The sequence below is a fragment of the Bradyrhizobium hereditatis genome (assembly GCF_020329435.1).
In the GTDB taxonomy this organism is placed as follows: domain Bacteria; phylum Pseudomonadota; class Alphaproteobacteria; order Rhizobiales; family Xanthobacteraceae; genus Bradyrhizobium; species Bradyrhizobium hereditatis.
The window spans coordinates 333,570-390,499 of the sequence record NZ_JAGKJK010000001.1; the positions used below are offsets into that span (position 1 = coordinate 333,570).

Annotated in this window: 51 protein-coding genes and 1 pseudogene (2 of these 52 cut by a window edge); 33 read left to right on the top strand and 19 right to left on the bottom strand. The window is 62.6% G+C overall.

What is annotated here, in order from left to right; translation table 11 throughout:
- On the top strand, positions 1–8 hold the end of the coding sequence (locus tag J6524_RS37565; protein WP_225668522.1) for a helix-turn-helix domain-containing protein. 676 nt of this gene lie to the left of the window's left edge; the window shows 8 of its 684 coding nt (coding positions 677–684); its start codon lies off the left edge, out of view; it ends in the stop codon at positions 6–8.
- Positions 5–499, top strand: a complete 495-nt coding sequence (locus J6524_RS01735; protein ID WP_225668523.1) for a cupin domain-containing protein — start codon at positions 5–7, stop codon at positions 497–499. The genes J6524_RS37565 and J6524_RS01735 overlap by 4 nt, the downstream gene beginning before the upstream one ends.
- Before the next feature lie 26 nt (positions 500–525).
- Here J6524_RS01735 and J6524_RS01740 read toward each other — a convergent pair whose 3' ends face one another.
- From J6524_RS01740 to J6524_RS01755, 4 genes are all read right to left on the bottom strand, one after another.
- Positions 526–2,607 carry a carbamoyltransferase C-terminal domain-containing protein gene (locus J6524_RS01740; protein ID WP_225668525.1) on the bottom strand — a complete coding sequence of 694 codons (2,082 nt, stop codon included), beginning with the start codon at positions 2,605–2,607 and terminating at the stop codon, positions 526–528.
- A 278-nt stretch (positions 2,608–2,885) separates the two neighbouring features.
- Complete coding sequence (locus J6524_RS01745) at positions 2,886–3,335, bottom strand: SRPBCC family protein (protein WP_225668527.1); 450 nt, start codon at positions 3,333–3,335, stop codon at positions 2,886–2,888.
- Between the two features lie 208 nt (positions 3,336–3,543).
- The gene (locus J6524_RS01750; RefSeq protein WP_225668528.1) at positions 3,544–4,893 is read right to left on the bottom strand and encodes a M23 family metallopeptidase; all 1,350 of its coding nucleotides are present in this window, start codon (positions 4,891–4,893) and stop codon (positions 3,544–3,546) included.
- Positions 4,894–4,991: 98 nt separating this feature from the next.
- On the bottom strand, positions 4,992–5,765 hold the full coding sequence (locus J6524_RS01755; RefSeq protein WP_225668530.1) for a peroxiredoxin: 774 nt from the start codon (positions 5,763–5,765) through the stop codon (positions 4,992–4,994).
- Between the two features lie 216 nt (positions 5,766–5,981).
- On the opposite strand from J6524_RS01755, the gene J6524_RS01760 reads away from it, so the two are divergent.
- Entirely contained in the window at positions 5,982–9,641 is a 3,660-nt protein-coding gene (locus J6524_RS01760; protein ID WP_225668532.1) for a DUF3971 domain-containing protein, read from the top strand.
- A 24-nt stretch (positions 9,642–9,665) separates the two neighbouring features.
- On the opposite strand, the gene bla is transcribed toward J6524_RS01760, so the two are convergent.
- Positions 9,666–10,559 carry a class A beta-lactamase gene (gene bla, locus J6524_RS01765; protein WP_376711965.1) on the bottom strand — a complete coding sequence of 298 codons (894 nt, stop codon included), beginning with the start codon at positions 10,557–10,559 and terminating at the stop codon, positions 9,666–9,668.
- A 113-nt stretch (positions 10,560–10,672) separates the two neighbouring features.
- On the opposite strand from bla, the pseudogene J6524_RS01770 reads away from it, so the two are divergent.
- A pseudogene (locus J6524_RS01770) lies at positions 10,673–11,573 on the top strand (LysR family transcriptional regulator).
- Here the strand turns inward: J6524_RS01770 and J6524_RS01775 are convergent.
- Together J6524_RS01775 and tyrS are read right to left on the bottom strand one after the other, a co-directional pair.
- Positions 11,574–12,809: an MFS transporter gene (locus J6524_RS01775; RefSeq protein WP_225668535.1), complete on the bottom strand. Its 1,236-nt coding sequence runs from the start codon at positions 12,807–12,809 to the stop codon at positions 11,574–11,576.
- Between the two features lie 162 nt (positions 12,810–12,971).
- The gene (gene tyrS / locus J6524_RS01780) at positions 12,972–14,228 is read right to left on the bottom strand and encodes a tyrosine--tRNA ligase (RefSeq protein ID WP_225668536.1); all 1,257 of its coding nucleotides are present in this window, start codon (positions 14,226–14,228) and stop codon (positions 12,972–12,974) included.
- 177 nt (positions 14,229–14,405) lie between these two features.
- Between tyrS and J6524_RS01785 the strand changes: the two genes are divergently transcribed.
- A complete protein-coding gene (locus tag J6524_RS01785; RefSeq protein ID WP_225668537.1) occupies positions 14,406–15,506 on the top strand; it encodes an anhydro-N-acetylmuramic acid kinase in 1,101 nt (366 codons plus the stop codon).
- A gap of 226 nt (positions 15,507–15,732) precedes the next feature.
- The gene (locus J6524_RS01790) at positions 15,733–16,413 is read left to right on the top strand and encodes a glutathione S-transferase family protein (RefSeq protein ID WP_225668538.1); all 681 of its coding nucleotides are present in this window, start codon (positions 15,733–15,735) and stop codon (positions 16,411–16,413) included.
- Between the two features lie 147 nt (positions 16,414–16,560).
- Here the strand turns inward: J6524_RS01790 and J6524_RS01795 are convergent, their stop codons facing one another.
- Positions 16,561–17,208 (bottom strand): alpha/beta hydrolase, encoded by a 648-nt coding sequence (locus J6524_RS01795; RefSeq protein WP_025589847.1) that lies wholly within the window; start codon positions 17,206–17,208, stop codon positions 16,561–16,563.
- A gap of 273 nt (positions 17,209–17,481) precedes the next feature.
- Here J6524_RS01795 and J6524_RS01800 point away from each other — a divergent pair, with 273 nt between their 5' ends.
- The 9 genes from J6524_RS01800 (at position 17,482) to J6524_RS01840 (ending at position 25,218) form a co-directional block, all read left to right on the top strand.
- Entirely contained in the window at positions 17,482–18,636 is a 1,155-nt protein-coding gene (locus J6524_RS01800) for a cysteine desulfurase family protein (protein ID WP_225668539.1), read from the top strand.
- An 86-nt stretch (positions 18,637–18,722) separates the two neighbouring features.
- The gene (sufB, locus tag J6524_RS01805) at positions 18,723–20,219 is read left to right on the top strand and encodes a Fe-S cluster assembly protein SufB (RefSeq protein WP_225668540.1); all 1,497 of its coding nucleotides are present in this window, start codon (positions 18,723–18,725) and stop codon (positions 20,217–20,219) included.
- A complete protein-coding gene (locus tag J6524_RS01810) occupies positions 20,216–20,545 on the top strand; it encodes a hypothetical protein (protein ID WP_225668541.1) in 330 nt (109 codons plus the stop codon). The genes sufB and J6524_RS01810 overlap by 4 nt, the downstream gene beginning before the upstream one ends.
- A gap of 23 nt (positions 20,546–20,568) precedes the next feature.
- Positions 20,569–21,321: a Fe-S cluster assembly ATPase SufC gene (gene sufC / locus J6524_RS01815; protein WP_225668542.1), complete on the top strand. Its 753-nt coding sequence runs from the start codon at positions 20,569–20,571 to the stop codon at positions 21,319–21,321.
- Between the two features lie 17 nt (positions 21,322–21,338).
- Positions 21,339–22,664, top strand: a complete 1,326-nt coding sequence (gene sufD / locus J6524_RS01820; protein ID WP_225668543.1) for a Fe-S cluster assembly protein SufD — start codon at positions 21,339–21,341, stop codon at positions 22,662–22,664.
- Positions 22,661–23,908, top strand: coding sequence for a cysteine desulfurase (locus J6524_RS01825; protein WP_225668545.1), 1,248 nt, complete (start codon positions 22,661–22,663; stop codon positions 23,906–23,908). The genes sufD and J6524_RS01825 overlap by 4 nt, the downstream gene beginning before the upstream one ends.
- Positions 23,905–24,276, top strand: coding sequence for an SUF system Fe-S cluster assembly protein (locus J6524_RS01830; RefSeq protein WP_028346267.1), 372 nt, complete (start codon positions 23,905–23,907; stop codon positions 24,274–24,276). The genes J6524_RS01825 and J6524_RS01830 overlap by 4 nt, the downstream gene beginning before the upstream one ends.
- 9 nt (positions 24,277–24,285) lie before the next feature.
- Positions 24,286–24,699 (top strand): VOC family protein, encoded by a 414-nt coding sequence (locus tag J6524_RS01835; protein ID WP_225668547.1) that lies wholly within the window; start codon positions 24,286–24,288, stop codon positions 24,697–24,699.
- 132 nt (positions 24,700–24,831) lie between these two features.
- Positions 24,832–25,218, top strand: a complete 387-nt coding sequence (locus J6524_RS01840) for a HesB/IscA family protein (protein WP_225668548.1) — start codon at positions 24,832–24,834, stop codon at positions 25,216–25,218.
- On the opposite strand, the gene J6524_RS01845 is transcribed toward J6524_RS01840, so the two are convergent.
- Complete coding sequence (locus tag J6524_RS01845; protein ID WP_225668550.1) at positions 25,148–26,104, bottom strand: SIR2 family NAD-dependent protein deacylase; 957 nt, start codon at positions 26,102–26,104, stop codon at positions 25,148–25,150. The two genes, J6524_RS01840 and J6524_RS01845, sit on opposite strands and share 71 nt — an antisense overlap.
- An 88-nt stretch (positions 26,105–26,192) precedes the next feature.
- On the opposite strand from J6524_RS01845, the gene J6524_RS01850 reads away from it, so the two are divergent.
- Positions 26,193–26,639, top strand: coding sequence for a TfoX/Sxy family protein (locus J6524_RS01850; RefSeq protein WP_225669305.1), 447 nt, complete (start codon positions 26,193–26,195; stop codon positions 26,637–26,639).
- A gap of 6 nt (positions 26,640–26,645) precedes the next feature.
- Here J6524_RS01850 and J6524_RS01855 read toward each other — a convergent pair whose 3' ends face one another.
- Both J6524_RS01855 and J6524_RS01860 read right to left on the bottom strand, forming a co-directional pair.
- Entirely contained in the window at positions 26,646–27,713 is a 1,068-nt protein-coding gene (locus J6524_RS01855) for a GGDEF domain-containing protein (RefSeq protein WP_225668552.1), read from the bottom strand.
- A gap of 125 nt (positions 27,714–27,838) precedes the next feature.
- Positions 27,839–29,293 carry a DEAD/DEAH box helicase gene (locus J6524_RS01860; protein WP_225668554.1) on the bottom strand — a complete coding sequence of 485 codons (1,455 nt, stop codon included), beginning with the start codon at positions 29,291–29,293 and terminating at the stop codon, positions 27,839–27,841.
- 383 nt (positions 29,294–29,676) lie between these two features.
- Here J6524_RS01860 and J6524_RS01865 point away from each other — a divergent pair, with 383 nt between their 5' ends.
- The 3 genes from J6524_RS01865 to J6524_RS01875 all read left to right on the top strand — a co-directional run bounded on the left by J6524_RS01865 (position 29,677) and on the right by J6524_RS01875 (position 33,555).
- Entirely contained in the window at positions 29,677–31,176 is a 1,500-nt protein-coding gene (locus J6524_RS01865) for a caspase family protein (protein WP_225668556.1), read from the top strand.
- Between the two features lie 193 nt (positions 31,177–31,369).
- A complete protein-coding gene (locus J6524_RS01870) occupies positions 31,370–32,575 on the top strand; it encodes an FAD-dependent oxidoreductase (protein ID WP_225668558.1) in 1,206 nt (401 codons plus the stop codon).
- Positions 32,576–32,769: 194 nt separating this feature from the next.
- Positions 32,770–33,555 (top strand): outer membrane protein, encoded by a 786-nt coding sequence (locus J6524_RS01875; protein WP_225668560.1) that lies wholly within the window; start codon positions 32,770–32,772, stop codon positions 33,553–33,555.
- Between the two features lie 117 nt (positions 33,556–33,672).
- On the opposite strand, the gene J6524_RS01880 is transcribed toward J6524_RS01875, so the two are convergent.
- Together J6524_RS01880 and J6524_RS01885 are read right to left on the bottom strand one after the other, a co-directional pair.
- Entirely contained in the window at positions 33,673–34,443 is a 771-nt protein-coding gene (locus tag J6524_RS01880) for an SDR family NAD(P)-dependent oxidoreductase (protein ID WP_225668561.1), read from the bottom strand.
- 117 nt (positions 34,444–34,560) lie between these two features.
- Positions 34,561–34,746 carry a hypothetical protein gene (locus J6524_RS01885; RefSeq protein ID WP_225668562.1) on the bottom strand — a complete coding sequence of 62 codons (186 nt, stop codon included), beginning with the start codon at positions 34,744–34,746 and terminating at the stop codon, positions 34,561–34,563.
- A gap of 90 nt (positions 34,747–34,836) precedes the next feature.
- Here J6524_RS01885 and J6524_RS37275 point away from each other — a divergent pair, with 90 nt between their 5' ends.
- Positions 34,837–34,971 (top strand): hypothetical protein, encoded by a 135-nt coding sequence (locus J6524_RS37275; protein WP_283843212.1) that lies wholly within the window; start codon positions 34,837–34,839, stop codon positions 34,969–34,971.
- Positions 34,972–35,312: 341 nt separating this feature from the next.
- On the opposite strand, the gene J6524_RS01890 is transcribed toward J6524_RS37275, so the two are convergent.
- Both J6524_RS01890 and parE read right to left on the bottom strand, forming a co-directional pair.
- Positions 35,313–36,110 (bottom strand): outer membrane protein, encoded by a 798-nt coding sequence (locus J6524_RS01890; protein ID WP_225668563.1) that lies wholly within the window; start codon positions 36,108–36,110, stop codon positions 35,313–35,315.
- A gap of 233 nt (positions 36,111–36,343) precedes the next feature.
- Positions 36,344–38,392: a DNA topoisomerase IV subunit B gene (gene parE / locus J6524_RS01895; RefSeq protein WP_225668564.1), complete on the bottom strand. Its 2,049-nt coding sequence runs from the start codon at positions 38,390–38,392 to the stop codon at positions 36,344–36,346.
- Between the two features lie 360 nt (positions 38,393–38,752).
- Here parE and J6524_RS01900 point away from each other — a divergent pair, with 360 nt between their 5' ends.
- The 6 genes from J6524_RS01900 (at position 38,753) to J6524_RS01925 (ending at position 44,633) form a co-directional block, all read left to right on the top strand.
- Positions 38,753–39,283 (top strand): DedA family protein, encoded by a 531-nt coding sequence (locus J6524_RS01900; protein WP_225668565.1) that lies wholly within the window; start codon positions 38,753–38,755, stop codon positions 39,281–39,283.
- Between the two features lie 191 nt (positions 39,284–39,474).
- Positions 39,475–40,464: an MBL fold metallo-hydrolase gene (locus J6524_RS01905; protein WP_225668566.1), complete on the top strand. Its 990-nt coding sequence runs from the start codon at positions 39,475–39,477 to the stop codon at positions 40,462–40,464.
- 240 nt (positions 40,465–40,704) lie between these two features.
- Entirely contained in the window at positions 40,705–41,382 is a 678-nt protein-coding gene (locus J6524_RS01910) for an FMN-binding negative transcriptional regulator (RefSeq protein WP_225668567.1), read from the top strand.
- Positions 41,382–42,434 carry an N-acetyl-gamma-glutamyl-phosphate reductase gene (gene argC, locus J6524_RS01915; protein ID WP_225668569.1) on the top strand — a complete coding sequence of 351 codons (1,053 nt, stop codon included), beginning with the start codon at positions 41,382–41,384 and terminating at the stop codon, positions 42,432–42,434. The genes J6524_RS01910 and argC overlap by 1 nt, the downstream gene beginning before the upstream one ends.
- Positions 42,435–42,448: 14 nt before the next feature.
- Positions 42,449–43,057: a class I SAM-dependent methyltransferase gene (locus J6524_RS01920; protein ID WP_225668571.1), complete on the top strand. Its 609-nt coding sequence runs from the start codon at positions 42,449–42,451 to the stop codon at positions 43,055–43,057.
- A gap of 172 nt (positions 43,058–43,229) precedes the next feature.
- The gene (locus J6524_RS01925) at positions 43,230–44,633 is read left to right on the top strand and encodes an outer membrane protein (protein WP_225669306.1); all 1,404 of its coding nucleotides are present in this window, start codon (positions 43,230–43,232) and stop codon (positions 44,631–44,633) included.
- Between the two features lie 78 nt (positions 44,634–44,711).
- Here J6524_RS01925 and J6524_RS01930 read toward each other — a convergent pair whose 3' ends face one another.
- Complete coding sequence (locus J6524_RS01930) at positions 44,712–45,116, bottom strand: MAPEG family protein (RefSeq protein ID WP_225668573.1); 405 nt, start codon at positions 45,114–45,116, stop codon at positions 44,712–44,714.
- Positions 45,117–45,333: 217 nt separating this feature from the next.
- Complete coding sequence (locus J6524_RS01935; protein ID WP_225668574.1) at positions 45,334–47,139, bottom strand: PHA/PHB synthase family protein; 1,806 nt, start codon at positions 47,137–47,139, stop codon at positions 45,334–45,336.
- A gap of 323 nt (positions 47,140–47,462) precedes the next feature.
- Here J6524_RS01935 and J6524_RS01940 point away from each other — a divergent pair, with 323 nt between their 5' ends.
- From J6524_RS01940 to J6524_RS01960, 5 genes are all read left to right on the top strand, one after another.
- Complete coding sequence (locus J6524_RS01940; RefSeq protein ID WP_225668575.1) at positions 47,463–47,732, top strand: hypothetical protein; 270 nt, start codon at positions 47,463–47,465, stop codon at positions 47,730–47,732.
- A 276-nt stretch (positions 47,733–48,008) separates the two neighbouring features.
- On the top strand, positions 48,009–49,229 hold the full coding sequence (locus J6524_RS01945; RefSeq protein WP_225668576.1) for an LL-diaminopimelate aminotransferase: 1,221 nt from the start codon (positions 48,009–48,011) through the stop codon (positions 49,227–49,229).
- A gap of 27 nt (positions 49,230–49,256) precedes the next feature.
- On the top strand, positions 49,257–50,576 hold the full coding sequence (locus J6524_RS01950) for a homoserine dehydrogenase (RefSeq protein WP_225668577.1): 1,320 nt from the start codon (positions 49,257–49,259) through the stop codon (positions 50,574–50,576).
- 79 nt (positions 50,577–50,655) lie between these two features.
- Positions 50,656–51,657 (top strand): class II fructose-bisphosphatase, encoded by a 1,002-nt coding sequence (gene glpX / locus J6524_RS01955; protein ID WP_225668578.1) that lies wholly within the window; start codon positions 50,656–50,658, stop codon positions 51,655–51,657.
- A 138-nt stretch (positions 51,658–51,795) separates the two neighbouring features.
- Entirely contained in the window at positions 51,796–52,515 is a 720-nt protein-coding gene (locus J6524_RS01960) for a haloacid dehalogenase type II (RefSeq protein WP_225668579.1), read from the top strand.
- Between the two features lie 113 nt (positions 52,516–52,628).
- Here J6524_RS01960 and J6524_RS01965 read toward each other — a convergent pair whose 3' ends face one another.
- Positions 52,629–53,723 carry a methyl-accepting chemotaxis protein gene (locus J6524_RS01965; RefSeq protein ID WP_225668580.1) on the bottom strand — a complete coding sequence of 365 codons (1,095 nt, stop codon included), beginning with the start codon at positions 53,721–53,723 and terminating at the stop codon, positions 52,629–52,631.
- A gap of 249 nt (positions 53,724–53,972) precedes the next feature.
- On the opposite strand from J6524_RS01965, the gene recJ reads away from it, so the two are divergent.
- Both recJ and J6524_RS01975 read left to right on the top strand, forming a co-directional pair.
- Complete coding sequence (gene recJ, locus J6524_RS01970) at positions 53,973–55,814, top strand: single-stranded-DNA-specific exonuclease RecJ (RefSeq protein WP_225668582.1); 1,842 nt, start codon at positions 53,973–53,975, stop codon at positions 55,812–55,814.
- Between the two features lie 41 nt (positions 55,815–55,855).
- Positions 55,856–56,665 carry an SDR family NAD(P)-dependent oxidoreductase gene (locus J6524_RS01975; protein ID WP_225668584.1) on the top strand — a complete coding sequence of 270 codons (810 nt, stop codon included), beginning with the start codon at positions 55,856–55,858 and terminating at the stop codon, positions 56,663–56,665.
- Between the two features lie 51 nt (positions 56,666–56,716).
- Here the strand turns inward: J6524_RS01975 and J6524_RS01980 are convergent, their stop codons facing one another.
- Positions 56,717–56,930, bottom strand: the 3' portion of a protein-coding gene (locus tag J6524_RS01980) for a LysR substrate-binding domain-containing protein (RefSeq protein WP_225668585.1). It continues 677 nt past the right edge of the window; the window shows 214 of its 891 coding nt (coding positions 678–891); its start codon lies off the right edge, out of view — the gene reads right to left on this strand; its stop codon occupies positions 56,717–56,719.

A 56,930-nucleotide genomic window follows, 5' to 3' on the forward strand; every position in this document is an offset into this window, starting at 1 on the left:
CGAAATGAGCATCAGGAGCAAGGACATTCCCGATACGGCGGCCGCCAATGCGGAATTGACGACTGCGCGCGAAGCGTCGCGAAAGGACCACAAGCCATACGAGACGCGCCACTTCGACGAAGTCGAATGGGAGACGATCCGCTGGCCGGGCGAGACAGGCAAAATGCTTTTTCATCCACGACCGGAACGTCCGACCGAACCGAATGCGGGAATTTTGCGGCTTGAGCCCGGCGCTTATCACCCTGAGCACTATCATGGCTTCGCGCAGGTCTGGCATATCCTCAAAGGTGAGTTTTCAATCGACGGCACGCTGCATGGGCCGGGGACGGTGCTGTTCCATCCCGACCCGCACTTTGAAGGCGAATTCCGCACCGAAACGGGCGGGGAGATATTCATCGTCCAGTACCCTGGTCCGACGACCGGTGAGCGCCCGATCTATAGCGGCCGGTTCAACATGGCGGAACGCAAGGCAGTTGCGAGCGAACGCGTCGATCTCTGAGGGGGCGGATCAGCTGACTTCAGGAACTATCGCGCAGGCTGGCTGGAAGCCGATTTCGTCTTCCATTCGGCAAGCCAGTTTCTGAACCTGCCGCTGTCGCGCTCGGCGCCGTGCCAGGCCGCGGTTACTGTGCCGTCCTCGGCAACCATGATGACGGCATCGAGCCCCTTGGAGCGGCGCAGCGTGTCGATTGCCTGCTGCGGCGTTTGGGCGATCGGGCCTGCGACGTTGAAGGACGTGTTGACGGACAATTCGACGCCGATATGGCGGCCGAGCGCCTTGAGATAGGCGTAGGTGAGGGGATCGTCGCCTGCGCGCACGATCTGGATGCGGCCAGTGCCGTCGGCGTGGATGACGGCCGGTATTTTTTCCCGCGCATGCGGTTTCGAATGCGCGGTCAGCACCATGTAGTTATAGGCGTTATAGTCGTCGTCCGAGGCGCCGGGCAGCAGTTCGAAATATTCCCGTGCTGCCTCCAGCGTCGCCATCGGCGCCAATGGGCGGATGGCCTCGCGATATTTGACGCGCGCATTGAGGAGCTCGCGCGCCGCGGGGTCGCACGGGTTGGCGAGGATCGAGCGATGGCCAAGCGCGCGGGGGCCGGTTTCGGCCGGGCCCTGGTACAGCGCGATCACGCCGCTTTGCGCCACCATGAACGCCATCAGGTCGGCGACCGCTTCGAGGCCTTCAGGTGTCGAGATATCGCCGATCGGCTGCGAGGCAATGTCGTCAGCCGCAACCGCGCTGACGATCTCGCCCTGCGAGGGTGGCGTGCCGCAATAGAAGGCGTGCGTCATCGGCGCCCCGCGTGGAGCGCCCGCCAGATGCGCGAACAGCCAGGCGGCGCCGATGGTGACGCCGGGATCGCCGGGGACTGGCGGCACCCACAGATGCAGGCGTGCGCCGCGCTGCTGCGCCTTGGCGAACCTGGCCTCATTGAAATGTTCGAGCAGCCGCATATTGCCGACCGCGTTCAACGCGACGCCGCCGGTCAGCACCAGCCGGTTCGCGCCTGATACGCGCAAGAGATGATCGACGACGTGGATCATGGCATCCTCGAACACCAGTTGCGTCGCGGCCGCCTTATCGAGTCGGTCCTTGGTGTCGGGACGGTGGTGGATATCCTCGACACGCAGCACCGCATCGGGATTCCAGAGCTGGTCCGGCCTGAGCGGCTCGCCTAGGATGTCCGTGAGCGCCTGCTTGTACGGATCATCGAACGGATCGCAATACCAATTGGCCATGGCGCGATTGAGTCTGATTTCGCCGTTCGCACCGAAATGCAGCACGTCGCGCAATTGCGCATAATAGGGATTGCTGGCGCGGCTCATCTCGCCCCAGGCGGCGGCGCCCATGTAGCGGCCCTCGCAGGAAAGCCAGGTCCAGCCGCCCTGCGTCGACGAGATCACGCTGTAGAACGCGCCGAGTGAATCAAACATGCTGTCGTTGCAATAGAGCCGGCGCATCGCGGCATGCTCGACGACATAGAGCGAGATCGAGCCTTGGTCGCCGGTACCGTCGAGCACCGCAATTGCCGTCGGCTCGCCGTCATCGGCAAACGGGGAGGCGGCATAGGAGAACCAGGCGTGGTTGTCGTGATGCGGCAGGCAGATCAGCGGCACGCGCTCGGCAAGGGCGAGCTGGCGGGCAAGGATCTTTGGCGTCCGCGTCATCTGGTCGAGGCGGCGGCCGTCGAAACCGGCGGCCTCGGTGGTGCGCAAGAGTTTCAGGCTCGGCGGCAACTCCTCGAGCACGGAACGCGCCAGCGTGCCGGCGAGCGTCGGATAGTCCCAGCTCGTCAGCCACGCATCTATATCGCCGATGTCGCGGCCCATCTTCCGCAGCGTTGCGACCGCCGCGTCGATCGATAGTTTGGGGTATTCGGTCGTGTGCTTGTTGCCGGAAAAACGTTCTTCCTCGTTGTTGACGATCAACCGGGGCCCGTGCGCCTGCGTCACCTCGACCAGCGCCAGACCGGAATTATGCGTACCCGGCGCGCCGAGGCCTGCGAGATAAACGGTTTCACCCCGCGCAAGCTTCTCGCGGACGTGCGCGATCCGCGCGTCGGCGAAGGCAGAGCCGAGCTGGTGAAATCCCGCGGTAGCCATGGTTTTCGCCGCGAGCCAGCGCGCGAAGCTGTAACCACCGGCTGCCAGCCTTGGATGCCGCGGACCAATTCGTCTCTTCTGTTTCAACCCTGTGCAACCTCTGGAGCCTTGCAATCACGCCAGCTCAATGGCGCCAGGGTGCATCAACCACAATTGGCGTCCGGCAACAATGCTGTTTCGTCGTTGCGAAACAAGCACATGCTTACAAGAGTTGAAGCAAGTCGGGCACTAGAGGGACTGGAATAAGGCACCACAACGTGGTGCCTTATCTCGACTCGCTATTCCGGAATATCCGGCTCCACGAGCAACGCGAGCTGCGCGAGCGACTGTTGCCAGCCCAAATAGCAGGATTCGACCGGAATCACCGTCGGCAGATTCGTCTGTTCGATGTTGATTTCGGTTCCGACCGAAACTGCTTTCAAGTTCACAGTCACCTCGATGACGCCAGGCAAATTGGGATCGTCGAAGCGATCAGTGTAACGGATACGCTCGTTGGGCACGATCTCCAGATATTCTCCGCCGAACGAATGACCCGCGTTCGTGGTGAAGTTCGTGAATGACATCCTGAATGTGCCGCCGACTTTCGGCTCGAAATGGTGGACCTTGCAGGTGAAGCCGTAGGGCGGCAGCCACTTGGCCATGGCATCCGCATCGAGGAAGGCGCGAAAAGCCTTCTCCGGCTTGGTGGCGAGGACACGGTGCAAACGAACGGTATTGCCTTGGGACATGACGTTATCTTCTCCATTGCTGAGCGGAGGCGCCGGATTTGGCTGGGTTAGCTCAGTCTATGCCACAAGGACGTGTCGCCTCGATGTGATCCGACATCGCTAAAAAAGTTTTCGGCGCGGACGTGCCGGTTCCGTCTTAGCTAACGTAGAACAGCGGCGATGAGTAGCGGATGTATTTCGCGAGCACGCCAGTTCCGACAGGGCGATGCTAGCCCGCGCTGAGTCTCACGCCGGCGCGCAGGAATTTCTGCGGATCGACGGGGTCGCCGTCGATGCGCGTTTCATAGTGCAAATGCGGCCCCGTGGAGCGGCCGGTCGAGCCGACGGCACCGATCACCTGGCCGATCCTGACGACATCGCCAACCCTGACGTGAATCTCCGAAAGATGACCGTAGCGGGTCGATAGCCCATTGCCGTGATCGATCTCCACCATGCGGCCGTAACCACCCTGCCATCCCGATGACACCACCTTGCCGTTCGCGGTGGCGCGCACGGGATCGCCGGTGGCGGCGCGGAAGTCGAGGCCGGTGTGCATGGCGGGACGGCCAAGGAAGGGATCGCTGCGGACCCCGAAGCCTGAGGTGAATTCGACCTCGCCAACGACGGGCTTGCGATAGGGCACCAGCGCCAGCGTCGCGTTCAGGCGCTGCATTTGGGTGCGCGCGATATTGATCCGGTGAAGCTGGCGCTCGAACGCGCCGGCATCGGCCGGCAGCTTCACCGGCACGAAGGGACCGCCGATGGCAGAGCGCGGCGTTGCCGCCTCGAGTTGCGCCATGTCGAGGCCAAGGTCAGTGAATACGCCGCGCATCCGACGCACACGCGATTCCATGCTGACCTCGACCGCGCTGAGCGCCGCCATCTGGCGCCGCTCGACGTTATCAAGCGAGTTCTGCAGACGCACCAGCACATTGTCGACGCCCTGCACCTTGGCGAATTGATTCTGCTGCGGCTTGATGACAATGGGCGCGCGTGATTCTAGTCGCGCCTCGCGATCCGGCGGCGCCACGAAGATCACGGTATCGCTGATCGGCGAGGGTTTTAGGGAGCCGGAAGCGGGGGGCTCCACGCCGCGGGCCGGAGGCCGAATCGAGCCGGTGGCGCCAACATCGGGGATGGCGCCGAGCGCAGTGGCACGAGATTCGAGCGCGGTCTGACGGCGCATGATCTGGTCGAGTTTCTGGTCGAACTGTTCCTGATCGAGCAACTGGCGGCTGGTGGTGCGGTCGACCTTGGCGCGCAATTCCGCGATACGGTCCTCATAGGCGTATTGCATCTCGGCCTGACGGGCGATCAGTCGCGTCAGGACGTCATCGCGAAACGCGAAATAGGTGGCGGTCGCCGCCGACCAGATGCCGAGCAGCACGATCGTGCCGACGACGATCCAGAATACGACGGGGCCGAACCGGACCTGCTTGCCGGCGTGGGCAATTGTGTAGCCGTCCGCGTCCACCGTGGCGGCCGCCCGGGCCGCGTGCGGTGCCGGACGCCGCGGTGGTGTTCGGCCGTAATCCTGGGGGTGATGGTGATCGGAATAATGGCCAGAACGGTACGACATCGGCACTCCCGCGCCGGTCGGAAAAGTTCCGTACGGCTCATTTGCGATGCCGATTTGAGCCTCTCATGGTTAATTTTCGGGAAATGGAACAGGCCAAATCACATGGCGCGGACGGCCTCGAGGACCTCATCGGCATGGCCGTCGACTCGCACATTGCGCCAGATCCTGGCGATCCGCCCATCGGCACCCACCACAACCGTCGTTCGAATAATGCCCATGAAGGTCCTGCCATACATCGATTTTTCGCCCCAGGCGCCGTAGGCCTCCAGCATCTCATGTTGCTCATCCGAGACCAGAGGAACGGAAAGCTCGTGCTTGTCGCGGAACGATTCCTGGGCCTTTACGGTGTCTGCGGAGATGCCGAGTACCGCGGCCCCTGCGTCGGCAAAGGCGCCGCTCAGTCGCGTGAAATCGATCGCTTCGCGGGTGCAGCCGGGCGTATCGGCCCGGGGATAGAAGAACAGGACGAGCTTCTGGCCCGCATAGTCGGCCAAGGACACGCTGCCGCCGCCGTCGCGGGGCAGCTTGAAAGCCGGCGCCATGGCGCCTTCGGCCAGCCCGGTTCCGACGGCCGGCCTGCGCGCATCCGATAGGTTGGATTTTATTAACGGTTTAGGTGTCGGCTTATGCGATGATTTGGCTGATGCGGTTTTGGCCGTCTGGACAGATTTCTTGGGCGGTTTCCGGACGAGCTCTTTTGCGGTGGCTTTGGCGGTCTTGGCGGCAGGCTTTTTGGCCGATGCCGTCGCCCCGCGGCGGGCGGTCTTGCTGGCCGTCTTACTCGCTGCCTTGGCCGCAACTGGTTTTCGGGCGGGCGTCTTGCGGCTTTTGGGGGATGGCTTGGAGGATTTCTTGCGCGTTTTCTTGGACATACGCCTTCCTTTCGTCGCTTTCCGCAGATCAACCATTAGGGTATTGCGGGTCTCGCCTTTGACTGTCGGATTCGCTCCGGCTGCTGGGCAAGTTTGATGACCCCGGAGTATGGTTACAAGGAATTCGACGCTACATCCGTCCGCTCGTCGATGGGGCCGCCCAATCAATCCTTGGGCCCGAGCACGAGTAACAGTATTAATCGAGGATTGGCAGCGATGCCGGCACAGGAGCGCTCGATACGAATAGACGAGCGCGCCCCTAGCGGCGATCAACCTCAGCGCCGTCACCGAGAGGCAATGGCTAGGAATACTTCGCCAAACGGGTCGAATCCGCGCGCAGAGGCCCAGCAATGGGATGACGCGGCGGGCTGGGAGCAGGACGAGGCGGCTGGCTATCGCGCGCGCCGGCTGTTGTCGCGTTCGAATTCCCGATTCCATCGTTTCGGCGACAGGCTGGCGGCGCTGCGGCGCTGGCTGAGCGGCGAACGCTGGGTCAAGCGCCTGGCCGTCGTGATCGCCGTGCTGGTGATGATTTTAACCGCCTGCTTCGGCGGGCTATGGTGGCGGCTCGGCGCCGGGCCCATCAATCTCGATGTGGCGACACCCTGGTTGGCGGCCGCGATCGAGGAAAATATCGGCCACGGCAATACGGTGGCAGTCGGCGGCACGCAGATCGAGCGGGCCGGGCGGATTCGAATCGCTGTGCGTATCCGTGACATCGTGGTTCGCGACCGCGATCAGGTCGTCGTCGCGACAGCGCCGAAGGCTGAGGTGAAGCTGTCGGGCACCGCGCTTTTGATGGGTCAGCTGCGCGCTGAAAGCCTCAATCTCGTCGACGCCGAACTTTCGGTGCGCATTACGCCGGACGGGCAGGTGACGGTGTCCACTGGCGACACGGCCAAGCCCCTGGCGACGGGTGTTGCCTCCAAGCGCGACGCCGGTATGGCGCCGACATTCCCGCGCCAGCCGCCCGCACCCGCCCACGGCGCGGCGGCCCCAGATACAACGCAGAGCGGTTTATTGGCCGGCCTCGACTGGCTCGACAGCCTCAGCATGACCGGACTTGACGGGCAGAATCTGAACGAGATCGGGCTCAAGAACGGCAACCTTGTCGTCGACGATCAGCAGCGCGGCAACAAATGGACGTTCGACAATATCAGCCTCAGCATGCGCCGGCCGAGCGGCGGCGGCGTCGCGGTGAGCCTTGGCGAAGAGGGCAAACGCCCATGGTCGCTCAAGGTCGTGGTCGGTCCGCAGCAGAACGGCGTGCGCTCGGTCGATCTTCGCGCCGACAAGGTGCCGGCCGCCAACATCCTGCTGGCGATGCGAGTCAAGGATCTCACCTATGGCGCGGAGCTGCCGCTCTCCGGCGAGCTGAAAGGCGAATTGGGCCGCGATGGTCTGCCGACCTATTTCCGCGGCAAGGTCACGGCAGGTGCCGGGTATCTCATCGACAGCGACACGCCTGACTATCCGATGCCGATCGATTCGGCAGAGATGAGCGTCGAATGGGATGCCGGACGGCGCGTGCTGGTAGCGCCCTTCAAGGTCGTTTCCGGCGCGAACCGGATTACGCTGCTCGGCCATCTCGAACCGCCAAATGGCACCACGACCGAATGGCAGGCCGGTCTTAGCGGCGGCACGATCCTGCTCGCCGGCACCGACAACGAACCGCCGCTGATCTTCAACCGCATCGCGATCGGCATGAAGTTCGACACCGACCGCAAGCGCGTGCTGCTGACCCAGGCTGACATCAGCAACGGCGAGATCGGCATCGCCGGCACCGGCAGCATCGATTATTCGGGCGAGGCGCGCCTCCAGCTCGGTTTCGCGGGTACACCGATGTCGGCATCCGCTTTAAAGCGGATGTGGCCGATCCTGATCGTGCCGGAAGTGCGCGAATGGGTGATCGAGCGGATCGAGCGCGGCACGCTCCAGCGCATCGAGGTCGGCGTCAATTCACCGGTGCGCAACCTGTCGCGCAAGGGACCGCCGATTCCGGACGATGGCCTGGCCGTCAACATCGTGGCTTCGGGAGTCACCGCACGACCGGTTGACGACATGCCCGCGGTCCGCGATGCGGATTTGAAGGCGCGGGTCACCGGGCGAACGGCGACGGTGACGATCGGGCAGGGCATTGCCGACACGCCCGCCGGCCGCAAGATCAACATTTCCGATTTCATCTTCGAAGTGCCTGATATGGCGCCGAAACCGTCGCCATCGCGCGTGAAGTTCAGGGTGGATTGTCCGGTGCCGGCCGCGGCCGAGATTCTGGCTTCTGACCGCATCAGCGATCTCTCCGGCACGCTGATCGATCCGAACGCCAGCAAGGGAATGGTCGCCGCGACCATCACGATGGGCATGCCGGTCAAGGGCTCGATGACCAAGGCCGACACCACCTACACGGCCATCGCCGATCTCAGTGGCTTTGCCGCGGACAAGCTCGTGATGAACCAGAAGCTGGAGGCGAACGCGCTCAAGGTGCTGGCCAATAATGCGGGCTACCAGGTCAAGGGCGACGTCAAGATCAACGGCCAAGCGGCTTCGCTCGATTATCGCAAGCCGAGCGAGGGCGACGCAGATATCCGCTTGCAGGCGACGCTGGATGACGCCAGCCGCGCCCGTCTCGGGATTGATCTCGGATCTGGCGTGAGCGGCTCTATCCCGATCAAGGTGGTCGGCAAGATCGGTGAGAACGACAGCCGCGTCGGCATTGAGGCCGATCTGACCTCGCTGCGACTCGACAACGTCCTGCCCGGTTGGGTCAAGGTGCCCGGCAAGTCGGGCAAGGCGACGTTCAATGTCGTGAAGAAGGAACAGTCGACGCTGTTCCAGGACATCGTGATCGAAGGCGGCGGCGCGTCGATCAAGGGATCGCTCGAAGTCGACCAGAACGGCGACCTCGTGATGGCGAACTTCCCGACCTACGCGCCTTCGGATGGCGACAAGACCACGTTGAAAGCCGAGCGCGGCGCCGACGGCGTTGTCAAGGTGACGATGCGCGGCGACGTGTTCGACGGCCGCGCCTTTCTCAAGTCGGCGATTTCGGGTAAGGACGACCCCAAGAGCAAGTCGAGGAACATCGACCTCGACATCGACGTCAAGCTCGGTGCGGTTGCAGGGTTCAACGGCGAGGCGCTGCGCAGCGTCGACAGCAAGTTTTCCCGCCGCAATGGCATCGTCAAAAACTTTACGCTCTCCGGCAAGGTCGGGCGCGACACGCCCGTGACGGCGGACCTGCGCGGACGCGGGCCGGGACAGGGCCGGGACATCATCATCCTGCAGACCAACGATGCCGGCGCCTTCTTCCGCTTCACCGACATGTATTCCAAGGTGATCGGCGGACAATTGTCGCTCGCCCTGGAGCCGCCGACGGTTGAACCTACCGCGAAGGAAGGTTTGATCAACGTCCGCGACTTCTCCATCAGAGGCGAGGCTTCGCTCGACCGCGTGGCCGCCGGTGGCTCGACCGGCACTCAGAGCGGCGTCTCCTTCTCCGCATTGCGCGCCGAATTCACCCGGCAGAGCGGGCAGCTTGCGATCCGCGATGGCGTCGTGAAAGGACCGCTCATCGGCGCGACTATCGAAGGCAGTATCGATACCGTCGCCAATCAGGTTCGCATGAGCGGCACTTTCGTTCCGATGTATGGGCTGAACAACATGTTCGGCCAAATTCCCGTGCTCGGCCTGTTCCTCGGCGGCGGCAGCAATGAAGGGCTGATCGGCGTGACCTATGAGGTGGTCGGCACGCCTAGCCAGCCCGTGCTGCGCGTCAATCCGATTTCAGCGGTGATGCCCGGTGTGTTGCGGAAGATATTTGAATTCAACACCGGCAAGCAGAACACCAACCCGATCGAATTGCCGCCGAACAATTAGGTAGCTGCAGGCTGCATGGCGTACCTAGCCAGATATCATGGCCGAAGCCGCCCGCGCGACCGAAGCCAAGGTGGCGTTCTGCTGCGCGGCAGAAACGGTGGCGCCGGTCAGATAAGCGGTGATGATGACGGGAGCCTTATTGGGCGGCCAGATCACAGCGACGTCATTGTTGGTGCCTCGGGCACCAGTGCCGGTCTTGTCGCCGACACGCCAGTCTTTCGCAAGACCTGCACGCAGCCGCGTGCCGCCGGTCTTGTTGGCGATTAGCCATGCCGTTAGTTGCTCGCGCGACGGGGCCGACAGCGCCTTGGTTCCAAGAATGAGGGCTTGCAAATTCGACGCCATCGCATTCGGCGTCGTAGTATCGCGAGGATCGTCTGGCAGTGCCTCGTTGAGCGAGGGCTCATCGCGGTCCAACCGCGTGATTGGATCGCCCAGACTTCGTACGAAGGCTGTCAGTCCCGATGGTCCGCCGATGGCTCCGAGCAGCAGGTTGCCGGCCGTATTGTCGCTCAGCGTTACTGCCGCTTCGCAGATTTCAGCGAGCGTCATGCCGTCGCTCACGTGTTTTTCAGTGACAGGCGAGTACGTGACGAGCGCGGAGGCGTCGTAGGTGATGCGCCGCGTCAATTGCTCATTCCCAGAATCCACCCGCGCCAGAATAGCCGCGGCTGCAAGCGCTTTGAACGTGCTGCACATCGGAAAGCGCTCGTCTCCTCGGTGGACATGACGGGCGCCGGTCGCCGTCTCGAAGACGCAGACACCGAGCCGGCCGCCGCTCTCGATTTCCAGGCGCCTGATCTCGTCAATCAGTCGTTGATCTGCGATCGATGCACGCATCGCTTTTGGCCGGACAGTCAAAGCAGTCGCTATCAATGCTGCGCCGAATCCGGACTGGAGCCGTCTTCTCGTGATCACTACGAATCCCTCCTTGCTTGTGGCCGTAAGGTGCCGACAGGTCACAGTCTTGACAAACGATGAGTTCTGCGGGCAGGCATAAGAAAAACTAGGGACAAGAAATGCGGCGCCGATTGAAGCTTTCGCACCTTCCGCTCAACGCGCTACGGGGCCTTTGAAGCAACGGCGCGCCACCTCAGTTTCACCCGCGCCGGCCTTGAACTTCGCGTTACGCAGGCCGCCGTCAGTCAGCACGTGAAAGGGCTGGAAGACCGGCTTGGCGTACAATTGTTTCGCCGGCTACCGCGCGGCGTCGCGCTCACCGATGAAGGACAATCGCTGCTGCCGAGCATTGTCGAGGCCTTCGGTCGGCTCACCGAAACGCTCAATCGTTTTGAGGACGGTCGCTATCAGGACGTCATCACGGTCGGGGTGGTCGGCACGTTCGCGTCGGGATGGCTGCTGCCGCGGCTCGACTCCTTCAGGAAGGCGTATCCCCGGATCGATTTGCGCCTGTTCACCAACAACAATCGCATCGACATCGCGGGCGAAGGACTCGATTACGCGATCAGGTTTGGCGATGGCCATTGGCACGGCACCGAGGCGACCCACTTGATGGGAGCGCCATTTACGGCGTTCTGCGCGCCTTCGCTGGCGCGCCGGCTGAGCCGGCCGGCCGATCTCAAGCGCGAAGTGCTGCTGCGTTCCTACCGGCAGGAGGAGTGGCCGCGCTGGTTTGCCGCGGCCGGACTGCAGAGTCCGGTCCTCAAGGGAATGGTGTTCGATTCGTCCATCACGATCGCGAGCGTGGCGGCACGCGGATTCGGTGTTGCGTTGCTGCCGACAGCTCTGTTTCAGGATGACATACGTCAACGGCGGCTCGTGCGTCCTTTCAAGATCGAAGTGGCACTTGGCGATTATTGGATTACTTCGCTGCACTCGCGGCAGCCATCACCGGCGATGCTCTTGTTCAAGAGCTGGCTGCTTGAAACGATCGCAGCGCAGAAGGTGCCCGCCAAGGCGGCCGAGACTTAGCTATCGCCGCAATGCCGGCACGACCAAAAACGGAATCATCCCCAGCACCACCGCCACGAGCGCGAACGCGATCACGGGGTTGTAGCTGTGGGTCCAGTCGTGGATCAGGCCGCCGGCCCAGGCGCCGAAGCCGGAGCCAAGCCCGCTGCCGATCGAGATCGTGCCGTAAATGGTGCCGACACGCTCGCCGCGAAAGATCTTCATGGCTGTTGCCGTGATCAATGGGCCGCGTGAGCCGATCATGCTGCCGAAGGTCACGATAAAGGCCGCGAGCAGCCAGAAGTTCGGATAGAACTGCAGCAGCCAGAGCAGGATGATGCCTATAATCGAAATGGCGTAGCTGAGTAGCACCGATGGCCGTCGTCCGATCATGGCATCGAGTTGCGTTACCCCGAGCATGCCAAACAGCAGCACGATCCCGGAAAAGCCCCAGGCGGTCGCGGCCTGCAGCGGTGGGAAGCCGGCATCGATCAGATAGGCGACGACCTGCGCCACAAGCGCATACATCCCAACGGCCGTGAAGAAGAAGGTCGCAAACAGCGCCCAGAACGCGTGGTGACGCATCGCGCTCGCCAGCGTCCAGCCGCCATCGGCGAAATCGGGATCGGCCCTTTTCGTGATGTGCGGCGAGCCTGTGGCGAACAGCCGCCATGGCAGGAGCAGCAGCGGCGCCAGCAGACACAGCGCAATGATGCCGAAGGTCTGGTAGGCGCCGCGCCATCCGATATGATCGATCAGGATTTGCGAGACCGGCAGCAAGACCAGCACGCCGGCGCCCGCTGCCGAATAGACGACGGCCATCGCGGTCGGCAGGCGCGGGCCGAACCAGCGGCCGAGCAGGATCGAGTTTGGCACATTGCCGATGAAGGCGATGCCGATTCCGACGCAGAGGCCGATGCTCACCTGGAATTGCCACAGCGCCTGCGCTTGCGAGGCTATCAGGAATGCTCCGCCGAGCAAAAGCAGCCCGAGCGCATAGACGGTTCGTGGGCCATAGTGGTCGAACAGCCGGCCGACGACGGGTGCCGTCAGCCCGCCCGCCAGCCAGGTCAGCGAATAGACGGAGACCACCTGCGCGCGGTCCCAGCTGAAATGCTCCGCGATGGGCTTGAGGAAAACCGTAAAGCTCTCGCCGAGGCCGCGGCCGAGCAACGCCATCGTAAAGCACAGCGCCAGCACGTTGAGCGCCACGCGGGTCGGCTTGAGCCGCCGGGCCGACGCATCTCCCTCTGGCATCTTGTTGTCCATGGCAATGCAGGGAGCGCGTTTCCGCAGCTCCCCGCAAGCATCAAAAAGCGAATGCGCCTATGCGTGCCGAGGCAGATTCTTTGTTTGAGCATGATCTCCGGGCCAACGCTTGCGTTTGTCCCGAGGGAAAGCCGGTGCCCACTTTCCGGATCATGCTCTAGGCCTCAGCAGGACGTGCTTTTTCTTCCCCATGGAAAGTTTGATGACGCCTTCCGGCGTGAGGTCGGATGGCGTCAGCACCATCTTCTCGTCGGTGACGGCGGCGTCGTTGACGCGGAGGCCGCCGCCCTTGATCTGGCGCCGCGCCTCGCCATTCGAGGTGACCAGACCCGCTTTCACGAACAGTCCAACCACACCGGCGCCGGCTTCGAGGTCGCCGCGCGAAACTTCGACGGTGGGCAGGTTCTCGGCGATCGCGCCTTGCTCAAAGGTCTGGCGTGCGGTCTCGGCGGCCGTGTTGGCTGCGTCGCGGCCGTGCAGCAGCGCGGTCGCTTCCGTCGCCAGCACCTTCTTGGCTTCATTGATCTCGCCGCCCCTAAGCGCCGCCAGCTTCTCGATCTCGCTCATCGGCAGGATCGTGAACAGCTTGAGAAACTTGATAACGTCGGCGTCCTCGACGTTGCGCCAGTATTGCCAAAAGTCGTAAGGCGAAAACTGGTCGGCGTTGAGCCACACCGCGCCCTGCGCGGTCTTGCCCATCTTGGCGCCGGACGCGGTCGTCAGCAGCGGCGTCGTCAGCGCGAACAATTGCGGCGTGCCCAGGCGGCGGCCGAGATCGACGCCGTTGACGATGTTGCCCCATTGATCGGAGCCGCCCATCTGCAGGCGGCAGCCGGTGCGCCGCGCCAGCTCGACGAAGTCGTAAGCCTGGGCAACCATGTAGTTGAACTCGATGAAGCTCATCTCCTGCTCGCGCTCGAGCCGGAGGCGCACCGAATCCATGGTCAGCATGCGATTGACCGAGAAATGCCGGCCGATGTCGCGCAGCATTTCGATCCAGTTCAGCTTCGTCAGCCATTCGGCATTGTCGAGCATGATTGCATCGTTTTGCCCGGAGCCATATCGCAGCACCTTCGAGAACACGCCGCGGATCGAGGCCTTGTTGGCCTCAATTTCCTCGATCGAGCGGATCGCGCGCGTCTCATCCTTGCCGGAGGGGTCGCCGACCATGGTAGTGCCGCCGCCCATCAGGGTGATCGGCTTGTTCCCGCTCTGCTGCAGCCAGTACAGCATCATCATCGTGAGGTAATTGCCGATATGGAGCGAGGGCGCCGTGCAGTCGTAGCCGACATAGGCGGTCGCCTGGCCTTTCGCGGCAAGCGCGTCCAGGCCCTCGAAATCGGAGCATTGGTGGATGAAGCCGCGTTCGTCTAAAATGTTCAGGAAATCTGATTTAAATCCGGTCATGGGCGGACTGCTCTGATCATTCTATTTTCACTGTAATTGTAACTGTCTGCGGGAACCATGGCGGAACAGGCTGCCGAAGGCCGGGCGCTGTGGCATTATAAGATGTCCGTGTTTGGCACAAGCTGATCGTCGTCGGCGGGACGAATCGAGCAGGGCGTTGCAGAGGCACGAATTGCCATGATGTTGACGGCACTAGGTCTGATGAGCGGCACCTCGCTTGACGGGGTCGATGTCGCTTTGATCGAGACCGACGGCCGCCGGGTGAATGCCCTAGGTCCGTCCGGCTACCGTCCCTATACAGATGCAGAGCGTGGCCTGCTGCGGCAGGCGCTGTACGAGGCCGCCGATCTGCCGGATCGCGCGGCGCGGCCTGGCTGCCTGCGCGAGGCCGAGCGGATCGTCACGACCGCACATGCCGAGGCGGTGGCCGCCTTTACCGCGCAAAACCGGATGCGGTTCGACGACATCGATATTGTCGGCTTTCACGGCCAGACCGTGCTGCACCGGCCCGAGAAAAAGCTCACTGTCCAGATCGGCGATGCGGCTACGCTCGCCAAGCTGATCCACATTCCGGTCATGTACGATTTCCGTGCCGCAGATGTCGAAGCGGGCGGGCAGGGCGCGCCCTTCGTGCCGGTCTATCACCGCGCACTCGCCCAGTCGCTGGATTGGGAGGGGCCGACCGTCGTGGTCAATATCGGCGGCGTCGCCAACATTACCTATATCGATGGCGACACCCTGATCGCCTGCGACACGGGGCCGGGCAATGCCCTGCTCGACGACCACATGTTCCGCCGCCTGAACCAGCGCTTCGACACCGATGGCCGCATCGCGTCGCTGGGCAAGGTCGATGCGGCCTGGATCGCCCGCGCGCTGGAGATGCCGTTCTTTTCGATGCCCCCGCCGAAATCGCTCGATCGCAACGATTTTGCGGGGCTAAAGCTCGGCGATATGCCACCCGAGGACGGCGCGGCGACGCTAACGGCGTTTACGGCGGCGGCGATCGCCCGGGTGGTGCCGCTGCTGCCGAAGGAGCCCAAGAACTGGATCGTGGCCGGGGGCGGCGCCCGCAACCTGACCATGCTGCGGATGCTGCGGGAATGCCTGGCGCCTGCGACCGTCCGAGCAGCAGATACGCTGGGCTGGGCGTCCGACGCCATCGAGGCGCAGGCCTTCGGATTCCTGGCGGCACGCGGCCTGAAAGGCCTGCCGCTCAGCTACCCCGCCACCACGGGTGTGCCGATCCCGATGACCGGCGGCATCATCGCGCGGCCCTAGTTCAGATGCCCGTCGGCGGTGCACCGCGGGCTCAAGCACAAAATATCGAAAACAACCCCATGCAAAGTAGGAATGGGGCGCCTGTTTGCGCCACCCACGCCCGCTGGAGTCCAGGGTGCGCGACGGCACGCACACGCCTTGTTGTTCGACTACGGCAGGCGGGCCGGTTGACAGATTAATGCATCTGCATCTAAATTAAATGCAGATGCATTGATTGGAGGATTCCATGGCCGCCGCCCTGAAACTGATCAGCCACAAGCTTTGTCCCTATGTGCAGCGCGCAGTGATCGCGCTGAACGAAAAAGGCATTCCGTTCGAGCGGATCGACATCGATCTCGCCAACAAACCGGACTGGTTCCTGAAGATATCGCCGCTCGGCAAGGTGCCGGTGCTGGTGGTGAGGGGCGATGACGGCAGGGAGGTGGCGCTGTTCGAGAGCAACGTGATCTGCGAGTACATCGAGGAAACGCAAGGCGGCGCGAAGCTGCATCCGCAGGATGCGCTGGCGCGAGCGCAGCACCGCGCATGGATGGAATTCGGCTCAACGATCCTGAGCGAATTGTGGGGTCTGGAGACGACGGGCGATCCCGCGGTTTTTGAAAGCAAACGGCAGGCGATCGCCGCGAAGTTCGCGCGTGTCGAGGAGGCGCTAGGCGCAGGCCCGTATTTTGCGGGAGAGAAGTTCAGCCTGGTGGATGCGGTGTTCGCGCCGATCTTCCGCTATTTCGACGTGTTCGATCAATTGACCGATCTGTCCGTCTTCGCGGATACGCCGAAGGTGCGTGCATGGCGAAAGGCGCTGGCGCAGCGGTCGAGCGTGCGCACGGCGGTTGGCGCGGACTATCCGCAATTGCTCCACGCGTTCCTGGTGCGCCACAACGCGCATATGCTGAAGCTGGCGGCGTAGCACGGCGATGGGATCGTCACGCTTGAAGCTGGCGCCGTCGCGAAATTGTAGGATGGGTGGAGCGAAGCGATACCCATCGATATCGCGCACGGTATGATGGGTTTCGCGAAGGGCTCAACCCATCCTACGTAACGGCCCGATTGTGGCTCACCGGACGTTGGCGAGCCGCATATCGAGATAACCGGTCACCGTCTCCATCAGCGGCTCCAGCTTGCCGTCGAAGAAATGGTTGGCGCCGGGAATGATCTGCTGATCGATCACGATGCCCTTTTGCGTCTTCAGCTTCTCGACGAGCGTGTTGACGTCCTTCGGCGGCACCACCGCATCCTTTTCGCCATGCACGATCAGGCCCGATGACGGGCAGGGTGCGAGGAAGGAGAAGTCGTAGAGGTTGGCGGGCGGCGCGATCGAGATGAAGCCTTCCACCTCGGGCCGGCGCATCAGAAGCTGCATGCCGATCCATGCGCCGAACGAGAAGCCCGCAACCCAGCAGGCGCGCGCTTCGGGATTGATGGTCTGCGCCCAGTCGAGCGCGGAGGCGGCATCGGACAATTCGCCGGTGCCGTGATCGAACGAGCCTTGGCTGCGGCCAACACCACGGAAATTGAATCGCAGCACCGAGAAGCCGCGATGCGCAAACGCGTAGTAGCACTGGTAGACGATCTGGTGATTCATCGTGCCGTGAAACTGCGGATGCGGATGCAGGATCATCGCGATCGGCGCGTTCTTCTGCTTGGCCGGATGATAACGGCCTTCAAGACGGCCCGCGGGGCCGGTGAAAATGACTTCAGGCATTGTAGTTCCTGGGCAACGGATGTGATCCGGCGAAGAGAATGTCATCTGGCGTCGCTGGGCGATGCGCGAACGACGCTTCTGTGAACCGGTGCGGCCTTCTAGCATGAGGCGAGGGGCAAAAAGCAAGCATCTTGAACATCTCGGAGGCGGTTCAAGGCGTTAGCCTGCGATTGTAGGAGACGGGGCGATCCCTAATTGCCATAAGACGTCTGGCGCTGGAGCTCCGCGAGGAGCGCAGTAGCTATTAGCGAGTATAGGTAATATTTTACTGAAATGCCCGAGCGGATTTATCTCGACTGGAATGCGACGACGCCGCTTCGTCCCGAGGCGAGGCAGGCGATGGCGGCCGCTTGGGACATGGCCGGCAATCCGTCATCGGTCCATGCCGAAGGGCGCCAGGCGCGCCGACTGGTCGAGGACGCGCGCGCCGCGGTCGCATCTGCCGTTGGCGGCCGTCCGCAGGATGTGGTGTTCACATCCAGCGGGACGGAGGCGAACGCACTGGCATTGACGCCCGGTTTGCGGAAAGGCGCGGGACGGCCGGTCCGGCGGCTGCTGGTCTCGGCCATCGAGCATACGTCGGTGCTATCGGGTGGGCGTTTCTCGCCAGATGCTATCGCGAGCATCGAAGTCACCGGATCTGGCTTGGTCGACGTCCAACGTTTGCGTGCATTGCTGGCCGACGGGCCGCCGGCACTTGTCTCGGTCATGTTGGCCAATAACGAGACGGGTGCTGTTCAACCGGTCGGCGAGGTTGCTGAGATGGTGCATCAAGCAGGCGGGCTGCTGCACGTCGATGCGATCCAGGCGCTAGGAAAAATACCTTTTGATATCAAGTCGCTGGATGCCGATCTGATCACGCTATCTGCGCACAAGATCGGCGGCCCCAAGGGCGTCGGAGCACTCGTTCTCGCTGAAGAGGTGCAGGGGTTAGAGCCACTGCTGCGCGGCGGCGGACAGGAGCTCGGGCGTCGGGCCGGCACTGAGAATGTCGCCGGCATTGCGGCCTTCGGTGCGGCTACCGCTGCCGCGTTGGCCGCGCTGGCGGGGGATGCCCCGCGGCTCCAGGCTTTGCGCGAGCGGCTTGAGAAGGGTTTGATGCAAACCCCTGGCATGATTGTATTTTCCAACGACGTGCAGCGGTTGCCTAATACCACGCTGTTCACGGTTCCCGGGCTGAAGGCCGAAACCGCCGTAATCGGCTTCGATCTCGGCGGGATCGCGGTGTCCTCGGGTTCCGCCTGCTCCTCCGGCAAGGTTCAGCCGTCGCACGTCTTGGCCGCCATGGGGGTGGGCAGGGATCTGGCCCAGGGAGCGGTGCGGCTCAGTCTGGGCTGGTCTACCTCTGAGACAGACATAGATTTGGCCCTGCAGGCTTGGCGAAAGCTTTCCGATGCCTTACTTAGAGGGGGACGAAACACGGCTTGAACCGTTCTAAGCGCGTTTCGTTACACCTCGAATTCGACTTTTAGATTGTTCCACCGCGGTCCTTGAAACCGCGAGCGGAGGATGGAATGCCAGCCGTACAAGAGACGGTCGAGCGCGTCAGGCGCATCGACGTCGACCAGTATCGATATGGGTTTGAGACTCTTATCGAGTCCGAGAAGGCGCCCAAGGGCCTCTCGGAAGAGACCGTCCGCTTCATTTCCGCGAAGAAAAACGAACCCGCCTGGATGCTGGAATGGCGCCTGGAGGCCTATCGCCGCTGGCTGACCATGACCGAGCCGACCTGGGCGCGCGTCAATTACCCGAAGATCGACTACCAGGACATTCACTATTACGCGGCGCCCAAGCCCAAGAAGACGCTGTCGTCGATTGATGAGATCGACCCCGAAATCCTCAAGACTTACGAGAAGCTCGGGATCCCGCTGCGCGAAGTCGCCATTCTCGAAGGCGTCGAGCCGCAGCCCGGTGGTGAGCCGTCGGCCAACCGTAAGATTGCGGTCGACGCCGTGTTCGACTCGGTTTCGGTAGCGACCACGTTCCAGAAGGAACTGAAGGCGGCCGGCGTGATCTTCATGCCGATCTCGGAGGCGATCCGCGAGCATCCTGAGCTGGTGAAGCAGTATCTCGGGTCGGTGGTGCCGACCTCGGACAATTTCTTCGCGACGCTGAATTCGGCGGTGTTCTCAGACGGCTCGTTCGTCTACGTGCCGCCGGGCGTGCGCTGTCCGATGGAGCTGTCGACCTACTTCCGTATCAACGAGCGCAACACCGGCCAGTTCGAGCGCACGCTGATCATCGCCGATAAGGGCTCCTACGTCAGCTATCTCGAAGGCTGCACCGCGCCGCAGCGTGACGAGAACCAGCTCCATGCCGCCGTGGTCGAACTCGTCGCCCTCGATGACGCCGAGATCAAGTACTCGACGGTGCAGAACTGGTACCCCGGCAATGCCGAAGGCGTCGGCGGCATCTACAACTTCGTCACCAAGCGTGGCGACTGCCGCGGTAACCACTCGAAGATCTCCTGGACCCAGGTCGAGACCGGGTCGGCGATCACCTGGAAATATCCGAGCTGCATCCTGCGCGGCGACAATTCGCGCGGCGAGTTCTACTCGATCGCGATCTCGAACGGTCACCAGCAGGTCGATAGCGGCACCAAGATGCTCCATCTCGGCAAGAACACGTCGAGCCGCATCATCTCCAAGGGTATCGCGGCCGGTAAATCGCAGAACACCTATCGCGGCCTCGTCACGGCGCATCGCAAGGCGACCGGCGCGCGCAACTATACCGCCTGCGACTCGCTCCTGATCGGCGATAAGTGTGGTGCGCATACCGTGCCTTACGTCGAGGCGAAGAATTCCTCGGCGACGTTCGAGCACGAAGCGACGACGTCGAAGATTTCCGAAGACGTGCTGTTCTACTGCACCCAGCGCGGCCTCAGCCAGGAAGAAGCCGTCGGCCTCGTCGTCAACGGCTTCGTAAAGGACGTGCTGCAGCAGCTGCCGATGGAGTTCGCAGTTGAGGCGCAGAAGCTGATCTCGATCTCGCTGGAAGGCAGCGTGGGATGATCGCGCCTGATATCAGCGAGATGCGCACGCTGCTACCGATCTTGAACGAGATCGACGAAACCGGTTTGTCGCGGCTCGACCGTTCAGAGTGGTTCCGGCCAAGCGCCGCGCAGGCGCGCCGCCTTGAGGCCGCCGCCGACACGATGGGTGTCTATCTGATGACCTATCGGGCGAACTGCCGCGCGGGCGTCGGCGACGGACTTTGCAATTTGATCGCAGCGGCCAAGCTCGATGCGGTCGAGCTTGATGAGATCGCAAATCTCGAAAACGCGTGCCCAGACGCCGCGATAGTCGCCTACGAGCGCCCGATCCGGCTGCGCCGGTAAACGAATTTCGACAAGGGAAGGCCATGTCATTACTCGAAGTGAAAGATCTGAAGGTCCGCGTTGAGGATAACGAAATTCTCCACGGACTGACGCTCACGGTGAACCCGGGCGAAGTGCACGCGATCATGGGGCCGAACGGCTCCGGCAAGTCGACGTTGTCACACGTCATCGCCGGCAAGCCGGGCTATGAAGTCACCGACGGGCAGATCCTGTTCAGGGGCGAGGACCTCCTGGAAATGGAGCCGGACGAGCGCGCTGCGAAGGGCGTGTTCCTGGCCTTCCAGTACCCGGTCGAAATCCCCGGCGTCACCACCTGGAATTTCCTGCACACCGCGTTGAACGCCCAGCGCAAGGCGCGCGGCGAAAGCCAGCTTTCGTCTCCGGAGTTTCTCAAGAAGGTCCGCGAGGTCGCAAAGTCGCTCAACATCCCGCAGGACATGCTCAAGCGCGGCGTCAATGTCGGCTTCTCCGGCGGTGAGAAGAAGCGCAACGAGATCTTGCAGATGGCGCTGTTCGAGCCGGCTGTCTGCATCCTCGATGAAATGGATTCCGGCCTCGATATCGACGCGCTCAGGATCGCGGCCGATGGCGTCAATGCGCTGCGCTCGCCCGACCGCGCCATGGTGGTCATCACGCACTACCAGCGTCTGCTCAACTACATCATCCCCGACTTCGTGCACGTGATGTCGAAGGGCAGGGTGGTAAAAAGCGGCGGCAAGGATCTGGCGCTGGAGCTCGAGGCTTCAGGCTACACCCAGTTCGAAGACGCGGCCTGACGCAAAGCGGATTTGTGATGAACCTGGTTTTGGCAAAGAACGAGACGGGACGCGCGCTGAGCGACAGCTTTGCGATCGCGCGTGACCGGCTGCCCGGTGCCGGCAAGGTGGCAGAGGCGCGAAGCGCTGCCTTCGACGCCTACGAACGCACAGGCCTGCCGCATCGCCGGATTGAAGACTGGAAGTATACCGATCTCCGCGCGCTGATGCGCGAAGTGCTGCCGCTGGCCGATGCGCCGGATGCTGCTGCGCTGAAACGCGCTGCCGCGGCCGTAAAGCTGCAGGCGATCAAGGGTGCTCGCGCGCTCGTCCTCGTGGACGGCGTGTTCGTACCAAAGCTTTCCGAAGTCGGAGGCCTGGAGAAAGGCCTTACCATTCGCACGTTGCGGGATGTGCTGGAAACCGGCGATGCGACGTTGCAGGCGCAGCTCTTCTCGCCGGACAACGACAATCCGATGATAGCGCTCAACAGCGCGATGATAACCGATGGCGTGGTGATCGAGATCGCCAATGGCGTCGTGCTGAAGCAGCCGCTGCAGATCATTCATGTCGCGAGCACGCCCGCGGCTGTGGCGATGTATACGCGTTCGCTGCTGCGTCTTGGCAGGGATGCCGGTGCGACGCTGGTTGAAAGCTACGTTGCGGCCAATGGGGCCAAGACCTATCAGGCCCATGATTCCTTGGTTGTCGCGATCGGCGACAATTCGCGGCTCGATCATATTCGATTGGTCGAAGACAGCCGTGACGCCTTCAACATTTCCTCCGCCGTGGTGACGCTGGGCGCGCATGCGCATTTCAACACCTTCGGCATGACTTCGGGCGCTGCCGTCAGCCGCTACCAGGCGACGATTACGTTCGCCGGAGAGCATTCCGGGGTCGAGACCAATGGCGTCAATCTGCTCAATGGCCGCCAGCACGCCGACACGACGCTATTCATGGATCACGCAGTGCCGCACTGCACCAGCCGCGAGGTGTTCCGCGCCGTGGTCGATGACCGCGGCCACTCGGTGTTCCAGGGCCGCATCATCGTGCGTCCCGACGCGCAGAAGACCGACGCCAAGATGATGACGCGGGCGCTGCTGCTCTCCGACGAGGCCGAGGCGAACAACAAACCGGAACTCGAAATCTTTGCTGACGACGTCACCTGCGGCCATGGCGCGACCACCGGCGCGCTCGACGAGAGCCTGTTGTTCTATATGCGCGCCCGCGGTCTTCCCGAGAAGGAAGCCCAGGCGCTGCTGATCCAGGCGTTCGTTGGCGAGGCCATTGAATCGATCGCTAGTGACGATCTGCGTGAAGTCGCGATTGCGGCGGCGCGGCGTTGGCTGGAGGCTCGGGCATGACGCAGCATCCAGCGGTCAAGAATGGCGCCTACGACGTCCACCGTGTGCGGGAGGATTTTCCCGCGCTGGCGATGAAGATCTATGGCAAACCGCTGGTCTATCTCGACAACGCCGCGTCCGCGCAGAAGCCCACTGCCGTGCTCGACCGCATGACGGAAGCTTACACAAGCGAATACGCCAACGTGCATCGCGGTCTGCACTACCTCGCAAATGCCGCGACGGAGGCTTACGAGGGCGCCCGTGGCAAGGTGGCGAAATTCGTCAATGCAAGGCGAAGCGAAGAAATCATCTTCACGCGCAATGTCACCGAGGCGATCAATCTCGTGGCATCGTCCTGGGGCGAGCCCAGTATCAAGCAGGGCGACGAAATCGTGCTTTCCATTATGGAGCACCACTCCAACATCGTGCCCTGGCACTTCCTGCGCGAGCGCCATGGCGCCGTGATCAAATGGGCGCCGGTCGACGACGACGGCAATTTCCTGATCGAGGAATTCGAGAAGCTGCTGACGCCGCGTACCAAGCTTGTCGCGGTCACCCAGATGTCGAACGCGCTTGGCACCTTCGTCCCGGTCAAGGAGGTCGTGAAACTCGCCCATGACCGCGGCATTGCGGTGCTGGTCGACGGCGCGCAAGGCGCGGTGCATCTGCCGATTGACGTGCAGGACCTCGATTGCGATTTCTATGCTTTCACCGGCCACAAGATCTATGGTCCGACCGGGATCGGGGCGCTCTACGCCAAGCATGAGCACTTGGTAGCGATGCGGCCCTATAATGGCGGCGGCGAGATGATCCGCGAGGTGGCAAAGGATTGGGTCACCTATGGTGACCCGCCGCACAAGTTCGAGGCAGGGACACCGCCGATCGTCGAGGCGATCGGTCTGGGCGCTGCGATCGACTACGTCAACTCGGTCGGCAAGGAGCGCATCGCCGCGCATGAGCATGACCTGCTTTCCTACGCGCAAGAGCGCCTGCGGGAGATCAATTCGCTGCGGTTGTTTGGCACTGCTCGCAACAAGGGCCCCGTGATCTCCTTCGAGATGAAGGGCGCTCACGCCCACGACGTCGCAACGGTGATTGACCGGCAGGGCATTGCGGTGCGGGCCGGCACGCATTGCGTGATGCCGCTTTTAGAGCGGTTCAATGTCACAGCCACCTGCCGTGCATCGTTCGGCATGTATAATACCCGGGAAGAAGTCGACCATCTGGCACAGGCGCTGATCAAAGCGCGGGATTTGTTCGCATGAGTGATACGGCCGAAGTCAAAACTGCCAATATGGAAACCAATTCGGCGCTGCCGCCGGAAGAGACCGAGCGGCTGGGCACGGAAATTGTCGCCGCGCTGAAGACGGTGTTCGACCCTGAAATCCCGGCCGACATTTATGAGCTCGGCCTGATCTACAAGGTCGACCTCAAGGACGATCGCAGCGTCGACGTGACGATGACGCTGACCACGCCGAACTGCCCGGCGGCCGGCGAGCTTCCGACCATGGTGGAGAATGCGATCGCCAGCGTTCCCGGCGTCGGCGTCGTCAATGTGAATCTGGTCTGGGATCCGGCCTGGACGCCGGATCGGATGTCCGACGAGGCGCGCCTCGTCCTCAACATGTGGTGAAGGGACCCGTTGCCGAATCTGTCCGGTGTCATCGAGACCGCACTCTACGTTGATGACCTCGACCGCGCCCGCGCGTTTTACGAGAAGGTGCTTGGGCTGGAAGCGCTGACGGCTGATTCGCGGTTTGTTGCTTTCGATGTCGGCGGCCGGAGCGTGCTGCTGCTGTTTCTGCGCGGTTCGACACCTGAGACGATCAAGCTTCCCGGCGGCACCATTCCGCCGCACGACGGCAGCGGCCCTATTCACATGGCCATTGCCATTCCGGCGGCCGAACTGCCCGCCTGGGAAAAGTCGCTGGGCGAGCATGATGTCGCGATCGAAGGCAGGACGGATTGGCCGCGCGGCGGCAAGAGCATCTATTTCCGTGATCCGGACAACCATCTGCTGGAGCTGGCGACGCCGGGAATCTGGAAGATTTACTAGGGGAGCTGCTTTTAAGCGTTTCGACAGGTTCTGACCCATCTTCACGATGGGAGACCTTCACAGCGGGAATTTCGTTGTTATTTTAATGTTATGATAGTTCGCCTTCACGAGGCGATCCGGAGATCGACTGCAATGGATACCACCGTCCAGCCCAAGCCGAAGCCGAGGCCCCGGCCGCAGGTCATGAAACTGACCGAGGCGGCGGCTGCGCGGATCACAGAGCTGACCAGGCGCGCCGATTCCGAGATCGTCGGTTTGCGAGTCGGCATCAAGAATGGCGGCTGCGCCGGGCAATCCTACACGGTGGAATATGCCCATGAGATTCGCCCGACCGACGAAGTGGTCGAGGACAAGGGCGTCAAGATCCTGGTCGATCCCAAGGCGGTGCTGTTCCTTCTCGGTACCGAGATGGATTACAAGGCCGACAAGCTGCAGGCCCAGTTCATCTTCAACAATCCGAACCAGGTCTCTGCCTGTGGCTGCGGCGAGTCGGTGCAGCTGACGCCGGCGAAGGTTTGATTTCCCGTCCTTCCGGCTCGGTGGCTGTCTCTGGCAGCGTGCGCATTCTCATCTGAACGTCGCGCAGCAGCGCGACCAGCGCGTCGTCCACGGACGTATCTCCCTCCGGTGCCAGCAGCGTGATTCCCCAGCGCGCCAGCAGCGCCTCCTGCACCGGGTTCGGCGAGGGCATGAACACGAAGGAGCGCGGGCGATCTTCCTTGCGGCCTGACTTCTCCCATATTTCCCAGATTCGGTGCAGCAACAGGCGGATGTTTGGGTCCGACATGCTGTAACCGATGAACAGGATCGTACGCCCAAGCGCGTCCGCACGGAACTTGATGTCGAGCGGGGAATCGAACGACAGCCGGTCAAAAAAATCCGTCTCCGTCAGGACGAGCGAGGCATCATCATCGAAGTCGCCGTGAAACTTGATGATCTGGGTGACGCCCTCCGGCGCGTCGGCAATTTCCTTGGCGTTGGTGATCTTCGCATAAGGTTTGTGATGTATCTCGAATGCGGTCTCGAGGTTGCTGTCGTAGTTGGTGGTGTAGATGGCCGGGAAATCGAGCTCCACGATCAGGCGATGCACTTCCGACGCTGATACACGGTCGCAGGCGACCTTCCAGTTTCGATCGAGCCAGCTACGCAGCGGACCGATGCTTCCCTGCTTCAGCCGGTAATATTCCGCCAGCATCTGATAGCTCTCATGCGTGTCCTCGATCACGCTGCGATCGAGCTTGAGCTCATCAAGCAAGTGCTCGATCAGCGTCTGCCACGAGGGCAGTCCGACGGACATCGAAACGCCGGCCCCGACGAACAGAATGGCATGGCGCTCCCGGATCGCTCGGGCCAGAACGTCTCGCGGAGACGACCGAATTTGTTCGCTCCCTTTCGAATATTTCATGGCTTATCAATGGGCCCCGGAATGTTCCGTTCCTAATGGTTCCGCGCTATCACTTGCCGGAACTGAGCCTTGGGCGAGCGACACAGTGATGGATCGCGATTTCCTCATCGACCTGTTTGCCGATTTCGGCCCGGTCACCATCCGCCGGATGTTTTCGGGCTACGGTATTTCCGCCGACGGCACCAACTTTGCGCTCTCGCTGCGCGCCGGCCTCTACTTCCGCGCCGATGACCAGACCATCCCGCAATTCGAAGCGGAAGGCTCGAAGCCGTTTCAATACCAGACGCGGACCAAGACGGTCACCGTGAACTCGTATTGGCAATTGCCGGCCCGCCTGTTCGACGATTCCGAAGAGCTCGCCACGTGGGCGAGGGCGGCATTGGCCGCGGCGCAGCGCGCGGCTCTGCGCAAGCGGCCGAAGGCGCGCAAGGCAGCGAAGCCGAAGGTTTCGAAGGTTGCAGGCCGGCCGGCCGCGAAACGGAAGACCACCGGGACGAGTAAGGCGCGGCGGACGAAGAAAGCTTCGCGCAGGTAATTCGGCTCAGGCCACCTGGCCGCGAGTCTCCTCGGCGTATTCAGGATCGACTTCGCAAATCACGCGGTTGCGGCCATTGCGCTTGGCGACGTAGAGACAGCAATCGGCGCGTTCGATCAGTGAATCCGTATCATCCTCCGGCTTGAGCATGGCCACGCCGACCGAGATGGTGACACGGCCGAGAATCTCGCCGGTCGATTTTTTCTTCAATTCCTTGGCCATCACCGCGCGGCGGATGTGATCGGCGACCGTCAGCGCCTGGCGCAGTCCCGTATTCGGCAGCACGACCGCAAACTCCTCGCCGCCGTAGCGGGCGGTGATGTCCTGGCCCTTGATGGTCTGCTTCAACGACTGTGCGACCAGCCGCAGCACCTGGTCGCCGGTGAGATGGCCGTAGGAATCGTTGAACGATTTGAAGTGGTCGATGTCGAACATCAGCAGCGATAGCGGCTCGCCATTTGCCAGCGCCGTTCGCACCGCCATCTCGATCGAACGGTCGAAATATTTGCGGTTACCCAATCCGGTCAGCGGGTCGGTCAGGCTCTCGGCGCGGATCGCTTCGAGGCTGTGCTGGAGATTGCTGATCTCGGTCTTCGATAGCGCGAGCCGGTTTTCGAGGGCCTTGTTGGTCTCCTGCATTTCGCGGGTGGATTTCATCAGACCGTCGATGACCGCGTTGATCTGCTCGCGGCTCTTTGCATTCCGGAGTTTCTCGTTCGCGCCGCTCAGCTTGGAGTCGTAACTCTGCGACATACTGAGCGCTTCGCTGATGAGCGCAATCACATCGTCGATTTCGCCGATCACCCGCGCGCCGACTTTGTCGATGCGGTCGGAGGCTTTGATATGGGAGAGATAGGTCTCGTAGATCTGTTCGAGATCGGACTCGCTGAGCTTGCCGTTGCGCGCCAGCGTCTCGTTGATGATCTTGTTGAGGGGGGCGTTGTATCCAGTCGCGTACACGTACCAGATTTCATAGTTGCGCGGGACGGCGGTCTGTCGGAGGGATCTGATCTGGCCCAGCGCAACTTCGGCGAACGCCATCGTGCGTTCGTGTTCGTCCAGCAGCTTGCCCACTGATCCGTCCCCAATATCCGAGCGAGCGCGGCTCGTTGCCCTGCAGCAATGATTAAATTATCGCTGCCAAGTTAACGAAAGGGGATGAACGGCCGGTAAATGCTTCCGGCCTTCGCGATCTTCTATCAGACGCGGGCGCGAACGGGCCGCAGCAGGAATGCGGGAAGGTGCGAGTGATCAGCGGGTTCCGATTCGGTCTCGCGCTGAGCGCGCCGCGGTTCGGGCCGGCCGATTGACGGTACCCGAGCGGTCGCGGCTGGCGCCTGCGAACCGCCGTTGCGGCTTCCACCCTTGGCATGCCGCGGCTCGTGATCGGGAGATCTGGCATGTTCCTTGGCATGGCGTGGCTCGCGTTCGCGCCGCTTGCGTCGGCCGCGTGAACCTTCCCGGGACCCTTCGCGCGCGCGATGTTCGCGCGGCTGCTCGCTCTCCTCGGACTGTTCCGAGTGCACGGTGTAATCGCCTTCGGCAGGCGGAATGGTTTTTCCGATCAGGCGTTCGATCGCAGCGATCGATTTGCTGTCGAGCGGCGTGACAATCGAGATCGCGGTGCCGTTACGGCCGGCGCGCCCGGTGCGGCCGATGCGATGCACGTAATCGTCGGCGTGGTGCGGCACATCGAAATTGAAGACGTGGCTGACGGCCGGAATGTCGAGGCCGCGGGCGGCGACGTCGGAGGCCACGAGGAGCGGAATCTCGCCCTTGCGGAATTGATCGAGCGCTGCGGTGCGCGCCGACTGGTCCATGTCGCCATGCAGCGCGCCTACGCTGAAGCCGTGCTTCTGCAGCGACTTGTGAACGATCGCAACCTCGCGCTTGCGGTTGCAGAAGATGATCGCGTTGTTGAGATCCTTGGCGTCGCGGAGCAGGCGGCGGAGCAGTTCGCGCTTCTCGTGTGGCTCGCGGCCGCCATTCACCTTGAACTGGGACACGCCGGTCGCTGTCGTCGCCGGCTTTGAGACTTCGATACGCTCGGGATTGTGCAGGAAGGTTTCGCTGATGCGGCTGATTTCCGGCGGCATCGTCGCGGTGAAGAACAGGGTCTGGCGCGTGAACGGCACCAGCTTGCAGATGCGTTCGATGTCGGGGATGAAGCCCATGTCCAGCATGCGGTCGGCTTCATCGATCACCAGCAGTTCGACGCCGGTGAGCAGGAGACCGCCGCGCTCGGTGTGGTCGAGCAGACGGCCGGGGGTTGCGATCAGGACGTCGACGCCGCGCGTCAGCTTACTGTCCTGATCGCCAAAGGAGACGCCGCCGATCAGAAGCGCGACGTTGAGTTTCTGGCCGGCACCATATTTGTCGAAATTCTCTTTGACCTGGGCGGCGAGTTCGCGGGTCGGTTCGAGGATCAGGGTGCGGGGCATTCGGGCCCGGGCGCGGCCCTTTTCCAGAAGTGTGAGCATGGGCAGGACGAAGGCGGCGGTCTTGCCGGTGCCGGTCTGGGCGATGCCGAGGACGTCGCGGCGGGCCAGAACGTGCGGAATTGCCTGTTCCTGGATGGGGGTAGGGGTGGTGTACCCGGTGGCCGCAACTGCGGCGAGGACCTTATCTGAAAGGCCGAGATTGGAAAAAGACATTGAGCCTCTAGTCGACACCGCCGTTCGGAATCGAAGGTAAAAAGGCTGTCGCGTTTTGCCCCGAAACGGCGCGCTTTTGAAAAGCTGGGGGCTCTGACTTACGCAGACGAGCGGCAAACGAGGAATCGCGCTTCGATCCAGGGCCGCGTTGAGCGCGAACATAGGGTCGAAATCGCCAAAGTCAATCTTGGAACCTCTATTGAAGCCGAAAAAGCTTAATGTTTTCGCACAAATAACAGCAAAACCGCGGATTGATCGTCAATCTGGGTCGCCGCCTTGCTATCAATCGGGGCGGTTGAACCGCGGGCTTGGGGATGCCGACTATGGCATGAAGCGGCTATGCACGGCCCGAATCAGGACCATTCGTGCACTCGGGGATTTCGATGAAGGGTTGGCTTTCCAGACTGCTCGCGGTGACGAGCCTCGCAACGTGCATCGCGGTCTTTGCCGCGCCCGCTTACGGCGAAAAGCGCGTGGCGCTGGTGGTCGGCAACAACGACTACCGGAACGTGCCCAAGCTGCAGAAAGCGGTCAACGACGCGCGCACCATGGGCGATACGCTCAAGCAGCTCGGCTTTACGGTGATGGTGGCGGAGAACCAGAACCGGCAGGCGTTCAGCCAGACGCTGCTGGCCTTCGACAAGGCAGTCGATGCCGGCGACACCGCGTTCTTCTTCTATGCCGGCCACGGCTTCGAAATCGCCGGCCAGAATTTCCTGCTGCCGACCGACGTGCCGGCGGCGACCGAAGGACAGGAAGAACTGGTGCGCGACGCCTCGATCCTCGCGGACCGCATCATCGAGCGGCTGCAGAACCGCAAGGTGCGCACTGCAATCCTGGTGTTCGATGCCTGCCGCAATAATCCGTTCGAACGTCCTGGCACACGTGCGGTCGCCGGCGGCGGCGGCCTTGCGCCGATGACGCAATTACCGGAGGGCGTGTTCTCGATCTTCTCGGCGGGACCGCGGCAGACCGCGCTCGATCGGCTCTCCAACGAAGACGCCAACCCCAATTCGGTGTTCACGCGCACGTTCGCCAAGGAGATTACGCAGCCTGGCGTGAACCTGGTCCAGGTCGCGCAGCGCACGCGGCGCGCGGTCAGCGAACTCGCGGAGACCGTCCGTCACAAGCAGATCCCGGTCTATTTCGATCAGATGGTCGACGACGTGTTCCTGAACGGCATGGCCAAGGGGCAGGCTGAGGTGGCGGCGAAGCCCGCCGAGCCGCAGCAGCAGCTCGCGGCGCTGTCGCCGGTGCAGCGCCTGCAGCCGCAGAAGGAATCCCTGAATGCGCCGATCGCGTCGTTCTCGCGTCACAATGGCGGCTGGACGGTCGTATTCTCGTTTGCCGATCCGACGCTCGGCATTTCCTGGCGACTCGGCGAGACCGGCGACTTCCGCGAGACCGGCTTCATCGATACGCTCGATCCGCGCACCCGCAAGCGGATGCCCAACCCTTCGATCGAGCTTCCGGCCGATGCGCCGGCCGGCAACATCCAGGTGCGCTATGTCGACACCAATGGCGAGTTGCAGGGGCCGTTCCCGATCCGGTTCGATCCGGAGGCCGCACTGATCCGCGACCAGCGCAAGATCCTCGACATGACCGCGACGAGCTGGCTGTCGTTCCGCGAATACAACGGCCTGCTTGTCTATTACACGCACCTGATGTCGTACCGCTGCGCGATCCGCGAAGTGCGCGTCGGCATCGACAGTGCAGTGCCGGACAAGGTTCTGAAAATGCCGCCCTGCGATCCCCGTGATCCCAGCGTCATCCCGCACGACGCCAGCCCCTATCTGAAGCTCGCGCCCACGACGAGGTCGGTCTCGGTGGAATTGACCTATCGCGACGGCAGCGTCTCCGAGATCAAGAGTTTTCGGCGGTAGTAGTACGCACCGCGTCATTGCGACCCGCTGGCTCGCAATGATGCGTACATAGCGACGTAAATTCGATCGTTATCTCCCGCGCATGCGGAGGATCCGGTACGCCGCGGCAGCGAGTTTTGCCCTGCATTTGCATTGCCGATCCTTGGCGGATCGTCGATCCTGGCGGTCGGACAAGCAGCGACAGGAGCCTGCGATGAAAGTGCGCTGTTGCATCGTCGGCGGCGGGCCGGCTGGCATGATGCTCGGATATCTCTTCGGACGCGCCGGCATCGATGTCGTCGTGCTGGAGAAGCACGCCGACTTCTTTCGCGACTTCCGCGGCGATACCGTGCATCCCTCGACGCTGCAGGTGATGGACGAGCTTGGGCTGATCGAGGGATTCCTGAAGCTGCCGCATCAGCGCCTGCAGAAAATGGAGGGGCTGTTCGGCGGAGATAAAGTGCGGATTGCCGATCTCAGCCGGCTCAACGTCAAATATCCGTTCATCGCCTTCATGCCGCAGTGGGACTTTCTCAACTTCCTGCGCGAGAGCGGCAAACGGTTCGCCTCGCTCAAGGTGATGATGTCAACGGAAGCGATCGATCTGCTTCGCGATGGCGAGCGCGTCACGGGCGTGAAGGCGAGAACACCTGATGGCGTGATCGACATCGAGGCCGATCTGACTGTTGCTTGTGACGGCCGCCATTCGCTGCTGCGCGAGCGCGCTGGCCTTTCGGTCGAGGAAGTCGGTGCGCCGATGGACGTGCTGTGGTTTCGCGCCGGCAAGCGGGAGGACGAAAACGAAAGCCTGTTTGCACGCGTCGACCCCGGCAAGATGATGGTGACTTTCGATCGCGGCGACTACTGGCAATGCGCATTCGTCATTCCCAAAGGGCAGTATGAGGCCGTGAAGGCGAGGGGATTGCCTGCGCTGCTTGACGATGTCGGGCGGATGGCGCCGATCCTGAAACCGGGGCTGTCTGAAGTGAAGAGCTGGGATGACGTGAAGCTGCTGACGGTTGCGATCAATCGGTTGAAACGCTGGACGCGTGAGGGGCTGCTCTGCATCGGCGATGCCGCGCATGCGATGTCGCCGATGGGCGGCGTCGGCGTCAACCTCGCGGTGCAGGATGCGTTGGCGACCGCCAACCTGCTTGCCGCGAAGCTGGCGCAAGGATGTCCGTCGGAGAACGAGCTCGACTCCGTCCGAAGGCGCCGCGAATTCCCGGTGAAGATGACACAGCGGATGCAGGTGATCGCGCAGGACAACATCGTCAGCGCCGCGCTCAAGCCCGGCAATCATGCGCTGAAGGCTCCGCTCGTCATGCGCCTCATAACCGCGATCCCCTGGCTGCAGGGCATCACGGCGCGATTTGTGGGGCTCGGCGTGCGGCCCGAACATGTGCAACTTGGCCGTTGATCTGGCGGCTAATACCTGGTATTATGATACCTAGATCGGGCAATTTATACAACCGGTTCCATCTAATCGGCTCACATTGCTCGTAACTGTAGCAAGCAGGTGACAGTCAAAAGGCGGGAATCCGGTTACCTTGACGTCAGATTTGGACGCAGAGCCACACAGTTCAAAATTTGCTTCGAAGAAGGGGAACGGAAATGAAGAAACTGGTACTTGCCGCTTCGATCCTCGCCGCCAGCGCGATGAGTGCGTTCGCCGCAGACATGCCGGCCCGCATCGCGAAGGCGCCCGTGGCGCCCCCGGTCGTTACCTATGACTGGTCCGGCATCTATTTCGGCGGCGCGGTTGGCGGTGTCTGGCACGAAACCGGCGGCAATTTCTTCAACGCGCCGGGCTTCCTCTGGAGCACGGGCAACGGCGACGGCTCGTTGCTTTACGGTGGCTTTGCCGGAATCCAGAAGCAGTGGGGCAACTGGGTGTTAGGCATCGAGGGCGGTTACAATGCTCTCGACAACGGCTTCAATAGCACACTTGGCGGTGGCGTTCCTGGCGCGGCCTGCGGCTATCCCATCGGTACGGCCTGCGAAAGCCGTCTCAATAACATGTGGTATATCGGCGGCCGGGTTGGTTATGCCTGGAACCGGTTCATGCTGTACGGGCAGGGCGGCTTCGCTCAGGCTGATATCGATACCCAAGGATTCACTCTTCCGGTCGGGCCCGCGTTCTCGTTCGCGGGTGCCACTCATAACGGCTGGTATGTTGGCGTCGGTGCCGAATACGCGGTTCTCGACTATCTGATCCTCGGCATCGACTACAAGCACTACGAGTTCGACAGCGCGCAGCACAATTGTAACCTTGCACTGGCTAGCTGCGTCGGTCCGCAGGACTTCCGCAATGTGGACGCGACCGCCGACGCCGTCATGGGCCGGGTGAGCTTCAAGTTCAATCCGTGGCCTGCTGCACCGGTTGTTGCCAGGTACTGATTGTTGCGAGGTACTGAAAACTAGTACTTCTGTGAGGAAGCCCCGGCCTTGGCCGGGGCTTCTTTCTTTGTACAGGATCCAGGGCGGCCTTGTTCAGACGGGAAGCCAGATGCCCGCCTAGCCCATGATCGAATACCCGCCATCGACGGGAATCGCCGTGCCGGTGAGGAAATCCGAGGCGGGCGAAGCGAGGAACACCGCAATCCCGGCAAAATCATCGATGCCGCCCCAGCGCGCCGCCGGCGTGCGGGCCAATACTCGCTCGTGCAGGCCGCCGATCTCCTGGCGCGCACGCTTGGTGAGGTCGGTATCGATCCAGCCCGGCAGCACGGCGTTGACCTGGATGTTGTCGGCCGCCCAGGCGCAGGCGCAGGAACGCGTGAACTGCACGATGCCGCCCTTGCTGGCAGCATAGGCTGGCGTGAAGCTGGCGCCGAAGATCGACATCATCGATCCGATATTGATGATCTTGCCGCCGCTGGCCGCCTTCATGGCGGGATAGACCGCCTGCGAGCACAGGAACGCGCTGGTGAGATTGGTCTGGATCACGCTGTCCCACTCGGCGATATCAAGCGCATGCGGCGGCTTTCGGATGTTGATCCCGGCATTGTTGACGAGGATGTCGATCCGGCCCAGTTCGCGCACCACACGCTCGGCCATGGTTGCGACTGCTGCCTTGTCGGTGACGTCGGTAGCCACGGAAATCGCCCGGGCGCCGCCTTGCGCAAGCTCTGCGACCGCGGCTGCCGATTTGGCTTCGTTGCGCCCGACCACAGCGATCGCCGCACCGGCTTTCGCAAGCCCTCGGGCCATACCGAGCCCGATACCGCCATTGCCGCCGGTGATGATGGCGACCTTGCCTGAGAGGTCGAAGAGTGTTGTTGCCATTGTTGTTATCCAGTTTTTGTAGGATGGGTGGAGCACACAGCGATACCCATCATCAATCCCAACGCACAAAGTCGATGGGTATCGCTGCCGCTCCACCCATCCTACAAGCCTACGAATCTAACGACTGCCTTGCCAGATCAGGATCAGGCCGACGGCGGCGAGCAGCGCACCATACCCCGCCCATTGCAGTTGATTGATCATGAAGCTCGAGCGCGGCCAGGGTATCACTCCGGTGCCCTGACCGATCCACAAAAGACCGATCGCGAGCGCCAGAAAGCCGATGATCAAGAGCGATCTGGCCATGCCTTCTCCGTTGCCGTGACGTGGCAAAGGCATTCTTCGATTGTCTTTGGGCCGCTCCGGGAAACCATTGCCCACGGGGGGCCGTAGCTTTTGATCGAATACAAAGCGGGCCGGCTTCGCAAGACGGAAGAGCGGTCAGACGAGCCCTCGCTACTGATCTCAGGCATCGGCCGCGCTGAAGCGATGGCCTATCGCGACACGCGCGGGCAGGCGATGACGGATTAGGATTGGTCGGAGATCGAGTACCGGCTGCACTGGGCGTACCGGTCGCTGAATGCGGCGGTGGCAGGGAACTGACAGGATGATCTCAAGGGGGGAGAGCCGATTCAGTGCCCCGGACGGAGCGCAGCGCGTAGCGATGCGCTGCAGAGCCGGGGGCCCATTGGTCGAAACGGAGAAATGGGTCCCGGCTCGGCGGTGCCGCGTTGCCGGACGATGCTACGCATCGCCTAGGCCGCACCGCGTCCGGGACACGCGATGTGCCCCTGAGCTCATGCCAGATTCTTGGCAACAAAAAAGCCCCGGACCATGCCGGGGCTTTTGAGCTGCTGAATTAGCTTGGCAGGTCAGTACTTGGCCTGGATCGGAGCCCCGCTCCAGTTGAAGCGATAGACCAGCGAGGTGCTGATGGTCTGCACCCAAGGCTTGAAGGTAACGGCTGCGCCCGTCGGAAGACCGGTGGCGACAGCAGTTTCCGGAAGCGAGATGCGGTCATAGAACGCCGAGCGGTATTCGGTCTTCATAAACCAGCCAGGTGCGGTGATACCAAAGATGTCGAGATTGTTTTCGACGCCGCCGCCAATGAACCAGCCGTTACGCTGGAAGGATCCCGTGGTGGCAAGAGTCGGGCCGCCTCCCGGAGCCAGCGTTGACATGTTGGTGCCCGACCACTCTGAACCGGAGTAACCGCCGTTTACGTAGGACAGTACGTTCGGAGCAACCAGGTAACCGACCCTGACGCCGGCTGCGTAGCTGGTCTCGAGTTTCTCGCGGCCTTCGATGCCGAAGAACGGATCGCTGAGGGAACCGCGGATGTCGCCGAACTGTCCATCGCCGAAGATACCTGCCACCCACCGGCCGGCGAACTGCCAGTCGTAACCGATACCAACGGTACCGAACCAGCCGCTGCCACCCAGACGTTGATCCCGGGTAAGGGCAAGGGGAGCTCCGGGGAAGGTCTGCACGTTGCTGTCGGCAGCCCACAGGCCACCGCCGGCGCCGCCGAAGATGTAGAAGCCGGTCCAGTTATATGCGGGCGCAACCGGCGCCGGGGCCTTGGTGTAGGGGCGGGCAGCGAGGTCAGCCGCCGAGGCCGATCCGGTGAACGCCGCCAGCGCCGTCAGAGCGAGCAGTACCTTTTTCATTCTCAATCCCTCAGTCCAGAAGCGACTATTCTGATCGCTCTAACGATGCGCGAGCACCCGATTCCCAAAACCCAGTGCCGTGACTATACGCAGTTCTGGCCAAAATGCTGTTGCGAGAGGAACACAGCTCCCCGGAATCGGGGGTTGCAAATACGCCTAGAAAACAGGCAACATTCGGCGCTATCCGGCCATATCGGCCGAAAATAGCCCGAAAACAGCCTGAAATCGCGAAATCAGACGTCCAGCAGCTCGTCGCTGGCGAATTCCGCCTTGTCGGAAATGAAGGCGAATCTGGCCTCGGCCTTGGTTCCCATCAGCCGCTCGACAGAATCGGCCGTGCCTTCGCGGTCGTCGGCCAGGAGCACCACGCGGAGCAGCGTGCGCTTGGCCGGATCCATGGTGGTTTCCTTGAGCTGGGCCGGCATCATCTCGCCGAGGCCTTTGAAGCGGTTCACCTCGACCTTGGCGTTGGCGTTGAACTCGCTCTTCAGCAGCGCCTCCTTGTGTGCATCGTCGCGTGCATAGACCGACTTGCTGCCGTGGGTCAGCTTATAAAGCGGCGGCACCGCCAGATAGAGATGGCCTTCATCGATCAGCCGCGGCGTCTGGCGATAGAAGAAGGTGATCAGCAATGACGCGATGTGCGCGCCGTCGACGTCGGCGTCCGTCATGATGATGATGCGGGAATAGCGCAGATCCTCTTCGCGATAATGCGCACCTGTTCCGCAGCCGATCGCCTGCATCAGGTCAGAGAGCTGCGCATTCGCGGTCAGCTTGTCCTTGCCGGCGGAGGCGACGTTGAGGATCTTTCCGCGCAAGGGAAGCACGGCCTGAGTCTTGCGGTCGCGCGCCTGCTTTGCGCTGCCGCCGGCCGAGTCGCCTTCGACGATGAAGAGTTCCGAGCCTTCCTGAGCGCTGTTGGTGCAGTCGGAAAGCTTGCCGGGCAGGCGCAGCTTCTTCACTGCGGTCTTGCGCGAGATTTCCTTCTCAGCGCGGCGGCGCAGCCGTTCGTCGGCGCGCTCGATGACGAAATCGAGCAGCTTGTTGGCCTGCAGCGGATTGCCCGATAGCCAGTGATCGAACGGGTCCTTGATAGCCTGCTCGACGATCTTCTGCGCTTCGGCAGTCGCGAGACGATCCTTGGTCTGGCCCTGGAATTCAGGCTCGCGCACGAACACTGAGAGCATCACGGCAGCTCCGACCATGACGTCCTCCGACGTGACGGATGCGGCGCGCTTGCCCTGGCCAATGCGCTCGGCGTGATCTTTGAGGCCGCGCAGCATCGCGCTGCGCAGACCGGATTCGTGGGTGCCGCCGTCCGGCGTCGGCACCGTGTTGCAGTAGGAGGAGAGGAAGCCGTCGGCGTCTGCTGTCCACGCGACCGCCCATTCGCACGCGCCATGCGCGCCGTTGCGCCCCGATTTGCCGGAGAAGATATCCGGATGGACCAAAGTGTCGGCGTGAATGGCGGCGGCGAGATAGTCTTTCAGGCCGCCCGGGAAGTGGAAGCTGGCCTCGGCCGGCACATCCTCGACGCCCTTCAGCAGCGCAGGATCGCAGCGCCAGCGAATTTCGACGCCGCCGAACAGATACGCCTTGGAGCGCGTCATCTTGAATAGGCGCTGCGGCTTGAACGCCGCCTTGGCGCCGAAGATATCGGTATCAGGCTTGAAGCGGATGCGGGTGCCGCGGCGGTTGTTGATCTTGCCGAGATCTTCCAGCTTGCCCTTGGGATGGCCGCGCTCAAAGCTCATCCGGTAGAGTTTCTGGCTGCGCGCGACTTCGACCTCGAGCCGCGAGGAGAGGGCGTTGACGACGGAGACGCCGACGCCGTGCAGGCCGCCCGAGGTCTCGTAGACCTTGGAGTCGAACTTGCCGCCGGAATGCAGCGTGCACATGATGACTTCGAGCGCCGACTTCTTCGGAAATTTCGGGTGCGGGTCGACGGGGATCCCGCGGCCATTGTCGGTGACGGTCAGAAAACCATCGGCGGTCAGCTCGACCTCGATGAACGTCGCATGTCCGGCGAGCGCCTCGTCCATGGCGTTGTCGATGACTTCGGCGAAAAGGTGGTGCAGCGCCTTTTCGTCAGTTCCGCCGATATACATGCCGGGGCGACGGCGCACCGGTTCCAATCCCTCGAGCACCTCGATATCGGCCGCGGTATAGCCGGCCTCGGCGCCCGTTGCCCGCGAGGCAGCCTTCGGCGCAGCACGGCCCTTCGATTCCGCTCCAAAAAGGTCTGGCTTGGATTTCGTAGCTGATTTCAATGACTTGGACATGGCTCTTTAGGTGGTGCGCGCGATCTCGCGCGGCGAATCGGTCACTCTGACTATGCCACGGATGGGCTTAAAAGGTGACGATGGGCAAGGCGCCTGCGCCCGTTCTGCCCGTCGTGCCGGATCGCAGCGCTGTATCAGCCTTGGTCGGCGCTGAATAGATGGCCGCAACGCCCCGCTTTGATCCGGATTGATCGCTTTTTCCGCTGGCATTAATCGCTGGCGCCGGGACCGGGAGGGCGGCTATCACGGCCCGTGCCGGCCTTTGTGACTTGAAGCCACGCAAGCGGCTGGCTTAGCTGTCGCAACCTTGAATCAGCTAAAATTCAACGGCGCAAACGGGGCGGGGAAGGCATTCAGGACATGGAAGACTTTGCGCGCGCTCTGGCTGATTTCGTTCGCGACAATCAGGCCTGGGCCGTCCCGATCGTCCTTGTGCTGGCATTCGGCGAATCGCTGGCCTTCGTCTCGCTTGTGGTGCCGGCCTGGGGGGCGCTGGTCGCAATCGGCGCGCTGATCGGCGTCAGCGGCATCAGCTTCTGGCCGGTGTGGCTTGCCGGCGGCATCGGCGCGGCGCTCGGCGACTGGGTCTCCTACTGGTTCGGCTATCGCTACAAGGAGCACGTCGCTGAGATGTGGCCGCTGTCGCGCTATCCCGAGATCCTGCCGCGCGGTGAAGAATTCGTAAAAAAATGGGGCGTACCCTCGATCTTCATCGGCCGCTTCTTCGGACCGCTGCGCGCCTCGGTGCCGCTCGCCGCCGGCATCTTCGAGATGTCCTATTGGCCGTTCCAGATCGCCAACTTCGTCTCGGCGCTGATCTGGTCGGCCGTCCTGCTGCTGGTCGGCGACGTCATGGGCAAGCTCGCCGAATGGCTGTGGCGGGTGGTGTAGGCGCGGGCTGGAATAAGCCGATGATCCGGGTGTTAGCCCCCAAGATATCGGGGCCATCTTCGCGGTGCCGTCGCGCGGCCGTCGTCGCACTATCGCAGAATCGCTGATAGCTTCCGCGGCAACCGAACGACAGGCGGCAACAGGACATCCCGCAGAACCGTTTCCATCGTCTCAACTGGGAGGACATCACCATGGAATTGACACGTCGTCACGCACTCGCTGGCGCCGCGGCGCTCGCCGCCACGCCGCTCGTGCCGGCAATGCCCGCCAGCGCCGCTGCGCCGCCGGCGGAGAAGCAGGCGCCAAGCTTCTATCGCTACAAGGTGGGCGATGCGCAGGTGACGGCGATCTCCGACGGCGTCAACAATTTCGCGCTGCCCGACACCTTCGTGCTCAATGTGAAGAAGGAGGAGGTCAACGCGGCGCTGGAAAAGGCCTTCATGCCGAAGGACAAGATGTCGATCCAGTTCGCGCCGCTCGTCATCAACACCGGCGGCAAGCTGGTCGTGGTCGATACCGGCAACGGCGCGGCCGCGTTCGCATCGAGCAAGGGCAATGTCGGCCAGTTCGGCACCAACATGGTCGCCGCCGGCTTCCACCCCAAGGCTGTCGACATGGTCGTCATCTCGCATTTCCATGGCGACCACATCAACGGCCTGCTCACCGCCGAGAACACACCGACATTCCCCAATGCCGAGGTGCTGGTGCCGGCGGCGGAGTGGAAATACTTCATGGATGACGGCGAGATGAGCCGGGCGCCGGAAGGGCGGATGCAGACCGTGTTCAAGAACGCGCGTCGCGTGCTCGAGGCCGGGCTTAAGAAGAAGGTCACGCCCTATGAGTGGGGCAAGGAAATCGCGCCGGGACTGACGGCGGTGGAAACCATCGGCCACACGCCGGGCCACACCTCCTATGTCCTGGCGTCAGGCTCCGACAAGGTGTTCATCCAGTCGGACGTCACCAACCTGCCGGCGCTGTTCGTCACCAATCCGGGCTGGCACCTGATGTTCGACCAGGATCCGGCGCTCGCGGAAAAGACCCGCCGCCGGGTCTACGACATGCTCGTCGCCGACAAAATGCGGGTGCAGGGCTTCCATTATCCGTTCCCGGCCAATGGCTTCGTCGAGAAGGACGGCAATGGTTACCGGCTGATCCCGGCGCCGTGGAATCCGGTCATCTGACGCCAGCGCGGGCCGGAATGGCAGCCATAACTTGACGCCAGGCGGGCGCGGCCTTATAGCCGCGCCCATGATTTTCGCTTCGACCATTGCCAACGCTCGCCGCCGCCGCACCATCGCGGTTCGGGCGGTCGTCTGCGTTTGAGATCGTCGCCCCTGCCGCCGGATCCGGTCCCGCGGCTTCTTCCCTTACCAAGAAACGCGGTCTGAACTGGCGGCTCCTACGTCAAGCAGGAGTTTGAGATGTATACGCCTCCAATGTTCAAGTCCGACCGCGCCGCGAGCCTCGCGTTCGCGGAAGCGCGCGGCTTTGGCCTGGCTTGCGCGTGGGATGGCAACAAGCCGGTCGCCTCGCCGCTGCCGTTTTACTTGACCTCCAGTGCTGACGGCACGCCGCGCGCGGCGTTTCATGTTGCCCGTCACAATCCGTTGGTAAAGCTCGCCGACGGCACGACGCAGTGGATGTTGGCCGTCACCGGTGCTGATACCTATGTTTCGCCGGACTGGTACGTCTCGCCGGATCAGGTGCCGACCTGGCTCTATCAGGCGGTGCATCTGACCGGCCCGGTACGAACGATGTCGGAGGACGAGCTCGCCCGGCAGATCGATACGCTGAGCGCGAAATTCGAAGAGCGGTTGTTGCCAAAGAAGCCCTGGCTGTCATCGAAAATGACCGCGGGGCGGCTGGCAGCGATGAAAAAGGCGATCGTGGGCCTTGAGATGGTGGTCGAGGAGGTCGAAGGCAGCTTCAAGCTGAACCAGCACAAATCGGAGGCCGACTATACGGCGCTCGCCCACGTGCTGGCGCAAGGCGACGCAGATGCGCGCGAAATCGCAAGCCAGATGCGCACAGCGCGGCCGATGGCATTCGCCGCCGAAACGTTACAAGACAATCAACTGATTTCTGAAAGGAACGCGTGATGAGCTCGAAGAAGAAGATCGGCATTCTCGGCGCCTCCGGTTACACCGGCGCCGACGCGGTGCGCCTCCTGGCGCGGCATCCGAACGCCGAGATCACGGCGCTCACCGCCAACACCCATGCCGGCAAGGCGATGGGCGATGTCTTTCCGCATTTCTTCATGCTGGACCTGCCCAAGCTGGTCGAATGGGAAAACGTCGAGTGGACTTCGCTCGACGCTGTGTTCTGCGGGCTGCCGCACGGCACCACACAGGAAATCATCGCTGCCGTGCTCAAGGCCAATCCCGACATCAAGGTGCTCGACATGTCCGCCGATTTCCGGCTGCGCGACAAGGACACCTATGCGCAATGGTACGGTCATGAGCACCGGGCGCTCGAACTGCAGAGCGAGGCGGTCTATGGCCTGACCGAGTTCTACCGGGACAAGATCACGTCGGCGCGGCTCGTCGCCTGTCCCGGCTGCTATCCGACCGCGGCGCTGCTCGCGCTGGTACCGCTGGCGAAGGCAAGGCTGATCGACGTCCAGGACATTGTCATCGACGCCAAATCGGGCGTTACGGGCGCCGGCCGCGGCTTGAAACAGAACACGCTGTTCAGCGAGGCGGGCGAGGGGCTGTCGCCCTATTCGGTCGGCACCCACCGGCATGCACCGGAGATCGAGCAGGAGATCGGCGTCGCCGCAGGCACGGCAGTGACGGTGAACTTCACGCCGCACCTGATCCCGATGGCGCGCGGCGAACTCTGCACGTCCTATGTCAAGCTCGTCGGCGGCGCGACGCCGGATGATCTGCGGGGCGCGCTGGAAAAGGCCTATGCCAACGAGCCTTTCGTGCATGTCGTCAAGAAGGGTGTGCTGCCGCAGACCCAAAACGTGCGCGGCTCCAACTATGTGCAGATCGGCGTCGTCGCCGACCGCATCAAGAACCGGGCGATCGTGATTTCCACGCTCGACAATCTGGTGAAGGGCTCGGCCGGACAGGCGATCCAGAACATGAACCTGATGTTCGGCCTGCCCGAAACCGCCGGGCTGGAGCAAATCGCGCTGTTCCCGTGATGTGAGGTGCTGCGGTGGATGAAGCGACGCTGCAATTCTACCGCAGCAATGCGGAAGCCTATGCGAGGCGTGAGATCACCTCCCGCCATGCGCGGCTCACGGCGTTTCTCGCGCTGTTGCCGCCGCGCGCCGTCATTCTCGAACTCGGCTGCGGGGCAGGCGGCGACACCGCGGAAATGCTGGCGTGCGGGTTCGACGTTCGTGCGACGGACGGTTCACCGGAAATGGCAGCGGTGGCTTCGAAGCGCCTCGGCCGCCCCGTCGAAACGCTGTTGTTTCATAATCTCAAGGAGGTCGAGGCTTACGATGGCGTTTGGGCGAACGCTTGCCTGCTTCATGTTCCACGTGAAGAGCTTGCAACAGTGCTTTCGCTGGTATGGCGCGCGTTGAAGCCGCGCGGCGTGTTCTACGCCAGCTACAAGGAAGGCGACGCCGGCGGACGCGACACGCTCGATCGCTACTACAACTATCCCTCGCAGGACTGGCTACGTGCTACCTATGCCGCGGCGGGGAAATGGAATTCGCTGTCGATGGAGCGCGGCGAGGTCAAGGGATTTGACGACAAGATGGCACCAATGCTGTTCGTCTTCGCTCAAAAAGCGCCTGACTTTCGTCCAAGTTGATAATTTGCCTGGAAATTGCTGATCGCTGACCGGGCGGGGAATTCCCGGCGGGAAGATGTGGCTGACGCGCTACAGCATTAGAGAACGAATCCAGTAGAACCATTCCGAAGTACCGGCAGTGCCTGTGTCGGGACGTTCTGGAAATGCCGGACTGGGAATGCCGTTAATGAAAATGAAGAAGTATCTGCTGGCCACCGCGCTCGTTGGCCTGGGCTCCGCCCCGACACTCGCCGCAGACCTCGCTGCCCGCCCTTACACCAAAGCCCCCGCACTGGCCGCCGTCTATGACTGGACCGGCTTCTACATCGGCGTCAACGCCGGCGTCGGTCTTGGCCGCGATCGCTTCCAGCATGATTGGCTCGGCGTAGGATCGGTCAATTCGTTCTACGTCTCGCCGCAAGGCGGCTTCGGCGGCGGTCAGGTCGGCTATAATTGGCAGACCGGCTCGTTTCTCGGACCGATCGTCTTCGGTATCGAGGCGGACATTCAGGGCGCAGGCCTCGATGACCGCACCACCTTCAGCGAGGCCGGTGTTCTGAGAAGCTACAGCCAGAAGCTGGATTGGTTCGGGACGGCGCGTGGACGAATCGGCATCGCGAAGGGGCCCGTGCTGAGCTATTTCACCGCCGGTTTCGCCTACGCCAACGTCAAGACCAATGCGAGCGCATCGTTCGGCGGCATCACCAACACATTTTCGAACGAGCGCACGGCGGGCGGTTGGGTGATCGGCAGCGGCGTCGAAGCCGCGCTGGGCGGCAACTGGACCGGCAAGATCGAGTATCTCTACTTCAATCTCGGCAACAAAAGCGACCTCGCCACGTTAGGCGCCACCACGCCGATCCAGACCGAACTGCGCGAGAACATCTTCCGGGTCGGTCTGAACTACCGGATCGGCGGCAGCGCTTATGCGCCGGTCGCGGCCGCAAACTGGGCCGGCTTCTATCTCGGCGGCAATTTCGGCTCTGGCATCGGACGCGACCGCAGCACGCTGAGCATTCCGGCAGTGCCGATCCTTCAGACCTTCAACCTCGCACCCGACGGCATCAATGGCGGCGTGCAGGCCGGCTACAATTGGCAGGCGGCCAACTGGGTGTTCGGTCTTGAGGCCGATATCCAGGGCAGCACCCAGCAGGATGACAAGACCTGCATTCTCTCTTGCACGCCCGGGCTCACGGCGGCTTACGACGCCACGCTGCCGTGGTTCGGCACGGTGCGCGGCCGGCTGGGCTATTCGGTCGGATCGACCTTGTTCTATGCGACCGGCGGTCTTGCCTACGGCAGCGTCAAGACCAAGATCAACACGACCTCCTTCGTCGGGCCGGTGACACAATCGTTCGAGCATACCAAGACCGGCTGGACCGCGGGCGCGGGCATCGAGACGCCGTTCACGCTGCTCGGATTGCTGGGCCCGAACTGGACGACCAAGACAGAATATCTCTACGTCGATCTCGGCTCGACCTCGGACAACTTTGTCTTCGGCGCTGTTCCGGCGACGGCAACCCGCTCAGTCACCGAACACATCTTCCGCACCGGCATCAACTACCACTTCAATTCGCCTGTTGTTGCCAAGTACTGAGTGGCGTTGGGAACGCCAAAGAGAAACCCCGGAGCCGAGCTGCGGGGTTTCTTCTTTCTCTAGATGAACGAGAGTTCCTCAAACCACCTTGAAGATCGCCAGCGCCAGAACGGCCTGGGCGAGGAAGCCGACGGTGAAGGCGAGCGTGCGGAAGACTGGCAAGCCGAGCGTGTAGACGATCAGATGCGCGACGCGGGCCCAGAAATAGACCGCGCAGGCATAGACGGTCCATTTGGTGGAATAGTCGAGATCGTGCAGGATCAGGACCAGCGGGGCAAAGATTATCAGGTTCTCGACTGCGTTGTCGTGGGCGAACATCAGCCGATTGGCCCATTCAGCGTGCGGCTTGTCGCTGCGCGAAGGATTTGCCATCGCCCCGGAAAGCCCGCGCACCTGACAGCGGTTGATGATGTAGGGGATCCACATCAGCCCGGTCAAAATCACGGTCAGAGTCAGCCAGAACAATTCACTCGTCGGTGTCATTGTCTTCCCCTCAACTGATTTCGAATCCCGGCGCGGGATATCGGGTTATCTCTACTACGTCACAGTCGTTCAAACCCTCATCCTGAGGAGCCCGCGGAGCGGGCGTCTCGAAGGATGTAGGCCACCGACGGGCCTCATGGTTAGAGACGCGCTTCGCGCTCCTCACCATGAGGGGCTCATGACGCAGCAGGACTATAGCGAAGTGGGCGCCGCAGCGCTATGCACGGACCTTGACGTAGCTGCCGGGCGCGTCCTCGATCGGCGGCAGTTCCTCCGAGCCGACGGCGCGCGCGGGCACGCGCTCGGCGTCGATGCCTTCCAGCCATTGCAGCCAGTTGGGCCACCACGAACCCTTGTGCTCGGTGGCGTTCCTCAGCCACTCGGCGAGCGAGACGTTCTTGATGTTGTCGTTGGTCCAGTACTGGTACTTGCCAGCCGCCGGCGGGTTCACGACGCCCGCGATATGGCCCGACCCGGACAGCACATATTTGACCGGGCCGCCGAAGAACTGCGAGCCATAGAGCACGGAGTCCGCCGGCGCGATGTGGTCCTCGCGGGTCGCCAGATTGTAGACGGGCACCTTGACCTTCGACAGGTCGAGCAGCGTGTTGTCGAGCACCATGCTGCCGGAGGAGAGTCGGTTCTCCAGATAGCAGTTGCGCAGGTAATAGGAATGGTTGGCCGCCGGCATGCGCGTGGCGTCGGAATTCCAGTGCAGGAGGTCGAAGGACGCGGGCTGCTGTCCCTTCAGGTAGTTGCTGACGACGTACGACCAGATCAGGTCGTTGGAGCGCAGCATGTTGAAGGCCATCGCCATCTTGCTGCCTTCGAGAACGCCCCGCGCCTCCATCTCGCGCTCCAGCGTCGAGATCTGGTCCTCATCGACGAACACCAGCAGATCGCCGGCATGGGTAAAATCGACCTGCGCAGCGAAGAGTGTCGCCGAGGTGACGCGCTGGCGCCGTTTCTCGGCGAGCCAGGCCAGCGTCGAGGCGAGCAGGGTGCCGCCGACGCAGTAGCCGGCGGTATGGACTTTCATCTCGCCCGTCACCTTCTCGATGACGTTCATCGCGGCGAGCGGGCCTTCCTTCATGTAGTCGTCGAAGGTCTTCTTGCCGAGTTCCTTGTCGGGATTGACCCAGGAGATCACGAACACCGTGATGCCCTGATCGACGCACCATTTGATGTATGATTTTTCCGGCTTGAGATCGAGAATGTAGAACTTGTTGATCCAGGGCGGCACGATCAGGAGCGGGGTGCGCAGCACCGTTTCCGTCGTCGGCGTATACTGGATCAGCTGCATCAGGTCGTTCTGGTAGATCACCTTGCCCGGCGTCGTCGCCATGTTGACGCCGACGACGAGGTTCGACGGGTCGGACTGGCGGATTCGCAACGTGCCGCGTCCGGCCTCGATGTCCTCGGCCAGCATCTTCATGCCGCGAACGAGATTATCGCCGCTCGTGGCCAGCGTCTCGCGCAGCACTTCCGGATTGGTGAGCACGAAATTCGACGGCGAGATCGCGTTGGTGATCTGCTGCACGTAGAACTCGGCCTTCTTGCGCGTATGCGGATCGATGCCTTCGGCGTTCTTCACCAGCTCCTGCGCCCACTGCGTGGTGAGCAGGTAAAGCTGCAGGATGAAATCGAAGAACTGATTCGATTTCCACTCGGGGTCCTTGAAGCGCTTGTCGCGCGGCGACGGCTCGATTGCGGGCTTGGCCGCTTCGCCTGCCATGCGACGCGCCGCCGAACCCCAGAGATCGAGATAGGCCTTGCCCAGCTTGGTCTGCAATTCCGCGGCGCGCTCCTTGTCCGAGAACCAGTATTCGGCGACCGCAGAGAATGTCTTGATTACTTCACCGATTTCGCTGGGCGGCTTGTCCTTTGGTTCCCCGTCCTCGCGCGGCTTGAGATAGGCCGCGAGCGCCTGGCCGCTCGACTCCATCGCTCTCGCGATGTTCATGGCGAAGGCTTCGGCGTTGAATGTTGTCGAAGCCTGGGTTTCGGTGTTGACGTCACTCATATCAGGAACACTATAGCTTCATTTTGCGTTCGTCACCGCGCGGATTGATGCAATGGTTTTGATTAACCAACCTGTTGCACTGCGATAAAGTTTGCGTGTTCGGACACATTGCAGCCGCATCGGCTCGATTTGCTCTTTGGGCTTTAATCGTTTCGCGCAACAATGGTTTGAACTACTACAGCGAAATCAACGCGCGGGACGATTTAGCGTTGCAAAGCTCGTACCAGCGTATCCATATGACGTCGGGATATGCATGTGCGCGGCATAGGTAGTTGGGGATTTCCGGACGGATGCCGGTAAGCCGGACGATAAGGCTGTGGCCGATGGCGGCGCTGTGCGCGGCAACGATCGCGCTCGGCGGTTGCTCGACGCAGATCGCGGATATGCCGTCGCTTGGCCTGCCGGCGGACGCGCCCGAGCGCCCGAAGGAAGCCGGTGGCTATTTACCGGTTCATGACCTGCCGCCGGACCGCACTGAGGAGGCGATGAAGCCGGCCGAGCTGGCTAAAATCCAGGCAGAATTGACCGCCGCCCGGGACCGTCAGGCCGCTGCAGCCAGCCCGGCTGCCCCGGCAAAACCGGCCAAGAAGTGAGAAGAGCCGTCATTTTGAAGCGCTTCCCCGGCGCTGACCGCCCCCGAAATCAGGTCCGGACAGAGCGTGAAAACACTATAAATCTGGCGCTGCCAGGCTCCCATGGTAAAAGAACCCAATTCAACCGCATTGCGGGCCCAGAGCCTTAACGACCTCGTGCCTGAATTCGCGCTAAATCATTGATTAAGCGCCATTTCTGAACGAAACCGCGATACGGTTTCGATTCTCGCGAGAGTTCCCCGATTCTGTCCCGCCGGTTGCCGGAGCAAGGGTCCCATGGAAGATTTTTACCGTATCCGCCGTCTGCCGCCTTACGTGTTCGAGAAGGTCAACCAGGCCAAGGCAGCCGCGCGGAACGCCGGGGCCGACATCATCGACATGGGCATGGGCAATCCGGACCTGGCGACGCCGCCCCACGTGCTCGAGAAGCTGAAGGAGACGCTGGGCAAGCCGCGAACCGATCGCTACTCGGCCTCGCGCGGCATCAACGGGTTGCGCAAGGCGCAAGCCGCCTATTACGCGCGCCGGTTCGGCGTAAAACTCAATCCGGACAGCCAGGTCGTTGCGACGCTCGGCTCTAAGGAAGGCTTTGCTAACGTCGCGCAGGCGATCACCGCGCCGGGCGACGTCGTGCTGTGCCCCAATCCGAGCTATCCGATTCATGCCTTCGGCTTTCTGATGGCGGGCGGCGTGATCCGCTCGGTGCCGTCGGAACCGACGCCGCAGTTTTTCGGGGCGGTCGAGCGCGCGATCATCCATTCGATCCCGAAGCCGATCGCGCTGATCGTCTGCTATCCCTCGAACCCGACCGCCTATGTCGCCGATCTCGATTTCTACCGGGATCTCGTGGCATTCGCGAAGAAGCACGAGATCTTCATCCTGTCGGATCTGGCCTATGCCGAGGTCTATTTCGACGACCGGAATCCGCCGCCCTCGGTGCTACAGGTACCCGGCGCCATCGATGTCACCGTCGAGTTCACCTCGATGTCGAAGACGTTCTCGATGGCAGGTTGGCGCATGGGCTTTGCCGTCGGTAACGATCGGATCATCGCCGCGCTGGCGCGGGTGAAATCCTATCTCGATTACGGCGCGTTCACGCCGATCCAGGTGGCGGCGACTGCCGCGTTGAACGGGCCGGACGACTGCATCAAGGAAATGCGCGACACCTACCGCAGGCGGCGCGACGCGCTGGTCGAATCGTTCGGCCGGGCGGGTTGGGAAATTCCGCCGCCGCAGGCCTCGATGTTCGCCTGGGCGCCGCTGCCCAAGGCTTTCGAGGGCGTCGGCAGCATGCAGTTCGCGACCCTGATGGTAGAGAAATCCGGCGTGGTGGTTTCGCCCGGCGTCGCCTTTGGCGAGCATGGCGAAGGCTATGTCCGCATTGCCATGGTGGAGAACGAACAGCGTATCCGCCAGGCCGCACGCGGCGTGCGCCGTTTCCTTGAAAGCGGCATTGAAACGTTGCACAACGTGGTTCCTCTCGCCAACCGGCGCTAATTCCTTTTATTGCAGGTTCTCTCATTCATGGTCGCACCCCTGAGAGTGGGTATCGCGGGGCTCGGCACCGTTGGCGCCGAAGTGGTCCGTCTCATCGAGGAGCAGTCGCGGACGCTGTCGGAGCGCAGCGGGCGAGGCGTACGCGTCGTTGCCGTCACCGCGCGATCGAAAGCGAAAAAGCGCTCGCTCGACCTGCGCGGTATCGATTGGGCCAAGAGCCCGCTGGCGCTGGCCAGCGATCCCAACGTCGATTGCTTCGTCGAACTGATGGGCGGTTCAGGCGACCCGGCGCTGTCGGCGATCGAGGCGGCGCTGAAGGCTGGCAAGTCGGTGGTAACAGCCAACAAGGCGCTGATCGCCAAGCATGGAATTCGGCTGGCAAAAGCTGCCGAGAAGCACGGCGGCGCGTTCAACTACGAAGCGGCCGTCGGCGCGGCCATTCCCGTCATCAAGACCCTTCGCGAGGGGCTTTGTGGCACCGGCGTCAACCGAGTCTACGGCATCCTCAATGGCACCTGCAATTACATCCTGACCCGGATGGAGCAGGAGGGGCTGTCATTTGCCGAATGTCTGAAAGACGCGCAGCGGCTCGGTTATGCCGAGGCCAATCCATCCTTTGACGTCGACGGCCATGACACCGCGCAGAAGCTTGCGATCCTGGCGAGCCTCGCCTTCGGCACCAAGGTGGCGCAGAGCGCGGTCTATGTCGAAGGCATCTCCTCGATCGCGCCGGAAGATCTGCGCGCAGCGGAAGAGTTGGGATACCGCGTCAAGCTGCTTGGGGTGGCGGTGCGGACCACCAAGGGCATCGAGCAGCGCGTGCATCCGACCATGGTGCCGAAATCGTCCTCGATCGCGCAGGTGATGGGCGTCACCAACGCCGTGACCATCGACGGTGAGGGCATTCCCGCGATCACGCTGGTCGGTCCCGGCGCCGGCGGCGCTGCAACCGCGTCTGCCGTGGTTGCCGACATTGCCGACGTGGCGCGCGGCATTCGCGCAAAGCCGTTCGGTCGGCCCGTGGAGCGGCTACGCGATACCATCAAGGCGCCGATGGAGCGCCACGAGGGCGGCTATTACATCCGCTTGATGGCGCGCGACCTCGCCGGCACCGCCGCCACCATCGCAAAACGCCTTGCTGAACAGAAGATTTCGCTGGAATCGATCGTGCAGCGCCACCCCGAGGGCGTCGACGCGAACGGCGCCGCGAAAAAGGGATCGCCGGTTCCGGTCATCCTGATCACCTACGCAACCTCCGAAGACGCGGTCTACCGCGCGCTTGCGGCCGTTCAACGCGATAAAGTGATCAGCGGTCGGCCGCAGGTGATACGAATCGAGAAGAACTGACGCGGGGTCCGAACGGATCGCGCGCCAAAGCATTGATGCGGGCCGAGAAGGCCCGTGCAGGTTCATAAGGAGTAAGCCGATGTCGACCCATATTTCCGTTCCGCCGCAATTGCTGCTTGAGCGCATTCTCACGCTCGAAATCGTGCGGGTCACGGAACGCGCGGCGGTCTCGGCGGCGCGTTTGCGCGGCCATGGCCAGGAGAAGGCGGCGGATCAGGCGGCGGTCGATGCGATGCGCCGCGAACTCAACAAGCTGCCGATCGAAGGCACCATCGTGATCGGCGAGGGCGAGCGCGACGAGGCGCCGATGCTGTTCATCGGCGAGAAGGTCGGCCTGAACGCAGGGCCCCAGGTCGATATCGCCGTCGATCCGCTGGAAGGCACTACGCTGTGCGCCAAGAACATGCCGGGCGCGATCGCGACGATGGCGATGGCCGATGGCGGCACGCTGCTGCACGCGCCTGACGTCTATATGGAGAAGCTTGCGGTCGGTCCGGGCTACGACAAGGGCGTCGTCGAGCTTGACGCGTCACCGGCCGACAATGTCCGCCGGCTCGCCAAAGCCAAAGGCGTCGAGCCCGGCGCGATCACGGCACTGGTGCTCGATCGCCCGCGTCACGCCGACATCATCGCCAGCATCCGCTCAACCGGCGCTGCGGTGCGGCTGATCACCGACGGCGACGTCGCGGGTGTGATCCATTGCGCCGATCCTGACAATACCGGCGTCGATATGTATATCGGCACCGGCGGCGCGCCCGAAGGCGTGCTGGCGGCAGCGGCGCTGCGCTGCATCGGCGGCCAGATGCAATGCCGGCTGATCCTCGACAACGAGGAGAAGCGCGAGCGCGCGCACAAGATGGGCGTGACCGATCCGAAGATGATCTACGGTATCGAAGATATGGTCCGCGGCGACTGCCTGTTCGCGGCCACCGGCGTCACCACAGGTTCGCTGCTGTCAGGTGTCAAATTCCGCAAGGATGGCGTGATCGAGACCGAAACGGTAGTGATGCGCTCGGTGACCGGCACGGTGCGCTACATCAAGGCCGAGCACCGGCAGTTGGATAAGTTTCATCTCGACTGATTTAAACGTCATTCTGGGGCGATGCGCAGCATCGAACTATGATGCGCAATTGCGCATCTGAGAATCTCGAGGTTCCGGTCTGGTGCTAGCGCACCATCCCGGAACGACGGCGTAAAAACAAAAAGGGAAGGCGCTCGCATGTCCGACGTATCAGCCGTCAAAGCGCTGGTGTTCGACGTGTTCGGCACCGTCGTCGACTGGCGCACCAGCCTCATCAATGATTTCACGGCCTGGTCGAAGACCTCCGGCATCACGGCCGACTGGACTGCGCTCGTCGATGGCTGGCGTGCCGTCTACATGTCCTCGATGGACGAGGTGCGCAAGCATCCCGAGCGCGGCTATCAGATCCTGGATATGTTGCACCGGCGGTCACTGGAAAAGCTGGTTGCCGAGTTCGGCATCAAGGGGCTGAGCGATGCCGATCTGCATCACCTCACCATGGGCTGGCACCGCCTGCATCCATGGCCGGACAGCGTGCCGGGGCTGACGCGGCTGAAGAAGAAATACATCATCTCGCCGCTCTCCAACGGCAATGTCGCGCTGCTCACCAACATGGCGAAGTTCGCTGGCCTGCCGTGGGACCTGATCATGTCCGCGGAATTGTTCGAGCACTACAAGCCCGATCCCGAAACCTACCTCGGCGCTGCCAAATTGCTCTGCCTGCCGCCGGAGCAGGTGATGATGGTCGCTGCCCATAACGGGGATCTGAAAGCCGCGCAGCAGAACGGCCTCAAGACCGCGTTCGTCGCGCGGCCGACCGAGTATGGCCCGCTTCAGAAGTATGATTTCGAGGCGACGGGAGATTGGGACATCGTCGCCAAGGATTTTGGCGGCATCGCCGACCGGCTAGGATGCTGACGATCTCCGCGGGGCTTATGTCGTAGGATGGGTTGAGCCCTTCGCGAAACTTCGCACACCGAGGTTGATGGGTATCGCTTCGCTCCACCCATCCTACGCGCTTCCCTCGCAGCCTATCCCGCACCGGCCTGGATCACGCCGAACCAGCCGAGACCCTTATACGTCTCATAACCGGGCGTGGCGTGGAAGGCGACCATCGTTCCGGAACGGTCCTGGTAGAAGCCGGAGCGTCTTCCTTCGAGCTGCAGCGAAACCCGTTCGGTGAGCAGGCCCTGGCCGTCGGACGCGGCGATCACCCGGAAATTCGAATCGACCAGCAGCACACGGGCCTTGTCGGCGGCGCCGACGCGCACACCCTGGACGATGGCCCGCGCCTGCGGCTCCCAGTCGAAATGGATCGCCAGCACGCCGGTCGGCTTGCCATGGGCCTTGCCGCCTTCGCGAACGCTGGCGCAGTAGGTCACGACCTGGGCGTTGCCGAGCAAGGGCTGGCATTCGACGTCGCCGACGGCGTAATCATCGCCGGAGCGCAAGGTACGCGCTGTACGAAACCATTTGGTTGCCGCCACATTCTGGCCCACGACGTTGAAACGATCGGCGCGGCCATTGGCGAGCACATTGCCGTCGAGATCGCAGAGCCAGAGATCGAGATAGACAGTGTAAGCGCCGAGGATCACGGCCATCCGTTCCGACACGTGGGTGACGGCAGCCGAACTTGGCGTCGCCGCGCAATCGACCACGGCGGAATCGGTTGCCCACCAGCGCACGTCGCAGGTGCGCTCATAGAGGTTGCGGTCGATCAGCTCGATGGCGTTCAGCGACAGATCGACCATGCGCTCGCCACGCGAGCGGTCGGCCATCTCTGCGATCGAATTCATCAGATTGCCGGTCCGGTTGGTAAGCTGGCTTTCCAGCTCGCGGGCGATGGTCTCGACCTGCTGGCCGACGTTGCGGACCTCCTGCGCCACCACGGCGAAGCCTGCGCCTTGTGCGCCGGCGCGCGAGCTCTCGATCAGCGCGTTCAACGCCAGCATCTTCATCTGGTTAGTGATCTTCTGGATCGACTTGGTCTTCTCGCAGGCGACCTGGTTGACCTCCGCGGTCAGCCTCGCGATCAGCGCGGAAACGTCAGCCTCGTCCTCGGTACCAGCTGCATTGGTGGGCTGTTTGGCGATCTTTGCGGTTTGGGAGCGAAGCGCGACGGACATTGGCGGGAATTCCTCAGTCAATTGCCGATCTTCTGGCGGATCGGCGGAGACTCAACGCGAGCGTATCGACTCCTTTGTCGGGGATCATGGCTAACGATTGGTTTAAGTTCCGGCGGCTTGGAGGTAGTTTTGCCTGATCAAGTTGCACGTTCTTTGTGCAAGTTGTTTTTGGCGGCAGAAGTCTGGCGTCGCTCCCCGCGTGATTGCGTTTGCTGCAGGGGCGCTTTGCCCCTATTTCTCGAAGGAATCATGACGCTTCCCATATCCGCTCTGCCCGTTGAACCGCCGCCAGCCTTCCTCGGCGTGTCGTGTTCGGCGACCGGCAAATTGTGGCGCGACCGGCTCGATGCGCGGGGAGCGGCGCGGGCGCTGGCGATCACGCAGCGCTATCAATTGCCGGAGATACTGGCGCGGGTGCTGGCGGGCCGCGATGTCGGGATCGATGATGTCCAGGACTATCTCGATCCGACTATCCGCAAGCTGATGCCCGATCCTCACACCGTGACGCAGATGGAGACGGCGGCCAAACGGCTCTCTGACGCGGCACAGCGCGGCGAGAAGGTCGCGATCTTCGGCGACTATGACGTCGACGGCGCGACCTCGGCGGCGCTGCTGGCCTGGCATCTGCGCCATTGCGGGCTCGATCCGCTGATCCATATTCCCGACCGAATCTTCGAGGGCTACGGCCCCAATACGGAAGCGGTGCGGGCGCTGGCGGCCAGGGGCGCGACGCTGCTGATCACCGTCGATTGCGGCACCACCAGCCTCGAGCCGCTCGCGGAAGCGCGCAAGCTCGGCATGTCGGTCGTTGTCATCGACCATCACCAATGCGGGGAGACGTTGCCTGAGGTCGACGCGCTGGTGAACCCGAACCGGCCGGACGATCTCTCCGGCCTCGGTCATCTCGCCGCCGTCGGTCTCGTGCTGATCACGCTGGTCGCGGTGAACCGCGAACTGCGTGGCCGCGGCTTCTGGAACGCCGAACGGCCGGAGCCGGATTTGCTCGGCATGCTGCATCATGTGGCGCTCGGCACCGTGGCCGACGTCGCGCCGCTGATCGGACTGAACCGCGCCTTCGTCGCCAAGGGCCTGATCGCAATGCGTCGCCGCGACCATGTCGGCCATACCGCGCTGATGGATGTGGCGCGACTGAACGGCCCGCCGGAAGCCTGGCATCTCGGTTTCATGCTGGGGCCGCGAATCAACGCTGGGGGCCGGATCGGGCGCGCCGATCTCGGGGTGCGGCTGTTGCTTGAGGGCGACGTTTCGGAAGCGGCGCGGATTGCGGCCGAACTCGATCGGCTGAACAGCGAGCGCCGCGTCATCGAGCAGGCCGCCGAAGCCCAGGCTGAGGCCGAGGCGCTGGCCTCGCTCGGGCTGGAAGACAAGGGCGCGGTGATCGTGACAGCGTCCGAAGGCTGGCATCCCGGCATCGTTGGCCTCGTGGCTTCGCGCCTGAAGGAGAAGTTCGCGCGGCCCGCCTTTGCCATTGCGCTGGAGCCGGGTGGCATCGGCACCGGCTCCGGCCGCTCGATCTCAGGTGTCGATCTCGGCAAAGCAGTGCGGCAGGCGGTGAAGGATCGCCTGCTGATGAAGGGCGGCGGCCACGCCATGGCGGCCGGCGTCACGCTGCGGAAAGAGAAACTGGCGGAATTCCGCGCCTTCATGGAAAGCGCGCTGGCGGAAGATGTCGCCAATTCGCGTCACGAGAACGAGCTGTTCATCGACGGCGCCGTCAGCGCGCGCAGCGTGACGGTGGAATTCGCCAACACGCTGAACCGCGCCGGGCCGTTCGGGGCTGCCAATCCGGAGCCGGTGATCGCGCTGCCGGCGCACCAGCTCGTCTATGCCGACGAAGTCGGGCAGGCGCACTTGCGCGTGCGCTTCAAGGCCGGCGACGGCGCCATCGTCAACGGCATCGCGTTCCGATCGATCGGACAGAAGCTCGGCCATGCGCTGACGCAGAACCGCGGCCAGCTCCTGCATGTCGCTGCTACGCTCGCGGTTGATCGCTTCCAGGGGGCGGAGCGCGTGCAGATGCGCGTGCTCGACGTCGCGGTGCCGGATCCGGGACCAGCGGTGATACGCTAAATCAGACGATCTCAATCAACAAACAGAAAGCGGGAGAAGAAATGACCGGGCAAGTTCAGGGCAAAGTCGCGCTGGTGACCGGCGGCGCATCCGGCATCGGCGAAGCGATCTGCGAATTGCTGGCGCGCGAGGGTGCCTCGGTGGCTGTGACCGATATCGACGATCTCAGGGGACCGGAGGTCGTCGCGCGGATCAAGAAGGCGGGCGGCGAAGCAAGCTTCTGGCATCACGACGTCACCAGCGAAGAGCGCTGGATCGAGGTCGTCGCCGATGTCATGAAGCGCTACGGCCGGCTCGACGTGCTGGTGTCCAACGCCGGCATCGGCATCTCGGTGCCGTCGATCACCGAGATGACGCTGGTAGATTGGCGGCGGCAGACCGCGATCAATCTCGATGGTGTGTTTTTGTCGGTGAAGCATTGCCTGCCTGCGATGCGCAAGACCGGCGGCGGCTCCGTCATCATGATGTCATCGCTGGCCGGCCTGCGCGGCGCCGCCGGGCTTTCCGGCTATTGCGCGACCAAGGGCGGCGTGCGGCTGTTCGCCAAGGCGATCGCGATGGAGTGCGCCACGTTCGGCGATGGCATCCGCGTCAACTCCGTGCATCCCGGCATCATCGATACGCCGATCTGGGGCAAGATCCCGGTGGGAGCCACCGGCAGCGGGCAGAACGCGCCGATCGATCCGGAGGAGCGCGCCAAGCTTGCGACGCCGCTCGGCCGGGCCGGGCAGGCCGAAGAGATTGCGCAGGGCGTGCTGTATCTGGCCTCCGACGCTTCGCGCTATGTGACGGGGACCGAGCTCGTCATCGACGGCGGGATGTATGCAGGTGGCGTAGCGCGGAGGGCGTGAGGCTTAACCCGTGGTGAAATTTGCTTCTTCGCTGTGACGGGCGTGAGAGCACTATTGGGACGCTGCGGTAAATTGCGTCCGCAACCAGGACTGCACCGCCTCGATCGGTTCGCTCAGTGGCCTGTCGCGGCCGCGCACGAGGTGCAAGGAGAAGCCTTCCAGCTCCGGTCCGAACGGGACTTCCAACGTGCCCTGCGCCAGTTCGTCGGAGACCAGCAGCAGACTATGCAGCGCGATCCCGGCGCCGGCGACTGTCGCCTGGATC

What these genes read in the sequence shown, in the direction of transcription:
- J6524_RS01810 (WP_225668541.1), top strand. Translation starts at nt 20,216, where the DNA reads ATGATCGCGCCTGATATCAGCGAGATGCGCACGCTGCTACCGATCTTG.
- J6524_RS01910 (WP_225668567.1), top strand. Translation starts at nt 40,705, where the DNA reads ATGTATACGCCTCCAATGTTCAAGTCCGACCGCGCCGCGAGCCTCGCG.
- J6524_RS01785 (WP_225668537.1), top strand. Translation starts at nt 14,406, where the DNA reads ATGATGTTGACGGCACTAGGTCTGATGAGCGGCACCTCGCTTGACGGG.
- J6524_RS01940 (WP_225668575.1), top strand. Translation starts at nt 47,463, where the DNA reads ATGGCGGCGCTGTGCGCGGCAACGATCGCGCTCGGCGGTTGCTCGACG.
- glpX (WP_225668578.1), top strand. Translation starts at nt 50,656, where the DNA reads ATGTCGACCCATATTTCCGTTCCGCCGCAATTGCTGCTTGAGCGCATT.
- J6524_RS01735 (WP_225668523.1), top strand. Translation starts at nt 5, where the DNA reads ATGAGCATCAGGAGCAAGGACATTCCCGATACGGCGGCCGCCAATGCG.
- J6524_RS01890 (WP_225668563.1), bottom strand. Translation starts at nt 36,110, where the DNA reads ATGAAAAAGGTACTGCTCGCTCTGACGGCGCTGGCGGCGTTCACCGGA.
- J6524_RS01840 (WP_225668548.1), top strand. Translation starts at nt 24,832, where the DNA reads ATGGATACCACCGTCCAGCCCAAGCCGAAGCCGAGGCCCCGGCCGCAG.
- J6524_RS01875 (WP_225668560.1), top strand. Translation starts at nt 32,770, where the DNA reads ATGAAGAAACTGGTACTTGCCGCTTCGATCCTCGCCGCCAGCGCGATG.
- J6524_RS01755 (WP_225668530.1), bottom strand. Translation starts at nt 5,765, where the DNA reads ATGTCCAAGAAAACGCGCAAGAAATCCTCCAAGCCATCCCCCAAAAGC.
- J6524_RS01945 (WP_225668576.1), top strand. Translation starts at nt 48,009, where the DNA reads ATGGAAGATTTTTACCGTATCCGCCGTCTGCCGCCTTACGTGTTCGAG.
- J6524_RS01825 (WP_225668545.1), top strand. Translation starts at nt 22,661, where the DNA reads ATGACGCAGCATCCAGCGGTCAAGAATGGCGCCTACGACGTCCACCGT.
- J6524_RS01790 (WP_225668538.1), top strand. Translation starts at nt 15,733, where the DNA reads ATGGCCGCCGCCCTGAAACTGATCAGCCACAAGCTTTGTCCCTATGTG.
- parE (WP_225668564.1), bottom strand. Translation starts at nt 38,392, where the DNA reads ATGTCCAAGTCATTGAAATCAGCTACGAAATCCAAGCCAGACCTTTTT.
- J6524_RS01850 (WP_225669305.1), top strand. Translation starts at nt 26,193, where the DNA reads ATGGATCGCGATTTCCTCATCGACCTGTTTGCCGATTTCGGCCCGGTC.
- sufD (WP_225668543.1), top strand. Translation starts at nt 21,339, where the DNA reads ATGAACCTGGTTTTGGCAAAGAACGAGACGGGACGCGCGCTGAGCGAC.
- J6524_RS01750 (WP_225668528.1), bottom strand. Translation starts at nt 4,893, where the DNA reads ATGTCGTACCGTTCTGGCCATTATTCCGATCACCATCACCCCCAGGAT.
- J6524_RS01930 (WP_225668573.1), bottom strand. Translation starts at nt 45,116, where the DNA reads ATGACACCGACGAGTGAATTGTTCTGGCTGACTCTGACCGTGATTTTG.
- J6524_RS01760 (WP_225668532.1), top strand. Translation starts at nt 5,982, where the DNA reads ATGCCGGCACAGGAGCGCTCGATACGAATAGACGAGCGCGCCCCTAGC.
- J6524_RS01965 (WP_225668580.1), bottom strand. Translation starts at nt 53,723, where the DNA reads ATGTCCGTCGCGCTTCGCTCCCAAACCGCAAAGATCGCCAAACAGCCC.
- J6524_RS01950 (WP_225668577.1), top strand. Translation starts at nt 49,257, where the DNA reads ATGGTCGCACCCCTGAGAGTGGGTATCGCGGGGCTCGGCACCGTTGGC.
- J6524_RS01830 (WP_028346267.1), top strand. Translation starts at nt 23,905, where the DNA reads ATGAGTGATACGGCCGAAGTCAAAACTGCCAATATGGAAACCAATTCG.
- J6524_RS01975 (WP_225668584.1), top strand. Translation starts at nt 55,856, where the DNA reads ATGACCGGGCAAGTTCAGGGCAAAGTCGCGCTGGTGACCGGCGGCGCA.
- J6524_RS01845 (WP_225668550.1), bottom strand. Translation starts at nt 26,104, where the DNA reads ATGAAATATTCGAAAGGGAGCGAACAAATTCGGTCGTCTCCGCGAGAC.
- recJ (WP_225668582.1), top strand. Translation starts at nt 53,973, where the DNA reads ATGACGCTTCCCATATCCGCTCTGCCCGTTGAACCGCCGCCAGCCTTC.
- J6524_RS01870 (WP_225668558.1), top strand. Translation starts at nt 31,370, where the DNA reads ATGAAAGTGCGCTGTTGCATCGTCGGCGGCGGGCCGGCTGGCATGATG.
- J6524_RS01775 (WP_225668535.1), bottom strand. Translation starts at nt 12,809, where the DNA reads ATGCCAGAGGGAGATGCGTCGGCCCGGCGGCTCAAGCCGACCCGCGTG.
- sufB (WP_225668540.1), top strand. Translation starts at nt 18,723, where the DNA reads ATGCCAGCCGTACAAGAGACGGTCGAGCGCGTCAGGCGCATCGACGTC.
- J6524_RS01795 (WP_025589847.1), bottom strand. Translation starts at nt 17,208, where the DNA reads ATGCCTGAAGTCATTTTCACCGGCCCCGCGGGCCGTCTTGAAGGCCGT.
- J6524_RS01865 (WP_225668556.1), top strand. Translation starts at nt 29,677, where the DNA reads ATGAAGGGTTGGCTTTCCAGACTGCTCGCGGTGACGAGCCTCGCAACG.
- J6524_RS01935 (WP_225668574.1), bottom strand. Translation starts at nt 47,139, where the DNA reads ATGAGTGACGTCAACACCGAAACCCAGGCTTCGACAACATTCAACGCC.
- J6524_RS01745 (WP_225668527.1), bottom strand. Translation starts at nt 3,335, where the DNA reads ATGTCCCAAGGCAATACCGTTCGTTTGCACCGTGTCCTCGCCACCAAG.
- J6524_RS01885 (WP_225668562.1), bottom strand. Translation starts at nt 34,746, where the DNA reads ATGGCCAGATCGCTCTTGATCATCGGCTTTCTGGCGCTCGCGATCGGT.
- J6524_RS01960 (WP_225668579.1), top strand. Translation starts at nt 51,796, where the DNA reads ATGTCCGACGTATCAGCCGTCAAAGCGCTGGTGTTCGACGTGTTCGGC.
- tyrS (WP_225668536.1), bottom strand. Translation starts at nt 14,228, where the DNA reads ATGACCGGATTTAAATCAGATTTCCTGAACATTTTAGACGAACGCGGC.
- J6524_RS01860 (WP_225668554.1), bottom strand. Translation starts at nt 29,293, where the DNA reads ATGTCTTTTTCCAATCTCGGCCTTTCAGATAAGGTCCTCGCCGCAGTT.
- argC (WP_225668569.1), top strand. Translation starts at nt 41,382, where the DNA reads ATGAGCTCGAAGAAGAAGATCGGCATTCTCGGCGCCTCCGGTTACACC.
- J6524_RS01905 (WP_225668566.1), top strand. Translation starts at nt 39,475, where the DNA reads ATGGAATTGACACGTCGTCACGCACTCGCTGGCGCCGCGGCGCTCGCC.
- J6524_RS01880 (WP_225668561.1), bottom strand. Translation starts at nt 34,443, where the DNA reads ATGGCAACAACACTCTTCGACCTCTCAGGCAAGGTCGCCATCATCACC.
- J6524_RS01740 (WP_225668525.1), bottom strand. Translation starts at nt 2,607, where the DNA reads ATGGCTACCGCGGGATTTCACCAGCTCGGCTCTGCCTTCGCCGACGCG.
- sufC (WP_225668542.1), top strand. Translation starts at nt 20,569, where the DNA reads ATGTCATTACTCGAAGTGAAAGATCTGAAGGTCCGCGTTGAGGATAAC.
- J6524_RS01925 (WP_225669306.1), top strand. Translation starts at nt 43,230, where the DNA reads ATGAAGAAGTATCTGCTGGCCACCGCGCTCGTTGGCCTGGGCTCCGCC.
- J6524_RS01800 (WP_225668539.1), top strand. Translation starts at nt 17,482, where the DNA reads ATGCCCGAGCGGATTTATCTCGACTGGAATGCGACGACGCCGCTTCGT.
- J6524_RS01900 (WP_225668565.1), top strand. Translation starts at nt 38,753, where the DNA reads ATGGAAGACTTTGCGCGCGCTCTGGCTGATTTCGTTCGCGACAATCAG.